This window comes from Methanoculleus sp., assembly GCF_036677455.1.
Taxonomy (GTDB): domain Archaea; phylum Halobacteriota; class Methanomicrobia; order Methanomicrobiales; family Methanoculleaceae; genus Methanoculleus.
In genome coordinates this window covers 1-52683 of sequence record NZ_JAVBWL010000023.1, presented here as the reverse complement: position 1 = coordinate 52683, position 52683 = coordinate 1, and the positions used below count along the sequence as shown (strand labels likewise).

At 62.0% G+C, this 52683-nt stretch carries 52 protein-coding genes and 1 pseudogene; 21 read left to right on the top strand and 32 right to left on the bottom strand.

Going from position 1 to position 52683, the window contains the following annotated elements:
- Positions 1-197, bottom strand: a 197-nt coding sequence (locus tag V6K60_RS05935; RefSeq protein WP_332449596.1) for a pyridoxamine 5'-phosphate oxidase family protein, incomplete at its 3' end; no start/stop codon positions are given.
- Between the two features lie 128 nt (positions 198-325).
- Here V6K60_RS05935 and V6K60_RS05930 point away from each other — a divergent pair.
- On the top strand, positions 326-1087 hold the full coding sequence (locus V6K60_RS05930; RefSeq protein ID WP_332449595.1) for a winged helix-turn-helix domain-containing protein: 762 nt from the start codon (positions 326-328) through the stop codon (positions 1085-1087).
- 57 nt (positions 1088-1144) lie between these two features.
- Here V6K60_RS05930 and V6K60_RS05925 read toward each other — a convergent pair whose 3' ends face one another.
- The 3 genes from V6K60_RS05925 to recQ form a co-directional block, all read right to left on the bottom strand.
- Positions 1145-2110 carry an endonuclease/exonuclease/phosphatase family protein gene (locus V6K60_RS05925; protein WP_332449594.1) on the bottom strand — a complete coding sequence of 322 codons (966 nt, stop codon included), beginning with the start codon at positions 2108-2110 and terminating at the stop codon, positions 1145-1147.
- Between the two features lie 216 nt (positions 2111-2326).
- Positions 2327-5338, bottom strand: a complete 3012-nt coding sequence (locus V6K60_RS05920) for an SdrD B-like domain-containing protein (protein WP_332449593.1) — start codon at positions 5336-5338, stop codon at positions 2327-2329.
- Positions 5339-5737: 399 nt separating this feature from the next.
- Complete coding sequence (gene recQ / locus V6K60_RS05915) at positions 5738-7621, bottom strand: DNA helicase RecQ (protein ID WP_332449592.1); 1884 nt, start codon at positions 7619-7621, stop codon at positions 5738-5740.
- Positions 7622-7769: 148 nt separating this feature from the next.
- On the opposite strand from recQ, the gene V6K60_RS05910 reads away from it, so the two are divergent.
- Complete coding sequence (locus V6K60_RS05910) at positions 7770-7949, top strand: hypothetical protein (protein WP_332449591.1); 180 nt, start codon at positions 7770-7772, stop codon at positions 7947-7949.
- 8 nt (positions 7950-7957) lie between these two features.
- Here the strand turns inward: V6K60_RS05910 and V6K60_RS05905 are convergent, their stop codons facing one another.
- The 3 genes from V6K60_RS05905 to V6K60_RS05895 all read right to left on the bottom strand — a co-directional run bounded on the left by V6K60_RS05905 (position 7958) and on the right by V6K60_RS05895 (position 10743).
- A complete protein-coding gene (locus tag V6K60_RS05905; protein ID WP_332449590.1) occupies positions 7958-8644 on the bottom strand; it encodes an endonuclease III domain-containing protein in 687 nt (228 codons plus the stop codon).
- Positions 8641-10236, bottom strand: coding sequence for an NAD+ synthase (locus V6K60_RS05900; protein ID WP_332449589.1), 1596 nt, complete (start codon positions 10234-10236; stop codon positions 8641-8643). The genes V6K60_RS05905 and V6K60_RS05900 overlap by 4 nt, the downstream gene beginning before the upstream one ends.
- Positions 10237-10551: 315 nt before the next feature.
- Entirely contained in the window at positions 10552-10743 is a 192-nt protein-coding gene (locus tag V6K60_RS05895; RefSeq protein WP_332449588.1) for a hypothetical protein, read from the bottom strand.
- A gap of 298 nt (positions 10744-11041) precedes the next feature.
- On the opposite strand from V6K60_RS05895, the gene V6K60_RS05890 reads away from it, so the two are divergent.
- Complete coding sequence (locus tag V6K60_RS05890) at positions 11042-11539, top strand: metallophosphoesterase (protein WP_332449587.1); 498 nt, start codon at positions 11042-11044, stop codon at positions 11537-11539.
- A 33-nt stretch (positions 11540-11572) separates the two neighbouring features.
- Here V6K60_RS05890 and V6K60_RS05885 read toward each other — a convergent pair whose 3' ends face one another.
- A complete protein-coding gene (locus tag V6K60_RS05885) occupies positions 11573-12961 on the bottom strand; it encodes a hypothetical protein (RefSeq protein WP_332449586.1) in 1389 nt (462 codons plus the stop codon).
- A gap of 408 nt (positions 12962-13369) precedes the next feature.
- Here V6K60_RS05885 and V6K60_RS05880 point away from each other — a divergent pair, with 408 nt between their 5' ends.
- Entirely contained in the window at positions 13370-13846 is a 477-nt protein-coding gene (locus V6K60_RS05880; RefSeq protein WP_332449585.1) for a pyridoxamine 5'-phosphate oxidase family protein, read from the top strand.
- A 54-nt stretch (positions 13847-13900) separates the two neighbouring features.
- On the top strand, positions 13901-14893 hold the full coding sequence (locus V6K60_RS05875; protein WP_332449584.1) for a hypothetical protein: 993 nt from the start codon (positions 13901-13903) through the stop codon (positions 14891-14893).
- Here the strand turns inward: V6K60_RS05875 and V6K60_RS05870 are convergent.
- A complete protein-coding gene (locus V6K60_RS05870; protein ID WP_332449583.1) occupies positions 14883-15404 on the bottom strand; it encodes a hypothetical protein in 522 nt (173 codons plus the stop codon). The genes V6K60_RS05875 and V6K60_RS05870 overlap by 11 nt on opposite strands.
- Before the next feature lie 112 nt (positions 15405-15516).
- Here V6K60_RS05870 and V6K60_RS05865 point away from each other — a divergent pair, with 112 nt between their 5' ends.
- On the top strand, positions 15517-16407 hold the full coding sequence (locus tag V6K60_RS05865; protein WP_332449582.1) for a polynucleotide 5'-hydroxyl-kinase: 891 nt from the start codon (positions 15517-15519) through the stop codon (positions 16405-16407).
- A gap of 10 nt (positions 16408-16417) precedes the next feature.
- Here the strand turns inward: V6K60_RS05865 and V6K60_RS05860 are convergent, their stop codons facing one another.
- From V6K60_RS05860 to V6K60_RS05850, 3 genes are all read right to left on the bottom strand, one after another.
- Complete coding sequence (locus V6K60_RS05860) at positions 16418-17668, bottom strand: SLC13 family permease (protein WP_332449581.1); 1251 nt, start codon at positions 17666-17668, stop codon at positions 16418-16420.
- Positions 17669-17752: 84 nt separating this feature from the next.
- Positions 17753-18760, bottom strand: a complete 1008-nt coding sequence (locus V6K60_RS05855) for a phosphate uptake regulator PhoU (protein ID WP_332449580.1) — start codon at positions 18758-18760, stop codon at positions 17753-17755.
- A gap of 140 nt (positions 18761-18900) precedes the next feature.
- Positions 18901-19875, bottom strand: coding sequence for a TIGR00341 family protein (locus V6K60_RS05850; protein WP_332449579.1), 975 nt, complete (start codon positions 19873-19875; stop codon positions 18901-18903).
- 143 nt (positions 19876-20018) lie between these two features.
- Here V6K60_RS05850 and V6K60_RS05845 point away from each other — a divergent pair, with 143 nt between their 5' ends.
- A complete protein-coding gene (locus V6K60_RS05845; RefSeq protein ID WP_332449578.1) occupies positions 20019-20192 on the top strand; it encodes a hypothetical protein in 174 nt (57 codons plus the stop codon).
- 323 nt (positions 20193-20515) lie between these two features.
- Here the strand turns inward: V6K60_RS05845 and V6K60_RS05840 are convergent, their stop codons facing one another.
- From V6K60_RS05840 to V6K60_RS05830, 3 genes are all read right to left on the bottom strand, one after another.
- Entirely contained in the window at positions 20516-21478 is a 963-nt protein-coding gene (locus tag V6K60_RS05840; RefSeq protein ID WP_332449577.1) for a sulfurtransferase, read from the bottom strand.
- A 143-nt stretch (positions 21479-21621) separates the two neighbouring features.
- Positions 21622-22296, bottom strand: coding sequence for a metal-dependent hydrolase (locus tag V6K60_RS05835; protein ID WP_332449576.1), 675 nt, complete (start codon positions 22294-22296; stop codon positions 21622-21624).
- 65 nt (positions 22297-22361) lie between these two features.
- Positions 22362-22970 (bottom strand): response regulator receiver protein, encoded by a 609-nt coding sequence (locus tag V6K60_RS05830; RefSeq protein ID WP_332449575.1) that lies wholly within the window; start codon positions 22968-22970, stop codon positions 22362-22364.
- A gap of 310 nt (positions 22971-23280) precedes the next feature.
- Between V6K60_RS05830 and glyS the strand changes: the two genes are divergently transcribed.
- Complete coding sequence (gene glyS, locus V6K60_RS05825) at positions 23281-25011, top strand: glycine--tRNA ligase (RefSeq protein WP_332449574.1); 1731 nt, start codon at positions 23281-23283, stop codon at positions 25009-25011.
- Positions 25008-27290 carry a DEAD/DEAH box helicase gene (locus V6K60_RS05820; protein ID WP_332449573.1) on the top strand — a complete coding sequence of 761 codons (2283 nt, stop codon included), beginning with the start codon at positions 25008-25010 and terminating at the stop codon, positions 27288-27290. The genes glyS and V6K60_RS05820 overlap by 4 nt, the downstream gene beginning before the upstream one ends.
- On the opposite strand, the gene V6K60_RS05815 is transcribed toward V6K60_RS05820, so the two are convergent.
- The gene (locus V6K60_RS05815; protein ID WP_332449572.1) at positions 27287-27661 is read right to left on the bottom strand and encodes an Sjogren's syndrome/scleroderma autoantigen 1 family protein; all 375 of its coding nucleotides are present in this window, start codon (positions 27659-27661) and stop codon (positions 27287-27289) included. The two genes, V6K60_RS05820 and V6K60_RS05815, sit on opposite strands and share 4 nt — an antisense overlap.
- Positions 27662-27727: 66 nt before the next feature.
- Here V6K60_RS05815 and V6K60_RS05810 point away from each other — a divergent pair, with 66 nt between their 5' ends.
- Positions 27728-27991: a UPF0147 family protein gene (locus V6K60_RS05810; protein ID WP_332449571.1), complete on the top strand. Its 264-nt coding sequence runs from the start codon at positions 27728-27730 to the stop codon at positions 27989-27991.
- 121 nt (positions 27992-28112) lie between these two features.
- Here the strand turns inward: V6K60_RS05810 and V6K60_RS05805 are convergent, their stop codons facing one another.
- Positions 28113-28526: a secondary thiamine-phosphate synthase enzyme YjbQ gene (locus V6K60_RS05805; RefSeq protein ID WP_332449570.1), complete on the bottom strand. Its 414-nt coding sequence runs from the start codon at positions 28524-28526 to the stop codon at positions 28113-28115.
- A gap of 180 nt (positions 28527-28706) precedes the next feature.
- Between V6K60_RS05805 and V6K60_RS05800 the strand changes: the two genes are divergently transcribed.
- Positions 28707-28922, top strand: a complete 216-nt coding sequence (locus V6K60_RS05800) for a hypothetical protein (protein ID WP_332449569.1) — start codon at positions 28707-28709, stop codon at positions 28920-28922.
- A gap of 614 nt (positions 28923-29536) precedes the next feature.
- Here V6K60_RS05800 and V6K60_RS05795 read toward each other — a convergent pair.
- The 10 genes from V6K60_RS05795 to V6K60_RS05750 all read right to left on the bottom strand — a co-directional run bounded on the left by V6K60_RS05795 (position 29537) and on the right by V6K60_RS05750 (position 39392).
- Positions 29537-29752: a helix-turn-helix transcriptional regulator gene (locus V6K60_RS05795; RefSeq protein WP_332449568.1), complete on the bottom strand. Its 216-nt coding sequence runs from the start codon at positions 29750-29752 to the stop codon at positions 29537-29539.
- A 5-nt stretch (positions 29753-29757) separates the two neighbouring features.
- The gene (locus tag V6K60_RS05790) at positions 29758-30327 is read right to left on the bottom strand and encodes a DUF2178 domain-containing protein (RefSeq protein ID WP_332449567.1); all 570 of its coding nucleotides are present in this window, start codon (positions 30325-30327) and stop codon (positions 29758-29760) included.
- Positions 30328-30485: 158 nt separating this feature from the next.
- On the bottom strand, positions 30486-32915 hold the full coding sequence (gene gyrA / locus V6K60_RS05785) for a DNA gyrase subunit A (RefSeq protein WP_332449566.1): 2430 nt from the start codon (positions 32913-32915) through the stop codon (positions 30486-30488).
- Positions 32905-34878 (bottom strand): DNA topoisomerase (ATP-hydrolyzing) subunit B, encoded by a 1974-nt coding sequence (gyrB, locus tag V6K60_RS05780; RefSeq protein ID WP_332449565.1) that lies wholly within the window; start codon positions 34876-34878, stop codon positions 32905-32907. The genes gyrA and gyrB overlap by 11 nt, the downstream gene beginning before the upstream one ends.
- Before the next feature lie 222 nt (positions 34879-35100).
- Entirely contained in the window at positions 35101-35415 is a 315-nt protein-coding gene (locus V6K60_RS05775) for a hypothetical protein (protein WP_332449564.1), read from the bottom strand.
- Between the two features lie 63 nt (positions 35416-35478).
- A complete protein-coding gene (cbiQ, locus tag V6K60_RS05770; RefSeq protein WP_332449563.1) occupies positions 35479-36294 on the bottom strand; it encodes a cobalt ECF transporter T component CbiQ in 816 nt (271 codons plus the stop codon).
- Positions 36291-37124, bottom strand: coding sequence for an ATP-binding cassette domain-containing protein (locus V6K60_RS05765; RefSeq protein ID WP_332449562.1), 834 nt, complete (start codon positions 37122-37124; stop codon positions 36291-36293). Before V6K60_RS05765 ends, cbiQ begins: the two co-directional genes overlap by 4 nt.
- A gap of 30 nt (positions 37125-37154) precedes the next feature.
- Positions 37155-37505, bottom strand: a complete 351-nt coding sequence (locus V6K60_RS05760) for a PDGLE domain-containing protein (protein ID WP_332449561.1) — start codon at positions 37503-37505, stop codon at positions 37155-37157.
- A complete protein-coding gene (gene cbiM, locus V6K60_RS05755; protein ID WP_332449560.1) occupies positions 37505-38143 on the bottom strand; it encodes a cobalt transporter CbiM in 639 nt (212 codons plus the stop codon). Before cbiM ends, V6K60_RS05760 begins: the two co-directional genes overlap by 1 nt.
- A gap of 64 nt (positions 38144-38207) precedes the next feature.
- Positions 38208-39392, bottom strand: coding sequence for a geranylgeranyl reductase family protein (locus V6K60_RS05750; RefSeq protein ID WP_442919551.1), 1185 nt, complete (start codon positions 39390-39392; stop codon positions 38208-38210).
- Positions 39393-39543: 151 nt separating this feature from the next.
- On the opposite strand from V6K60_RS05750, the gene pth2 reads away from it, so the two are divergent.
- Together pth2 and truD are read left to right on the top strand one after the other, a co-directional pair.
- Positions 39544-39906: a peptidyl-tRNA hydrolase Pth2 gene (gene pth2, locus V6K60_RS05745; RefSeq protein ID WP_332449559.1), complete on the top strand. Its 363-nt coding sequence runs from the start codon at positions 39544-39546 to the stop codon at positions 39904-39906.
- A complete protein-coding gene (gene truD / locus V6K60_RS05740; RefSeq protein WP_332449558.1) occupies positions 39903-41174 on the top strand; it encodes a tRNA pseudouridine(13) synthase TruD in 1272 nt (423 codons plus the stop codon). Before pth2 ends, truD begins: the two co-directional genes overlap by 4 nt.
- A gap of 17 nt (positions 41175-41191) precedes the next feature.
- Here the strand turns inward: truD and V6K60_RS05735 are convergent, their stop codons facing one another.
- On the bottom strand, positions 41192-41872 hold the full coding sequence (locus tag V6K60_RS05735; RefSeq protein WP_332449557.1) for a dihydrofolate reductase family protein: 681 nt from the start codon (positions 41870-41872) through the stop codon (positions 41192-41194).
- 218 nt (positions 41873-42090) lie between these two features.
- On the opposite strand from V6K60_RS05735, the gene V6K60_RS05730 reads away from it, so the two are divergent.
- A complete protein-coding gene (locus V6K60_RS05730; RefSeq protein WP_332449556.1) occupies positions 42091-42723 on the top strand; it encodes a CDP-alcohol phosphatidyltransferase family protein in 633 nt (210 codons plus the stop codon).
- Positions 42724-42781: 58 nt separating this feature from the next.
- Here V6K60_RS05730 and artA read toward each other — a convergent pair whose 3' ends face one another.
- Positions 42782-43609 carry an archaeosortase A gene (gene artA, locus V6K60_RS05725; RefSeq protein ID WP_332449555.1) on the bottom strand — a complete coding sequence of 276 codons (828 nt, stop codon included), beginning with the start codon at positions 43607-43609 and terminating at the stop codon, positions 42782-42784.
- A 161-nt stretch (positions 43610-43770) separates the two neighbouring features.
- Here artA and V6K60_RS05720 point away from each other — a divergent pair, with 161 nt between their 5' ends.
- From V6K60_RS05720 to V6K60_RS05705, 4 genes are all read left to right on the top strand, one after another.
- A complete protein-coding gene (locus V6K60_RS05720; RefSeq protein WP_332449554.1) occupies positions 43771-44085 on the top strand; it encodes a transcription factor S in 315 nt (104 codons plus the stop codon).
- 546 nt (positions 44086-44631) lie between these two features.
- Entirely contained in the window at positions 44632-46530 is a 1899-nt protein-coding gene (gene acs, locus V6K60_RS05715) for an acetate--CoA ligase (RefSeq protein ID WP_332449553.1), read from the top strand.
- Positions 46531-46571: 41 nt separating this feature from the next.
- Positions 46572-47141, top strand: coding sequence for a TATA-box-binding protein (locus V6K60_RS05710; RefSeq protein WP_332449552.1), 570 nt, complete (start codon positions 46572-46574; stop codon positions 47139-47141).
- Between the two features lie 468 nt (positions 47142-47609).
- Entirely contained in the window at positions 47610-47990 is a 381-nt protein-coding gene (locus V6K60_RS05705) for an ArsR family transcriptional regulator (protein ID WP_332449551.1), read from the top strand.
- Here V6K60_RS05705 and rpiA read toward each other — a convergent pair.
- Both rpiA and surE read right to left on the bottom strand, forming a co-directional pair.
- Positions 47979-48680, bottom strand: coding sequence for a ribose 5-phosphate isomerase A (gene rpiA, locus V6K60_RS05700; protein ID WP_332449597.1), 702 nt, complete (start codon positions 48678-48680; stop codon positions 47979-47981). The two genes, V6K60_RS05705 and rpiA, sit on opposite strands and share 12 nt — an antisense overlap.
- A gap of 5 nt (positions 48681-48685) precedes the next feature.
- Positions 48686-49483, bottom strand: coding sequence for a 5'/3'-nucleotidase SurE (surE, locus tag V6K60_RS05695; RefSeq protein ID WP_332449550.1), 798 nt, complete (start codon positions 49481-49483; stop codon positions 48686-48688).
- A gap of 83 nt (positions 49484-49566) precedes the next feature.
- Between surE and V6K60_RS05690 the strand changes: the two genes are divergently transcribed.
- Positions 49567-50454, top strand: a complete 888-nt coding sequence (locus V6K60_RS05690) for an ATP-grasp domain-containing protein (protein WP_332449549.1) — start codon at positions 49567-49569, stop codon at positions 50452-50454.
- On the top strand, positions 50451-51377 hold the full coding sequence (locus V6K60_RS05685; RefSeq protein ID WP_332449548.1) for a hydantoinase/oxoprolinase family protein: 927 nt from the start codon (positions 50451-50453) through the stop codon (positions 51375-51377). The genes V6K60_RS05690 and V6K60_RS05685 overlap by 4 nt, the downstream gene beginning before the upstream one ends.
- A 77-nt stretch (positions 51378-51454) precedes the next feature.
- Here the strand turns inward: V6K60_RS05685 and V6K60_RS05680 are convergent, their stop codons facing one another.
- On the bottom strand, positions 51455-52054 hold the full coding sequence (locus tag V6K60_RS05680; RefSeq protein ID WP_332449547.1) for a hypothetical protein: 600 nt from the start codon (positions 52052-52054) through the stop codon (positions 51455-51457).
- A 386-nt stretch (positions 52055-52440) separates the two neighbouring features.
- Here V6K60_RS05680 and V6K60_RS05675 point away from each other — a divergent pair.
- Positions 52441-52683, top strand: a pseudogene (locus V6K60_RS05675) (formate dehydrogenase subunit alpha); the annotation flags it as partial.

The window sequence follows — 52683 nt, the reverse complement described above, 5'->3', positions numbered from 1 at the left end:
GAGACCTTCGGGTTCTCCTGGACGTTTGCGAGCGTCTTCTTCATGAAGTTGTCCGCGATCCAGATCGTCTCGTCGTCGACGAGCTCGACGAACCCGATCGGCACCACGTTCGGCCACCCGTCCTTTGAGGCGGTAGCGACCGGGAAGGCCTTCATCGTCCGAAACGCCGTCTTCATCTCTTCAGTAAGTGCAACCATCAGATTTCACCAGTATATTCTCTGAACTACACGTTAATATAGTTGTCCGTTAGAAAACTGTAGTTACGGTGGCGGTGCTACAGAACTGTGACCCGGTAACCGATCCTTTGCAGAGGCAGGTATGTACCATGGAAACTACGACCGAACTATCCGAACTCAGCGCTCTCAGGCATGAGGTTGCAGAACTCCGGAATGAGATCCGGCAATACGCCGTTCCTATCGACCGGCAGGTCGACCGGCTCTTCTCCGAGTCCCGTCGGCAGTGCGCCGAAGCCGCCGTTCGCGGACATATCGAGAATGCAAGCGAGTTGATCGGCCGCGAGGTTTCAGGTTGTCCTCACGGAGGGCAGTGCAGGGCCGCTTTCACGGCTCTCTTCGAGAGTGCGCTTGAGCACCTGAAGACCGGAGAGTTGCCGGCGGGATCCATCAGCATCATCAGGGAACAGCTTGCAGAACTGCAACGGCGCGCCCCGGCCGATCATTGCGCTCCTTGTTTTCAGGAGGCGAGGAGGCAACTTGACCGCCAGTTCCGGATGCTTGAGGCGCTCCGTGTCTACCAGGGGGACGAAGGGGAAGATAGCGTCATCGATGCTCTCTCGCCGGAGGATGTCGCGAGCAGGATCTGCTATCCCCTGAGCAGTCCGCACCGGGTACGGATCCTCAAAGCGCTGTACCTGAAGGAACTGTCGTTCTCCGACCTTGCCGTGATCACCAATCTACGCGGGGGCAACCTCCTCTTCCACCTGGAGAAACTCCTGGCGGCCGATCTGATCCGCCAGCACAAGGACCGCGGTGACTACAGCATCAGTCTCGGCGGCTACGAGTTGCTCATGACGCTTGCGAAGTTCTGTCGCAGGGGCCGGACGGGTCTCCTCCCGGAAGACCCCTGATATTTGCCGGTAAGGATGACCTGAAGCAGGGTTGCCGCACGGGGAATGGGGAAAATTTCATGGTTCAAAGTCCACGACGACGGCCGAGTGGTCGCTCAACCCCTGCCCCCGCAGGTCGTGCAGGTACCAGCACGCCGTCGGGTTGAGGCGCGTAGACGCGAAGATGTGATCGTAACGTTTACACTTCGGGACATCCTCGGGCCCGCGGTCGGGACACCAGCTGTACTCCCGGGCCCGGTAGCCGTGCAGTCTCCGGAAGGTGTCGGGAAGGTCGTACTCCGCAAGGCCGGAGAGGACGTTCATCTCGGCGTTATACCACCATCTTCTCGGCCGCCCGAGGTACTCCTCGTTCTCGGAGACTGTAGTATAGGTCCCGTCCGGGAGGATGTCACGGTAGAAGGGGATGATCGTCCCGTCAGGGAGTTCCGCCTCGGGGACGTGGAGGTCCCCGCAGAGGACCCGCGGGCGTGCGGACCGGACAGCAAGGCGCCGGTAGATCCCGACCAGCGTCTCCGCCTTGACGATCTCGTTCCTCCGGCCGCCTATCGCCGTGGGGACGTGAGCGTTGTGGACCTCGAACTCGCCTGCAGGTGCGCTGACGACGGCCGAGACCACCCGCTGCCTCCACGGGATGTCGAAGTCGAGCGGGTTCAACGGCGTTAAGGGATACCTGCTCGCTATCAGGCATCCGAAGTCCTTCGCTTCGCCGGCCGGCGAGCACTGCTCCGAGAGCCGGGAGACGTTGTATGCGAACTGGAAGGGGTCGTTCGCGTTTCGGGCGCGGAGGTCGTTCAACCGTTCAGCCATATAGGCCACCCGGGCGATCTCCACGAGAGCAAGGCTATCTACGGTGTAGAGCAACCCGTAGTTCTCCAGTTCCTCCCGGAAGATTGGCAGAGCCCGATCCGTCACCTCCTGGAAGGCGACGATATCCGGAGAATGCTGGCAGACTGCTTCAACCTTCTTCTCCACGCTTCTCAAGCCGGAGCGAAAGAGATCCACGTTCCATGAAATGAGCCGCATATGCCCTGTACATGGATATTAACACTCCTTGTTCATTAATACATCGAGTTTCAAACGGTGCTACAGGGCCAGCCAGGGACGTTTGAGCGGCCGCCGCAGAGCAAACGCAAAAAAGGCGGGAATCTCCCGGGCAGCATCGGCCCGGGAGCCGTTCCCGCAAGAACCCCGTGTCCGGTGCTGTTTTGCCCGCGGGCAGGGGAGCATCTCCCGGCAGGCCTACACATACACAGTGCCGCTTCCACTCGTTTCGCCTTGCGACGTTATCTCTTCCTCCGGCGTTATCTCTTCCTCCGGCGTTATCTCTTCCTCCGGCGTTATCTCTTCCTCCGGCGTTATCTCTTCCTCCGGCGTTATCTCCTCTTCCGGCGTTATCTCCTCTTCCGGCGTTATCTCTTCCTCCGGCGTTATCTCTTCCTCCGGCGTTATCTCCTCTTCCGGCGTCACCTCCTCTTCCGGCGTCACCTCCTCTTCCGGCGTCACCTCCTCCGCAACCGGCGGCACGAGCCCCGCGTCCCAGTCCGTCTGCTCCTCACCCTGAGCGAGGTCGAACTGCTCCGTTGTCCCGTCGGCAGGATCGACGGTGCTGTCCTGGCCGGCGGGGCTGAAGGTATAGCCTTCCGGCGGCGAGAACCTCAGGGAATACGCTCCCACGGCGACCCCGGTGAACCGGTAGGCGCCGGTGTCATCGGTCGTTGTCGTCCCGGCATCCGTCCCGTCGGCACCGAGGAGGGCCACCACGACACCCGACATGCCCGTTTCATCGGCATCCCGGACCCCATCGGCGCTCGTGTCGTTCCAGGCGAACCCACCGACGGCACCGGTCTCCACCTCCGCTACGGTTGCGTTCAGCCCCGCATCCCATGTGAGGTTATCACCCGCGAGTGTGAAGGGCTCAGTCCTGCCGGTCTCTATCCCGACGTCGCTATCCAGCGTATCGTCGCCGGCGTCCGGCGTAACGAAGGTGAGTTCAGCGGGCGCCACGACCTCGATGATGTAGGTCGTGCCGACGATGCCCTCGAGGGCGTAGCGGCCGTCTTCCCCGGTCGTGGTCTCGACGGCGGTCCCGGCCGCATCCGTGACCGGGCTGCCGCTCTCGTCCAGGAGCCGCACGGTGACCCCGGACACGCCGGGCTCACCTTCGCTCTGGAGCCCGTCCCCGTTCGTGTCGTTCCAGACGAGGTCGCCGATGGTGGCGTTCTCCTCCGCCCCTCCGGCGGTCGTCATATTCGCGCCGGCATCCCAGTCGAGCTGCGTCTCGTTCTCGGCGAGCGTGGTGCTTGCCGTCCTCCCGGTTACCAAGTCAGCGTCGCTGTCGGCGGCGTCGTCGGACCCCTGGTCCATCGTCGTGAAGTTGTAGCCTGCCGGTAGCGCGAAGACCAGGTAGTACTCGCCCGCGGAGAGGTTTGCGAAGATGTAGGCCCCGCCAGTATCCGTCGTCGTCGAATTGATGAGGGTCTCATTCGCGTAATAGAGTTTGACGGTGGCATTGGCGATGCCTTCTTCACCCGTATCCTGGACTCCGTTCCGGTCCGAGTCGTCCCAGACAAGGTCACCGATCTCTCCTGTGGCCGGCGGTGGCGGTGGCGCCTGCTTGCTCAGTCCGGCATCCCACCGGCACTGCTTCTCTCCTGCCCTGAGCGTGATCTTACCGGTCCTGCCGGTCTTCAGGTCGGCATCGCTGTCCTTTGCATCGTTCCCGCCGGCATCTTTCCTGGTGAACGCGTAACCTTTCGGAAGGCTGAATTTGACGTAGTAGTCGCCGGGCTGGAGGCTGCCGAAGAAGTATTTGCCCCGGGTGTCGGTCTTTGTCTGCTTTACCACGGTCTTGCCGTCGGACCCCAGCAGTTGCACCCCGACGTCCTTGATACCCTTCTCACCCGTATCCTGGACGCCGTTGTTGTTGGTGTCGTTCCAGACGAAGTCGCCGATGCACCCGGTCTTTGGTCTGGGTTTGGGAGTGGGCTTCGGCGTCGGCGAGGGGCACTGCGCGGGGCAGACCTTCGGTGGTTTCGGTGGCTTTGCCGGCGGCTGCGTCACGGTCTTTGCTTTCGTCGCAAGTTTCAGGACCCAGGCGTCAGTCTCCGGCGTGCCGCCCTTCTTCGTCTCGTTGAAGGTCCCGGCAACGACATACTCGGATGCCGTCGTCTGGATGACCGACGCCGCCCGGTCGCCCGGGTTCACGCCCCCGATCTCGAGTTCGCCCTCGACGGCTCCCTTGCTATCGAGTTTCACGACCCAGGCGTCGTTGTCGAGAGAAGAGGTCCCGCTCCTGCCGGCAAAGAGGTATCCGCCGTCACGGGTAGCGATGATCTCGCAGGCCGACTCATTGGTAGCAGCATCGCCGTAGGTCCAGTTCCACACGATCTTCTCGTCCTGCTTCATCTTCACGACCAGGGCATCGTCTTCCGTTCCCCCGGATGCGGTGCTGCTCATGTAACTCCCCGCAAAGACGAAGTCCCCATCCGGCGCAAGGACGATCGACCTCGCCGCGTCGTCCATCGCACCCCCGAAGGTCACGTTCCACCGCTCGGCCCCGGAGGAGTCGAGTTTCAGGACAAGGGCATCCGACCCGAACGCATTAAACGACTCCGTGCTTCCGGCAACCCCGATATCGCCGGAAGCGGTCTCGACGACGGCGTACGCCGAGTCATTAAGTCCCGGCTCCCCGAAGGTGGTGTTCCACTGCTCGTATCCGCTCCCGTTGAACTTGATCATCAGGGCATCGGTATCCGGCTCTCCCCAGTCTGCGATCCGGCCCGCCACGATGTAGCCGCCGTCCGAAGACTCTATAACCGCCGATGCCGAGGCGTTGACATCCGGACCGCCGAAGGTCCGCTCCCAGAGGACATTCCCTGAAGGATCGGTCTTCACGAGCCAGACGTCGGTATCCTTCCTGGTCTCTTCGGTCACGTAGGTGAATGTCCCTGCGAAGAGAATGTTCCCGTCCGAGGTGTTGATCCCCGCGCGGGCGCTATCTTTCTCCGGATCGCCGTAGGTGCTGTTCCATCGTTCGTCGCCTGTTCCGGAGAGGCTGGCCAACCAGGCGTCGGTCTCTCCGGCACCGAATGCTTCCGTATCCCCGGCGAAGACGTACCCTCCCCCGGGAATCTGGACAATCGAGTATGCTGAATCATTTACACCAGGTTCGCCGTAGGTCTTGTTCCACACCACGGAGATGTCTACGGCGGCGGCACCGGCGACAGTTACCAGTGCGTAGACGAGTATCAATAAGATCAAGAAACCATTTCGCTTTCCCATCATGCTAACCCCCGAATGGTTTGTCCCGTCAGACAGGTGCGGGAACGCTGTTGCCCGGAGGCATTCGAATTCTGGTGTGCGAGTGGACGGGCAATTTCGGGTGACGATCCAGGACCGTTGAGGGTAATGTGGGGATGCCCGGAAGAGTGCGGTTTCAGTTGATCATCTATGAAGCAGCTGTCGATGTGGTAATCAATGCGCCTTTTATCTGCGGTGAGGGGATAATATTAATAAATATATATTAATCTTACCATATTATTGCAAACAAGTCTGATCCGGTAATCATCCTGTAGATTACAGCCTCTCAGGTGTCCACCGGACAAGAACGCCTGCGGCCCTTCACCTGGCAGCGGCCTCTTTGCTGTCGCGTCACCCGCTCCGGCGCTCCGGTCCGATCCCCTTGGCAATGCAGTGCTTATCGATAGCGTCAAGAAACCTTCTGCCGTAACGTTTCAGTTTTCCCTCGCTGACGCCGTATATCTGGAGGAGTTCGACGCCGGTCGCCGGGTAGCGCTTCGCCATCTCCTTGAGACTCCGGTCATGGAAGACGACGAACGGCGGCACACGCTCGAGGTCGGCAACGACCTTCCGGAGCTGGCGGAGCCGGAGGAAGAGGGCCTCGTCGTAGTCCTCCTCGACCTCCGCCGCGACGACGCCCTCTGGACGCGGCTGGGTGAGCGGCACCGGGAGGTCGCCCGCGAGCACCGCCCGGCTCCGGTCGTTTGATACGAGGACCGGGTAGCGGCCACCGGTCGACGTGATGAACCCCTGCATGACCATCTCCTGGATGAAGAGCAGCCACTGGTCGCGGGTGTAGCCCCTGCCGGAGCCGTGGGCGGGGAGGGTATCGTGTCCGTTTTCGCGGATTCTCGCGGCTCTGGACCCGGTCAGCACGTCCGCAATGTAGGACGCGCCGAAACGCTCCCCAACCGCCCGGATGCAGGCGATGACCGCCGATGCAGCCTCTGTCCCGTCGAAGACCTGGACCTGCGTCTCGCACCGGTCGCACCCGCCGCACCGCTCCTCGGGGTAGGTCTCGCCGAAGTAGGCGAGCAGAAACTTCCTCCGGCACCCGGTGGTCTCGCAGTAGTCGAGTACTGCTCCCACCTTCCGGTAGGCTGCGTCCTTCCGGGTCGGTTCGACGCACTCCTTCTCGATGAGATACTTGATCGTGTTGTAGTCGCCCCGGCTGTAGAAGAGGATGCAGTCGGCCGGATCCCCGTCTCTCCCCGCCCTGCCGGTCTCCTGGTAGTAGGACTCGATATCCTTCGGGAGGTCGGTGTGGATGACGAACCGCACGTCGGGCTTGTCAATACCCATGCCGAAGGCGACGGTGGCGCAGATGATCATGGCGTCGCCGTGGGAGAACGCCTCCTGATGCTCTTCGCGGACGCTGTCCGGGAGGCCGGCGTGGTAGGGGAGCGTCGAGAACCCTTTCTCCCGGAGTTTCTCCGCGAGGTCTTCCGTCGCCTTCTGGGAGAAGCAGTAGATGATGCCGGCGCTGTCCCGGTGCTCGGTGAGGTAGGCGACGAGCCTCGGGAAGTAGCGGGCCTTCGGCACCACACGGTAGGTGAGGTTTGTACGGTTGAAGCTCCCGACGAACCGGGCCGGGTTCGAGAGAGCGAGCTCGACCGCTATGTCGTCCTGGACGGCGGGGATGGCGGTCGCGGTCAGGGCGATGATGGGGACCGAGGGGAACCGCTCTTTGAGCACCCGGAGCCGGCGGTACTCGGGCCGGAAGTTGTGGCCCCACATCGATATGCAGTGCGCCTCGTCGATGGCAATGAGCCGGACGTTCGCCCGGGCAAGGAGTGAGAGGAAGGACTGCTGCACCGCCCGTTCGGGAGAGACGTAAAGGACCCGTATGCGGCCTTCGAGGATCACGCGCTCGATGATCCGCTGCTCCCCGTAGCCGAGCGAGCTGTTGATCGTTGCCGCCGCAACACCGTTTGCCCGGAGGCCGTCGACCTGGTCCTTCATCAGGGCGATGAGCGGTGAGACGACGACCGTGAGCCCTCCCCTTACGAGGGCCGGGAGCTGGTAGCAGAGGGATTTGCCGCCCCCGGTCGCCATGACGGCGAGGACGTCGCGCCCCGCGAGGACGGCGTCGATGATCTCTTCCTGGTGGGGGCGAAACGACGTATAGCCGAAGTATTTCTCTAAAGCGCTGTATTTTGCATCCATTGCGTCACGAAACCCGATCCGGTAGATGGTTGGACCGGGGCCGGGATAGCGTTTGTTGTTGGTCGGCACCCGCCGGATCTCCCGGGGTAGCCGCGATACGCCCCGGGAGCGGTAGTAATCGCGCTCGCAGCCTTCTCGCTGCAGGCCCCGGGAACGCTTGCCTCCGCTCTCCCTGCATCGGAGTGCATATCCGCAGGAAGCGCGCGTACTTACTGGTATGAAGAACGTCGATATGACGATCGAAGGGAACACGCTCACCATACGCGTGGATCTCGGAAGAGATTTCGGCGAATCGAAGAGCGGAAAGTCGATCACGATCGCCTCTACCGAGGGCAACGTCGCGGTGCCGGGGCACGAGGAGATCAAGATCGGGCTGAACATCTACCGGAAGAAGTGAGCGGCCGGTCACGCGCGGGCGCCGGCGCCGGCGCACCGGAGCGATCCCCGGACCACCCTGATGGGGCAGCGGTCGCAGAGCGGCGTCTTCCTGCAGACGTTCTTTGCCAGGCAGACGATCTGGGCGTGGTAGTCGTTGAAGAGTTCTCTGTCAGGAGCAAGGTTGTCAGCGAAGAGGTGCTGCATCCGGTCGTAAGACGCCCCTTCGGGGAGGAGACCATAGCGCGAGAATACCCGCCGGGTGTAGGCATCGACGACGAAGACCGGCTTTCCACAGGCATACAGGAGGATGGTGTCCACCGTCTCCTTTCCGAGGCCCCGGAGAGCGAGCAGGCGCTCGCGCAGGGTATGGGTCTCGACGGCCACCATCACCGCCGGGTCAGCCCGGTACTCCGCAACGTAGACCCGGGCAAACTCCCGGATCCGCTCCGCTTTCTGATTGTAGAACCGGGACGGGACGATCAGGGGAGCGATATCTTCGGTCTTGGCCAGAGCGAGCAGGCCCGGATCGAGCATCCCGAAACTTTTCAGGTTTTCTACGGCCTGCGCCGCGTTCGTCCAGGAGACGTTCTGAGTGAGGATGGCGCCGACCATCGTCTCGAACGCCGTCTCCGCCGGCCACCAGTGCTGGTGGCCGAAGGCATCCCGGAGGGCGCCGTAGATGTCGAGCAGGTCGGCGGTGAGGGGCGCCGTCACCGGCGCCACCACGCCTTCGCGGCGATCGGCATCTGCCAGTCCGTCCCGAAGGCCCGGCCGGTCACCCTGAGCCCGGGGGCGGCCTGGCGGCGCTTGAACTCCGCCTGCCCGACCATCCGGAGGACCTCCCGGACGGTCTCCTCAGGATACCCGGCGGCGACGATCTCGTCCGGTCCCTCGAAACAGTCGACGTGGCGGTGGAGGATGGCGTCGAGGAGGTCGTAGGGGGGGAGGGTCTCCTGGTCGGTCTGGCCGGGCCGGAGCTCGGCAGAGGGGGGCTTTTCGAGCACCCGGCTGGGGATGACGGGTCCCTCTGTGTTCAGCCACCGGGCAATCCTGTAGACCATCCCTTTCGGGACGTCGGCTATCACCGCAAGTCCCCCGGCCATATCCCCGTAGAGGGTAGAGTAGCCGACCGCGACCTCCGACTTGTTCCCGGTGGAGAGGAGCAGGGAGTTGAACTTGTTGGCAAGGGCCATCAGGACGGTCGCCCGGATCCGGGCCTGCAGGTTCTCCTCGGTGGTGTCGTGGGGCCTGTCGGCAAAGACCCCCGCGAGGACTCCGTCGAACGCCTCCATCATCGGGGATATCGGGAGGCAATGTGTCCTGATCCCGAGGTTCCCTGCAACCTCCCGGGCGTCTTCGATACTCTCGATCGAGGTGTAGGGGGAGGGGAGGAGCACCCCGACGACGTTCTCCGGCCCGAGCGCCCGGGCGGCGACTGCGGCCACGAGCGACGAGTCGATCCCGCCGGAAAGGCCGAGGAGGGCCGATCCAAACCCGCACTTTCTGGCGTAGTCGCGGGTGCCGAGGACCAGCGCCCGCCAGGTCTCGGACTCCGGGGACCAGTCGTCGGGAGCGACCGCCTGCGGGACGGGGCGTCCGATATCGACGGTCAGGACGTCCCCGGCAAAGGCTGCCCCGCGGGCGATGAGGGTTCCGTTCGCGGAAAAGACGGAACTCCGGCCGTCGAAGACCAGGTCGTCGTTTCCGCCGACGAGGTTCGCCCGGGCGATTGTGACCCGGTGGTCCCGTGCTATCCGGGAGAGCGCCTCCTCCCGGAGGCACTGCACGCCTGCGGCAAACGGCGATGCGGCGAGGTTCACGATCACCTCCGGCACCGGCCCGGTGCACCGGATCTCCTCGCCGATCGAGACCCCTACCGTCATCGCGCCGAGGCGAAGGATCCCCGGGTTCCCGGCCGCCGGCTCGAAGTAGCGGTCTTCGTCGAGGACGCCTGAAGAGAGCCGGGTCTTCCGGAACGTCTCCCCGACCACCCCGTCCCTGAGGAGGGCGGCGGCGTTGAAGGCCGGCCGGCCGGTCCCGGAGAGGTTTGGTGCGGCAAAACCGACGAGCACCGGCGGCGCATCGGCGAGGTCGGCCGCAAGGTCTTCTAAGACGGTGAGGCCTCGCTCTATGAACCCCTTCTCAAGGAGCAGGTCCCGGCAGGGGCAGCCGGGCAGCGAAAGTTCCGGGGCTACGACCAGGTCGGGCCGGTGAAGCGCCGCCTCCTCGACGCCCGCCACTATCCGGTCGGCATTGCCGGTGAGGTCGCCGACGACCGGGTTCACCTGGAGGAGTGAGATCTTCATACTGGTTCCCGGGGTAGTTCGATCTATATTGGCAAAACAGAAGGCATATGCTTTTGCATATCCCCCTCCGGAGTCGACGCGCATATGCTTTTGCATACGCCCGCCTCCCGGGAAGGGAGGGGGCCGCCGGCGCCGGAACTTTGCTCAAGCCAGGTAGGCCCTGCTGGCAGCGGGACGAAAACGCTTCGTTGCGTCGTCGAGCCCAGAAACAAGCCGTTGTGCGAGGTCAGAGGGCCGGTGCGGGGATGCACGCGATCCGAAACCTCGCGTTCGCCGCTGGCGAGATAGAAGGCCCCGTGCACCCTCCGCCACGACTCAGTCGTCGTAGATTACCGGGGCTTCTGCATCATCGTCGATGTCGTCGGAGAACGGGACATCGACGACGATCGCGCCATCCTCAAGGATATCGCCGATCTCGATGTATACCCCTGCAGGGAACTCTCGCTCTTCTGTTCTGCCGTCAGAACGTTTGACATACGCCCACATGCTGTGCCTCCATGAATCCATTCTTCCAGGCTCCCGTTGCACCGGACCCGGGCAAAGCCCGCGATCCCGTGCATCCCCGGGAGCATGCTCCTATTCCAGTATCAGATAATAGTCAAATAAAGATTTTCCGGTGTAAAACCCGTAAGATACTCTGGATATTCCTGATTTTGGGGCACTTTGTGCAGAAGCGCGAGGTGGTCCGGGGGAGGAGGCTACCCGAACGCGATGCCTGCCCCGGGGAAGACGGGGGCCCCACACCCCGCCGCTGCCCGGACGATCTACAGTCACCTATATCATGGCAGCGGTCAGGAGTGCATACATGCGTATCGGGATCCTCTCCGACACACACGACAACCTCCAGATGGTGGATGCGGCCGTAGGGCAGTTGAACCGGGAACGGGTAGACCTGGTGCTCCACGCCGGTGACTATGTCTCGCCGTTCGTGGTTCCCCGGCTCGCAAACCTGCAGTCACCCCTGATCGGGGTTCTCGGGAACAACGACGGCGATCATCACCTCCTCTCGGCACGATTCGCAGAATACGGGCACCTCAGCCTCCGGGGTAGATTTGCTGCCGTCACCGCGGGCGGCATGACGATCGGCCTGCTCCACGGCGATGACCGCGAACTCCTGCAGGCGCTGATCGGGCGCAAGGCCTTTGATGTCGTGGTCCATGGTCATACCCATCAGGCGGGGGTCCGGACGCCCTGTGGGGCTGTGGTCGTCAACCCCGGGGAGGCCTGCGGTTACCTGACCGGCCGGCCGACCGTCGCCATTCTGGATACGGTGACCAGGGACGTGGAACTGCTCACCCTGTGACCCGGGAGGAAGCGAAAAAATAGTGTGGTGCGGTTATACCGCACCAGTGGGCTCTTTGCCGAACTCTCTCCCGAGATCCCAGGCCGGAGTGCCGGCATTTCCGAGATCCGCCCTGAGGGTCGCCCCGGAGAGATCGACGGAGGCCGGGACATCGAAGTAGAGATAGCCTTTTTGCGATTCATACCGCTCGAGCGTCTTTTTCTCGAACGAATCCCCGAATAAGGTGACCGGTGGGACTTCCAGGGGTGTAAACGCCGTCCCCTGGTAATCAAGGACGAACGCGTCCCGCCCGGGACTCTCGACGGCATAGTAACCGGAGTCTCCCTTGTGCCCGAGGTTCGTCGACTTGACGACCACGAGGAGGAAGGTGCGGCCTTCGCCTGCCTCTACCTGCGCCGTTGATGCATTGGCCGGAGCCTCCTGGTATGCCGCTACGGTCCGGGTAGACTCCGCGCGCAGCGAGACCATATTCTCGCCCGACGAATCGTCGTAGGTGTAGCGCTCCCCGATGGGCAATACCTCCGGCGCCGGTGTGTCTGAAGCCGGGTCGGTCCCGGCCGGAACGGCAGGCGCCTCCAGGGGCCGGGTGGCGGCGACCTGCTCGTTCGCAGGCACGCCGGTACTGGCCGGCTGCATCGTGATGCTCTGCTGGCTGACTCGTTCAAGGCTCTCCGACGCTATGGAGAGATCCCTGAAGGCAGTCGAGACCCCATCTTCGCCGGTATCGATCGGGTCGAGAAGCGTCTCACTTGCCGCGGAGTAGGCACCGAGCGATCTCACGAACTCATCCTTGACGGGCTGCTGTTCCGGGGAGACCCGGAGCGGCTGCACCTCGGCGAGCATCCTGACGGAGAGTGCATGCAGGTCGTCTGCCGCTCCAGCGGCAGCATCTGCGTCTTGCAGGTAGAGGGCATGGGCATGCTCCATCGAGAGTCGCATCAGACGTATGCCGGCGGTCTCGATCAGCCCTGCCAGCCGTTCATCGTCGTAACTGTCGGTCCCGTAGGAGGGTGGGTCAACCGCAGGAACCGGAGTGACGGGCCGGGTGGTGTTATTCGTCTCGGCAGGCATCACCCGCTCTTCACCGGAGCCAACGAGGGCTCCGAAGATCCCGGTCGGGAGAGTACCCGAGGTGTTCTCCTTTCCCGGGGGTGCCGGGATTGTAACCGGGAGTTCTCCCTCGTCCGGGAGTGTCGGGACCACATCCGGGGCATCTTTACCGTCGAGGATCATTGAGATGTCGAATGGTGCCGATTCGTTCTCCGTCGCCAGAAGCTCGTAGAAGGAGAACTGTATCAGTTTCCCTGACTCCAGCGCCGTGAGCCCCTGGCCTGAGCCGGCAACGGCTGGCGCAGAGAGAAGGAATCCCGCGCAGATAGCGATTCCAAAGAAAATTAGAGCGTGCTCATGGTGCTTGCTCATGTGCATTTTTCTTTCCGTTGTAATATATAATAATTATTATATTGTCTGATGTAGAAAACGGCTCCTTTAAAAAAACCGTTTCTCATACCGGTGGAGATTTACCAGTTCCCGTGCGGCGTATCTGGTTGCAAAACCACCGTTCCGGGAGTCGGAAGAGGGGCAGTCGGTAGAAGAGGCCCTGTCCGGACATCCCGCCCGGGACCGGATCCAGGGAGGGGGCAGGACCCGCCGGAGAGCGATGCCGCCAGCTGGCCCGGCGACTGGACCGAGTATCCCGGCAATTTTATCGAGTATTTCGGAAATTGGGCTTATAATACATGGTCCTCTCGTTTTCCCGGGAAAATGGCTCTCTCTCCTGTGGAAACTTATATGTACTCTCACGAATTACCGGGAATACGAGGATGCCTGATGGAGATCGTGAAGATTCCCAATATGAGTAAAGACGAGTACGACCAGCTCATCGCAGAGGGGTTTCTCAGCCGCATCGCGTTCCAGGGCGGTAAGTACCCATATATCGCCCCGTTCCTGTATGTCTTCGACGGAAAGTTTCTCTACTTCCTGGCGACCAAATACGGCAGGAAGAACGACCTCTTCCGGCAGCACCCGTACGTTTCCGTCGAGATCGAGAAGTATTCCAGCGACCTCTCCTGTTACACCTTCGTGACCATGCAGGGTTATCTGGTGCAACTTGAGGACGCGATCGAGAAGAAGCTCGTGAGGGAGAAGTTCGTGGAGATGATCCGGGCGCACAACCTCTCCCGGAACGTTCTCGCGGCACTCGGCCACAAGCCCGAAGAGCCGCTTGAGGCGATCGCCTCCGAGGAGCGCTCGAACATCTGGAAACTGACCGGCGTAACCGATATTGTTGCGCTCAAGAACTTATAAACCCAATTTTGCCGGGCGCGCAACAATTATATGACCGGCGGGTATGGCATACCTGTGGTATCCGGATCCCGCCTTGCGGCGGTCGCTCTTCTCGCCCTGTTCCTTGTTGTAATCCCGGCTCTTGCCCATGTCCCCTTCTTTCCCGGTGATGGCTCCTCGCCGGAGTCGGCAATAGTCGTCGACGACCCGGCACGGTCCCGGGTGATCTACGATACGCTGCCCGACGGGCCCGCCGCCAGGTACTACCGGTTCCGGGTGGAGGAAGGGGAGCGGATATACGCAACGCTCCAGGTCCCGCATGTGGGGGGGTTCGTCCCCGGCATGGTGCTTGTGGGGCCGGGAATCGAGGGTTCCGGGCAGGTCCCGCTGTACGTCGAGGTTCCGGAGGGCGCCGGTGCGGCGGCAATGCCGGGACAGTTCCCTGCTCAGCCTGAATACGAACCATTTACGCCGTCGAAACTCTACCCGCTTGCCCGGATCGATATCACGGCACCGGCGGCCGGCGACTATACCCTTGCGGTCTATACATCTGGCGAGGGCGGGAACTACGCGCTTGCGCTCGGCTTCGTCGAGTCGTACACCCTCGCAGAGTGGGTCCATATCCCGATCGACCTTGTTGCTATCTACCGACACGAGGGGCAGTCTCTCCTCCTGATATTCGCCCCGATGATCATCGTCCTTGCAGCTGGGGCCGCCCTTCTGTTCCGGCGGCGGAGATCGCTCTCCCTCTTTGCGCTGGCCGGAGCGGCCGCAGGCCTCCTCTTCATAGGGGGCGGCGCCATGACTCTCTTGCAGACAGCCATTGCGGCCGCGGGGACGGATCCCGGCGCCGCCATCCTCGTGACCCTCGCGCTCGCGTTCGTTCCCATGCTCCTCGGTGCCCTGGCACTCCGGGTTGCCCTGCGGGAGCAGATCGGGGCGGGGGAGCGTGCCGCCATGGTGGTGCTCGGCGTCCTCGGCCTGTTCGTCTGGGCGGGACTCGTTGCCGGGCCTCTGCTTGCCTTCGTTGCCGCTCTCATGCCGGCACGAGGCCGCATCACTCGATGAGCGCTTCAAGCATCGTGCGGGCCGTACCCACCAGAGTATCGAGCCCCTCCGGCGTGGCGGTGCCCCTCTCCATCCAGCGGATGATCCCGCGCCCATCCAGGAGATAGATGTGGGCGAGCGACGCGTCCTTGATCGCGTAAGCCCGCCGGCACCGCTCGATGTCCCCGGGTATGGTCAATACCATGTCATGCTGTGCCGGAGGGACGCCGCCGCGCAGTCCGCGGCTGATGCGATCGGCCAGGGACCTGCCGATGAGGTTGTCTTCGACGACTGCTACAAGATAGGTCTTCACCCGGGAGTTTGTGGTGAACGCCCCGGTAAAGGGGCCGCTCCATGACTCCTCCATCGACGAGGCTGATTCAAGGAAGGCGAGGACGATGAGCGAGACTTCGCCCTCCGCGTCGTCGGGGAGGGTGACGACTCGGCCGGTGAGCGACGTGGCGAGAAGGGTGGGAAACGTCCTCCCGATGGCCGCTGGCACCGGTTCGGTGGTTGCTGCCGTTCCATGCATGGCCTGCGGGTGGGGCGCCTCCCAGATAAATCCTCTCACCGGCACCGGCGTTGCAGGAGCATTCCGTCAGGCACTATACCTATGAGCCGCAATACCCTCCATCAGGAGGCATATGATCCGGATCGGGGAAGGATGGGAGGAACTCGCGGCTGCGCTCGCGGCAGGTGAGAGGCCTGAACGCGTGTATGTCGTCGGATCGACGGACAGCGGCAAGACGACACTCTGCCGCTACCTCGCCGATGCGGCATCGACCCATACACGGACCGCGTACGTCGACTGCGACACCGGACAGTCCCGGCTTGGCCCGCCGACGACCGAGGGGATGGTCATCTGCCCCGACCCGGGAGACCCGCCCGCCCGACCGTATCTCCGGTTCGTCGGCTCGACATCCCCCGGCGGCCACTTCGTCCAGACGCTGACGGCCGCAAAGCGTCTCGTCGAGAAGGCCGCCGAGCTCTCGGCCGGCGCCGTCGTCATCGATTCGCCCGGCCTCATTGCCGGGGGGGTGGGCGCCGAGTTCCAGTTCCAGATGATCGACCTGCTCCGCCCCACGCAGATCGTCGCCCTCCAGCGCGGGCGGGAACTGGAGCGGCTGCTCGCGAACTTTGCCCGGTACCCCGGAGTCACGATCCGCCGGTTTCCGGTATCGCCGGCGGCCGTCACCCGGACTGCACTCGGGCGGCGGCGCTATCGCGAAGAATGTTTCAGGACTTACTTTGCCGATGCCCGACCGCAGGCGATCTCCCTCCGTGGGCTCGGCCTCCAGGGCCGGGTGCCCGACCTGAGGAATCCCTGTGGAGTCCGGGGAAGGCTCGTCTCCTTCAACGGCCCGGAGAACTTCAGCCTCGCCCTCGGCATCGCCCGGGAACTGCATCCCCAGGAGCGCGTTATCGAAGTTCTGGTCCCGTCCTTTGACGATGCCGCCGTCGCGTCGGTCAGGTTCGGCTCGCTCTCTCTCGACCTCGATGCAGACCCCGGCTCGGTGGAGTCCTTCCGGTCCTGAGCCCTTCGCTTCACGCCGGGAGGAGCGAGAGGAAGAGTACGTACACCGCCGTCTGGGCGATGGTGAGCGGGACGCCGATCCGGGCAAACTCCCCAAACGTCAGCGTCTCTCCTTCTTTTTCCGCGCACTGGATGATGATGACGTTGCTTGCCGCCCCGAGGATCAGCATGTTCCCGGCGATGGTGCTCCCGGCTGCAAGCGCCATCAGCCCGGCTGTGGAGACCCCGAGGTGCTCGAGGACCGGGAGGGCGAGGGCGACGAAGGGGACGTTCGAGACGAACTGCGAAACGATGACGCCCATCACGAGGATGACCGGGACGGCGGCGAGGTCGAGCGAACTCTTCTCGATGAGCGGCTGGAAGAACCCCGACTGCCAGACGCTCGCCATCAGGACGAAGAGGCCGGCGAAGAAGGCCAGTGTCGGCCAATCGATCCGGCGGATGATCTCGAACCGTCTCCTGCTCCCGACGAGGACGGGTATGGCCGCGGTGGCCGCGATCCAGGTCAGCCGGACCTCGAAGGCCGGGAAGAGCATCGCCGCGACGACCTTTGCAGCGATCAGGAGGACGAGCAGGATGAGGGAGAGGCGGGAGAGCGTTGCGAGGGTGGGATCGCGGATCTCCTCCTCACGGTGGACCAGCGGAGCTGTGTGGAACTCGCCCGGGAAGGCTCTCGCGAGGAAGACGTAAGCGAGCAGGAGCGAGATCGCCGTCGGGACGGCGAGGTAGAGGGGGAACGTGACGAACGGGTCCGGGACGCCGCCCGAGAGCGCGATGAGAAGGTTCTGCGGGTTCCCGATAGGGCTTACCACGCTCCCCGTCGTGATGGCGAACGCGAGCGTAAGAAGCAGGAGCTTTGGGGGGATGCCGTGCCGCCGGGCGAAGTAAAGCATCAGCGGGGTGCCGATGACCGCGAGTGTATCGTTCATCAGGAGCGCCGAAAAGAGGCCCCCACCAACGAGAATGAGGACGATCAGGTGCCGGACTGACTCTGCCCGGGAGAAGAGCCGGTGGGAGAGGTGGTAGAGGTAGCCGCTCTCTGCGAGCGCCTCACCGATCACGAACATGAAGAAGAGGAAGAAGATCACATCGAGGTTGATGGACGCGAGCGCATCCGCCGGTGTGATCGCCCCCGTCATCAGGACTGCCGCGGCCCCGAGGAGCATCACCTGCCATATGCGGAGGTTGACACTCCCGATCTTGCGGACTGCGATCAGGAGAAAGACGGTGATGAGAACGACGATCGGGATGAGGGTGTGCATGGTATCGCGGGCACGGGCGCGTGCGCATATCGATGGTTCGCCGTCTGCCCGAAAAAAGGGATCACCCGGGGCCGCGCCCGCCCCTCAGGTCTCCTGTCCGACGGTATAGTTGATGACGTTTTCGCAGATATCCCCGGAGTATTCCCCGATACGCCGGATGCTATCGGTAATCTGCCCTGTGGAGATCGCCGTCGCCGCTTCGAACTGGAGCACACGGGGGTTGATCTCCCGGATCTTCTCCTCGAGGTCGTTCACCCTCTGGAGCGTCGTATTTGCCTTCGTGATGTCGCTCGAATGAAACGCCTCCATGCTCCACGCGAAGATATCCAGGGCGAGCGCACTCGCCTCATCCATGAGGTCGAGCGTCGCCGCCTCGACCTCGCGGTCGGTCAGGGCGAGCGCGTTATGGGCAACCCGGGTGGCGTGATCGGCTATCCGCTCGATGATCCTGCTGACCAGGAAGTAATACGCCGCCTGGTTTACCGGGATGCCCATCCGCCGCGAGAGCGCGGCGTCAGCCCCGATGAGGTTGTCCTGCCGCGCGACGAGCCAGTGCAACCGGTCTACCTCTGTGTCCCGTATGATGACGTCCCGGGCAAGTTCTGCGTCGTGCGTCCGTAAGGTGGTCATCGCGTCCTGCTGCATGCCCCGTGCCAGCACATGCATCCTTTTCACGGTGTTCTCAAACGGCATCTCTGCGGGGTTAAGGAGATCCTTGACGGTTATCGAGGAGTCCGTCTCGCCGACCACCTCCTGGCCGATCGCCATCTGCGTGAACTCCCGGACCAGTTGCAGGACGAACGGCGGCATCCTTCCCTTTGATTCGAGTCGGATGGCCGTGAATCCGGCGACGTATGCCCCGATAAGGAGGCGGAGCAGGTAGGACCGGTCCGTCGTGGCACCGACCTCAAAGACCCTGGTCCGGTAGATCGCCTCTCCGCTGATCTTCGGCGTGATCAGGAGCGAACCGTCAGGTTGTACGATCAGCCCGACCGGGTCGTTTTTCTGTATGTTCGCGGACCTGATCCACTGTTTCGGCAGGGATACAATGTACGACGAGCCCCCGGTGATCTGGACTTTTCTGATCTCCATGGATGATACTGCGTTGGTGCCGGGAGGGTATATGCATTCTGGAGAGTATATATGTCACCGGTATGATCGGTGAGTAACTATAGTGGCATATCCTTCCCGGGACCCCTGCCCGCGCGGCTGTCGGCGGGCGAGTGCCGCCGCTACATCCACATGAGCGTTGTGAGCCAGAGGAGCAGGGTGAAGAGGATTATGATCGTTACGATCGACCTGATCCGGTACCGTCGTGCGACGGCCCTGTCTTTGGGAGCCCGGGGTTCTATCTTCATCAGGACCACGGCGACGAGTGCGCCTGCTATCAGTCCGACGATCTGCCCGGCCACCAGCACCACAGCGGAGGGAAGGACGGTGGGATCGAGGACCAGAACGATCCCGGCCACCACTGTCGGCGGGATGATGGCGGCGGCGATGGCGACCCCGGCGATGACCTCCGTCGTGCCCTTGCTGAATGCCACCGCCGCCGCGAAGCCAAGGAAGACCGCCATCAGACTGTAGATGGGGTTCAACACGAGGCGCGTGGCAATCTCGTCGGTCATCGTGAGCGGTACGACGAGGTTGATCAAGAAACTGGCGACTGCGGAGAGGATGAAGACACCCAAGAGCAGCGCCGCGAGCACGCCAAGGCAGCGCAAGGCGTTTTCGATCTTGCCGAGGGCGGCATAGACGGAGAACCCGTAGATCGGGCCCATGATCGGGGAGAGGAGCATTGCCCCGATGATGATCGTCGGGTTGTCGAGCAGCAGGCCGGAGAGGGCCACCAGTCCGGCGATGGACGTCAGCGCGAGTTTTTCGAGATCGAGTTCGCCGTAACCCTTGACGGTATCGAGCAATTTCTCGACCGGCGTCTTCTCTTCCTTCTTCTCGACCGTCTTCTCGGCACGTTTCAGGAGCGAAGAGATGACGAACTCGGGTTTCGAGACCTCGATCATGTTCTCGTTGTACCGGAGATCGAGTGCGCCCTGGATCTTTTCGATCAGTTCATCGAGGTTCTCGTCCGGCGTGTATATGGTGATCTCGTAGATGTTCTGAACGAGCGATACCGTATAATGGAGGCCTTCGAGAACCTCTTCTACCTTCTCGTGCCCGTCTTCGCGCACGTGAACGACGATCTTCTTCATGTCGCCGCCCGGCCGTCGGCGGCTCTACCGATGCGCGTATCACCAGGGCGCGCGAGTTTCCGTGTCTCCGGGCCTGTCCCATGCCGCGTGCCTGGCCACAGGCTCTCTCCGGGAGCCGATCCTGCAAAGGCAGGTGCTGCACCATGGCAATCGGCAGGTGCACGGAGGCGGTGCTCCGCCAGGCAGCGATACGGGTATTTGTGGGTGAGATATATCAACAAGGCGTCCCCCGTCATCTGATCGGTGGGATCTTCGGCGTCCACGGGAGCGATCCGGGCGACATTACGGTCCACAAAGTGAATAATGGCGGTGAATGAACATAAATGTTGTCGGGGCATAGGAGAGCTGAGACTACCCGGGTGTCGGCGGTCTCGGCGACGATCTACCCCGGCAGAATGCGGTGGTGCATCATGGAAACCTGCCTCCCGGTGGAGGGCGATCCTTGAAGAAATGCGGCTACGCACCCAACGGTGATCGAGCAGAGAGAAAAGGAAACACGAAAAGACGACGTCAAGGGGGGAAGTGTCTTGCGCGGATCCAGATCTCTCTAGGGCTATTTAGTCCACGAGGATATATAATAATTTCTATTTTTAAAACAGAAAAAGTAACAGTTATGGGTGGTTGCCCGGGCGTTTACGGACTACCGTGCGGCAGCCGCCTCAACCCTGGTCGTTCGTGGCTCCGGTCCCTCTACAACCGGGTTGTCCGGGTACGTAACCCACTCGGTGAACGATCCCTCGTAGATCCGGACGTTCGGGTAGAGGTAGAGCCACTTCAGGAGGATAAACTCGTTCGTGGCCTCCCGGCCGGTTCCACACGAGCAGATGACGGCCCTGCTCCGGTCGACGCCGTGATCTTCCAGGATCCTATCGAGTTCGTCGTTCGATTTGAGCAGCGCCGGGTTTGCATCGTCCATCAGGCTCCTCCAGGGCAGGTTTACGGCGCCGGGAATATGCCCGGGCTTCCGCCAGGGTCCCTGCCCCTGATACGTCTTTGCCGGGCGCGCATCGAGCAGGACCACATCGTCGTTGTCCTTGGTCTGCACGAACTCCTCGTACCTGATGGCGTAGTCGTCGCGAGCCTGGACCGTGAAACCGGACGATTCGACCGTCGGGTACTCCTGCGAGAGTTCCCGTCCCTCGCTCTTCCACCGGTCAAGCCCTCCGTCGAGGAGGTAGACGGCGTTATGACCGTACTTTGCCAGGGTATAGGCCATCATCGTCTGCCCGAGCCCGTCACCCAGCCCGGAGACTGCTCCTTTTCCGGTGTAGACGACGACCGGAGAGTCGGCCTCGATGCCCGCGCGCCTGAATGATCCCTGAAGGCATCCGATGGGGCTGTAAGGCGTCGGGAAGCCGCCGTTTGAGACCCGCAGGACTCCTTCGGTCAGGTAGACGGCACCCGGGATGTGCTCCCGGATGTAGTCATGCACGTTCGGCTGGACGTCGATGATCGTCAGGTCGGTATCGTGCAGGTGGTCGGCAAGCCAACTCGCGTTCACCAGCCTGACCTTTCCGTCGCCACGGGGGTACGGGACGTTTTCCCGGTCGTTTCTGGCCTGCAGGCGCTCCATGCCGCCGGGAGTAACCATCTTCTCTTCCATATTCATCACCTCATCCCTCTCACTGAGACCAGTGAGTCCGGCCCCGGTGCGGGCATGAGACCAGATATATTTTATGCAGGATAGGGCTGGGTGTATGGAAGGGGTGCGATCAGCCAAAAGACGCGGGGGGCCTCTTTGCCCCTTCACTCCCCGGCGCCCTCCGGGCCGAGTTCGACGCTCTCACCGGGTGAGAGGAGCCTGACCCGGATCGCCGTCGTGCGCTCGATGGTCTGCTTGAAGTTCTCCAGATCCTGGCAGATGGCCGGGAACGTGTCGTAGTGCATCGGGATCACCAGCCGCGCCCCGGTGTACCGGGCTGCAATCATCGCCTCAGCGGGCCCCATCGTGAAACGCCCGCCGACAGGGAGGAGCGCCACGTCCGGTCGGTAGAGGTCCCTGATGAGCTGCATATCCGAGAAGAGCGCCGTGTCGCCGGCATGGTAGACGCTGGTGCCGTCCATCGCGATGACGAATCCCGCGGCGGCACCGCCGTAAAAACCCATGCCCTCGTCTTCCAGCCACGAGGAGTGGAGAGCGGGCGTCATCGTGAACCGCACACCGTCGACGGTGATGCTGCCGCCGATGTTCATTGGTTCGGCAGGAACGCCCTTTGTTCGGAGGTACTTCGCCACCTCGTTGATGGCGACGGTCTTCTTCGAGAGTTCTGCAGCAATGCCCAGGTGGTCTGCATGGGCATGTGTTACCGCAACGATATCGGGCTCCACGGGGAGCGAATCCTTTGAGATGAAGGGATCGATGAGGATCGTCTGCGATCCCTCAAGGCAGAAACATGCGTGGCCAAGCCAGGTCAACCTCATGGAGAAGAGATCGGCCTTGCCCATTAAAAAATGTTCAGGGGAAGTACAGAGGGTGGACCGGAAGGTTAGAACTCCCCCATATCGATCGCTTCGGTGATGTCGATAGCCTCGGAGAGGCCGTCGTTGACGACACCGCGCGTCATCATCTCGGAGAGGTCGCGATCTTCCATCACGTCCCTGATCCGCTCCAGGTACGGGTCCAGGGTGGTATCCCTCTGCTGTTCGATCACGTGACGGTACTCACGGAGCGTGGAAGGGCTCACATCGAGTTCCTCGCTGATCTCCTTCATGGTCTTGCCCGAGTCAAGAAGTTCCGTCATTGCTGCCTGGTCAAACGGCATCTTGAAGTCAAGATCCCTGAAGAGTTTGAGGCGGACCCGGGCGCGTGCCACGGTCTTGCTCAGCTTTTCATCGCCGAGCGCCCTCGCAATCTCCGTATCGTTCTTACCGTCGTAATATGCAACCACGAGCTTCGCGAGCTGCCTTGGTGCGAGTTTGGTCTTGAAATACCCCTGATCGAGGACCTCTCGCATGATCAGGGCAATCTCGCGCTCAACAGCGTCGCGATCCCGGAGCGTACCGTGAACCTTCCTCATCGGTTCAACGATCGTTTTCTTGTTCGTGATGGTCGTGAACAGCTCAAGGAGCTGTTGCTTGCGGGTATCATCTGCCATGTTCGTGTCTCTCTATCCTGTATTCCACCGTCTGGTTCACGAGGCCACACATGCTGACCTCTGATATATATAACTTGTTCCCCACCCGGGGCGTAACGTTCCCTACATTACAACCGCTAACATTTAAAACTTGCCATATAAATCGCCGAAAGAGAACGATCGTTTTGAAGGATGAAACCATATCTTCCGGGATACTATGGGCTGTGGAAAAAAAGTCTCCTTGCCCACGCTGTTTTTCGAAGAATCGTGATCTCCCGTGAGAGGAGAACCATTCTTTAATAGCACCGCCGCTCAAGTATACTGCAAGACTATGGCCGAGACGAGCGATATTTACGAAAAAGTCATGGAAGTGGCCAGAAGACGTGGTTTTGTCTGGCCCTCATCCGAGATATACGGGTCGGTTGCGGGGTTCATCGATTACGGCCCGCTCGGAGCGATGATGAAGAGGAACGTCGAGAATCTCTGGCGATCCTACTACGTCTTCCAGGAAGGTTACTACGAGATCGAATGCCCCACCGTCGGAAATGAAGCAATCTTCGTCGCATCCGGTCATGTGAAAGAGTTCGCCGACAAGATGGTCCAGTGCCCGCACTGCGGCGAGTACCTCCGCGCCGATCATATCGCAGCGGAGAACGGCATCGAGAACGCAGGCACCCTCCCGGCGGAGGCCCTCCAGGCAGTGCTCTACGAACTGCCCTGCCCCGCGTGCAAGAAGCCGCTCGGCGAAGCGAGCGTCTTTGCGTTCAACCTGATGTTCGAGACCACCATCGGCCCGGGGTCGCAACGGAAGGGCTACCTGCGCCCCGAGACCGCGCAGGGCATCTTCACCGACTTTTCCCGGCTGCTGCGCTTCTACCGTGACAAGCTCCCCTTCGGCGCGGTCCAGATCGGGAAGTCCTACCGGAACGAGATCTCGCCCCGCCAGGGCATGATCCGGTTGCGGGAGTTCTCCCAGGCAGAGGCCGAGATCTTCGTCCACCCGAACGAGAAGAACCATCCCGTCTTCCACCGCTACGCGGACTACCAGATCCCCCTCCTCACCATCGCGTGTCAGGTCGAGAACCAGGAGCCGGCCGCAATCACGATGCGCGCTGCAGTGGACGAGGGGCTGATTGCAAACGAGTACGTCGCCTACTACGTCGCGCTCACGCACCGGATCCTGACCGCCATCGGCGTGGACCCGGCGCGACTCCGGTTCCGCCAGCACCTGACCGACGAGCGGGCACACTACGCGGCAGACTGCTGGGATGCCGAAGTCTACTCCGGCCGCTTCGGGTGGGTGGAGATCGTCGGCATCGCCGACCGCACCAACTACGACCTGCGCTCGCACGCGGAGCACTCCGGCACCTCGATGACGGTCTTCATGCCCTACGACGAGCCGAAGAAGGTTATGAAGCGGCGCATCACCGCCGACATGGGCGTGCTCGGCCCCCGGTTCCGGGGTAAGGCAAAGGCGATTGCGGACGCTCTCGCCGCATCCGAACCGGGAAGTGACGGCGCGCGGATCACCGTCGACGGGGAGGAGTTCTTCATCCCTGCTGACCTCTATGTGGTCCGGGAGGAAGAGGTGGAGGTCCGTGGCGAAGAGGTGATGCCTCACGTCATCGAGCCGTCCTACGGCATCGACCGGATGATCTACGTCGCGCTCGAGCACAGCTACGCCGAGGAGGAGGTCGAGGGCGAGATACGGAAGGTCCTCCGGCTCCCGCCGGCGATCGCCCCGGTCCAGGTCGCCGTCTTCCCGCTGATGAACCGGGACGGCCTCGATACGATCGCGCAGACGATCACGGAGAGGCTCACCCGATGCCGCATCCTCGCCCAGTACGACGACTCCGGTGCCATCGGCAGGCGTTACCGGAGACAGGACGAGATCGGGACGCCCTTTGCGGTCACCGTCGACTATGACACGCTCGAGGACAACACCGCGACCGTCAGGGACCGCGACAGCATGGAGCAGGTCCGTATACCGGTCGAGCGGCTGCCGGAGACCCTCTCGGCGCTCGTTTCCGGCGCCACTACGTTTCATGAACTCAAAGCATGACCTGTATCTCCCACCCGCTGATCCGGCCGGAGAGCCTCGAGGAGAGACGCTACCAGCTCGCGATTGCGCTCCGGGCGCTTGACGCGAACACGATGGTCGTCCTCCCGACCGGCCTCGGGAAGACGGCCGTCGCGCTCATCGTCGCGGCATCCCGCCTCTACTCCCACCCGGGGAGAGTGCTGATGCTTGCGCCGACAAAACCCCTGGTGGAGCAGCATCTCCGTTTTTTTAAGAAGTTCCTGCTCTCTCGGGGCGGCTCCGAGCCAGAGGAGTCCGATATCGTCATGTTCACCGGGGAGACTTCCCCGGAGGAGCGAGCCCGGGCCTGGGAGGCGTGCCGGGTCTGTTTTGCCACCCCGCAGGTGATCAAGAACGACTGCCTGGCGGGGAGGTACAGCCTCGCCGATGTCGTGCTGCTGGTCGTGGATGAGTGTCACCGGGCGGTAGGAAACTACGCGTATGTCTTTCTTGCAAAACACTACTGCGCATCTGCAAACGAGCCCCTGCTGCTCGCGATGACCGCCTCCCCCGGGGGCGACCAGATGAAGGTGCAGGAAGTCTGCAACAACCTTCAGATCGAGACGGTCGAGACACGGGTGGAGACCGACGAGGACGTCCGCCCCTACATCCACGAGCGCGATATCCAGTACGTCGATGTCTACCTGCCCGAAGAACTCCAGGCGGCACTCATCCTCCTCCGGGAACTCGTGGAGTCGCGCCTCACCCGGCTCGCGAGCCTCAATTTCCGGGTCCCGAAACCGGACAAGCTCTCGATAAAGGCGCTCAACGCCCTGAACGCCCAGATCCAGCAACGCATACGGAACCGGGACCCCGCTGCGTTCACCGCGGCATCCCTGCATGCCGAGTGCATGAAACTCCGCCACGCCATATCGCTTGCCGAGACGCAAGGGAGCGAGGCGCTCAGACTCTACCTGGCCCGGCTCGGCGCGGAAGGCGCCTCGAGCGCGGGGAGCAAGGCGAGCAAGCGCCTCGTCGGCGACCCTGCCTACCAGCACCTCGTCGAGGTCGCCAGCGGCTGGAAGGAGGAACTCCACCCCAAGGTTGCGATCGTCCGCGAGCTGGTGCAGGCGCAGCTTGCAGCACATCCGGACAGCCGGATCATCGTCTTTGCCACCTACCGCGACACCGTCCAGACACTCGTCGACGCGCTCACCGCTGCCGGCATCGCCTGCGAACGGTTCGTCGGCCAGGCGTCCCGGGATGCGGCCCGGGGACTCTCGCAGAAGGAGCAGATCGCGAGCCTCGCCCGGTTCCGCGAGGGCGAGTTCAAGTGCCTGGTCGCGACCTCGGTGGGCGAGGAGGGGCTCGATGTCCCCTCGACGGATATGGTGATCTTTTACGAGGCGGTCCCCTCGGAGATCCGGAGCATCCAGCGGAAGGGGAGGACCGGAAGGAGCGGGAGCGGCACGATCGTCGTGCTGGTGACAAAAGGCACGTCCGACGAGACGTTCCGGTACGTGAGCCAGACCCGGGAGCGGGCGATGGTGACGGGGATCAAAAGCATGAGCACGGCGCCCGCCCCCGCTCCCGCTCCGGCCGCTGAATCTGTCCACGCCCCTCCCCTCCCCTCCACCCCGGCCGCGACCAGGCAGATGGAGATCCTCGCGTTTACTCCGGCGGGGCCGGCGATCACCGTCGACGACCGGGAGACATCGTCACGGGTCGCCGGGCGCCTGCACGAACTCGGGGCGTCGATAACGCTCGAACGTCTTGAGTTCGGCGATTACGCCGTCGGCGACCGTATCCTTGTTGAGCGCAAGACTGTGCAGGACTTCATGAACACCCTCATCGAGCGGGACCTCTTCGGGCAGCTCCGGGCCATGGCCGATGCGGCGGCGCGGCCGATCCTGGTCATCGAGGGAGAAGACGACCTCTATTCGGTGCGCAACATCCACCCGAACGCTATCCGGGGCACGCTTGCTGCCATCACGGTGGATCTGGGGGTCGCGCTGATACGCACACGGGATGCCGACGACACCGCCGAGATGCTCTACGTCCTTGCTCAACGCGAAGGGAGCGAGCGGGGAGAGCGAAAGGTGCACCCGAAGAAGTCGTATCGGTCGGTCCGCGAAGAGCAGGAGTATGCGCTCGCTGCGTTTCCAAACGTCGGTTTAAAGAGTGCCCGGCTCCTCCTCGAACACTTCGGGTCGCTCAAGGCGATCATCGATGCCGACCCGGAAGAACTGGCGTCCGTGCGCGGGATCGGGGAGAAGACCGCACACGGCATTGCGGATCTTGCCCGCAGGCCATACCGTTAACGCAGGCGTTTGAGTGCTTTTGTCCCTCGCTCGACCGCCATCATCAGGGTCAGGCACTCATCGGCCCTCGGTTCGCCCCGGATGCGCTCGCAGAGGTGGATGATCGTCTCTTCGAGTTCCACGGCAACCCGGCCTCGCGGCTCCGGGACGGCCGTTGCCGGTGCGGGAGACTGCGCGGGCTCCTCTCTCCCGGCGGGCTGCTCCGGTATGGGAAGAGGCTCAATTTGTGCAGCAAGCGGGCAGATCACGCATTGTGTCTCTCCCTTGTACTCAAACAAGGGGTACCCGCAGACGTTACAGGATTTTGCGAGCATCTTTCCTCCCTTCAGGAGATACTCAGCCATGACTTCGTCAGCCGTATCAACCGCCATTCCGTTGAACTCCCTTAATCAACTTATATATGCCTGGATGCCATTAATAATAGAGGGGTACATCCAATGGCAAGTCCCGAAGAAACAATACGGATCTGCATCCAGATGTTGCAGAATATCAACGAAGATTCAACCATCCCACGCAATATCCGGCGCGTTGCAGATGAGACGAAAGCGATTCTGCAGGACGAATCCAAGACGATCGGCCTCCGCGCCGCAACCGCAATCTCCATGATCGATGAGATCAGCAACGACCCGAACATGCCGGTCCACGCCCGGACCCGGATCTGGGAACTGGCATCGCAGCTGGAGACGATCCCTCTCGACTGAGTCGCTCATTCTTCTCCTGACAACTCCGGCGCAAACCTGAGCAGCGTGATACTGACAGCAGGTGCAATGCCTGCCGCATCATCCTGCTCAGCCTGTGGCGCCTGGAGCTCATTTTTCTTCCTCACCCGAGAACGGTGACGTGGACCGTCCTGTGGCGGCTCGATCGCACGTCGAGTTCGAGCAGGACGACCTGCTGCCAGGTGCCGCAGGCGAGCGCACCGCCGATCACCGGGACGGAGAGCGACGGCCCGACGATCGCCGCCCGGACATGGGACCGCCCGTTGCCGTCGCCCCACGCTGCATCGTGCGCGTAAGGGATATCGGCCGGGGCGATGACCGAGAGCGCCCGGCGGAGGTCTGAGAGTACTCCCGGCTCGTACTCGATGGTGGTGACGGCGGCGGTCGAGCCTCCGACGAAGACATTGGCAAGCCCGTCCTGCACGCCACTCCCGGCGACCGCCTGCTCTATTTGAGGCGTGATATTGACGATCTCTCCTTCCCCGTGCGTCTCTATCTGAATCGTTGTGCGGAACATGCTATGGACACCTCATCCCGGTGACCTGTATCTCCTGCGCCGTCATAAACTTCCTGTTCCCTTCGGCAACGTTGGCGAAAGTTTGCCGAAGCGGCATGGCGTGAGAGTTGCCGGGATAGGAGCAGCCTCTCCGTAAACGCTTTATAGATGAGGGAATACCCCCTCCCTGGAGGCGTAATTATGCCCTATCGATGGAACGACAGACAGGATGTGGACGAGGCGATCGTCGTCGTGATGAACACGCTTGATGCGGGCCAGGAGATCCGGGGATGGCTGATGCGCACCCTGCAGGAGGCGATCAACAACTCCGACCCGCAACTCTCGCAGTACTTCTTCAGCGAACTTGAGCGGCACCGGCCTGAGGCGCTCGGGTACTTCAAGAAACCGGTGTTTTGACCAGTTTTCGGAGAAATGAGGCGCTCGATGAGGCATCCTATGGCACCCTCCCCTGTGTACCGCAGCCCGGTACTTCTGCAGGGAGTGTCAGGGACTCCTCATCGTGTCACGCTTCCAGATATAATACGGCAGGAAGAAAGACCAAAGAAGAGGACCCAGATAGCCCATAAGGAGGGTCCCCACGACCCCAGATCGCAGGACCGCTCGGCTTCTCTAGCCATGAGGGGGTATCGGTCATCAGATACTCTCCCGCATGAACCGGACCCCCATGCCTGCCCGAAGACAACCGCAGGTATCGCGAGCAAGGCGATGAGGTAGGAGAAGGTCGTCCACGGTCGGGGCGCCGTTGTAGACCCGGGTCAGGTGATCGTAGCAGATCGAGTTTGTCCCAGAATCCCTTTGCCGGGAGAGGGATACCCCTTCGCACCTTACGGTGCTCAAGCTCCCTTCGGTCGCACCTCCCCGATCCCTCCCCCGCCCAGGCGCATACCCGATGGGAAGCCGTTTCACCCTCCTTGCCCAGGGTATAGTTCAGATGGTAGAAACCTCGGGGGTGAGTGTTCTGATCAGGGTGTACAGAAGGTTCATAGATCTTTTTGGGATGACCTCGTTCATCACCGGACCTCTGCATCCTCACCGTCCTCGAAGCAGAAGACCTCCTCGATGGTGACGCCGAAGGTTTTTGCGATCCTGTAGGCGACCTCGATGGAGGGGTTGTATTTCCCCCGCTCGATGGAGTTAATCGTCCGCCGGGTGACCCGGATTGTATCGGCAAGCTCCTCCTGGGTCATGTCGTGCATCGCGCGAAAGACCTTGATCCTGTTCCTCATCGTCTTTATGCCCCGTATTTTCTATTGTAATACCACAGGAACGCGCCATACAGTGCTGTCAGCAGCACCGTGACCGCGCCGAGCGCCGCGCCGAACGCGCGGGTGGTGTCCCGGATGCGGTGGCCTTCCGCAAACATCTCATCGAGGGCGACGACGTCGTCAATGGTCAGGTTCGCCGGGTCGGGGATGAGGTAGGAACTGTCGTGGATAAACTCCGGGTTCGGCGGGGCAGAGAGTACGCCGTAGAAGACCCGGATCGACCCGTTGTCGTAGGTATGCAGGGCAGATCCGGTTCCGCCGTTGAACGAGAAGGTCATCAGCACGGCAAACCCGATCGCGGCAACCATGATGGTCACCTCGAGCGCGCTGAGGGCAGCTTTTCCATGAAGAATCGTGGAGAGTTCGTCTTCCGTGACCTCCGTCACGCTGCGGCGGCAGAGCGCCAGGATGGCGATGCTGGCGACGACGGCGACGACCGGGACGATCATGTTTGCGGTTGTCAGGCCGAACCCGAGAGCAAGGATCAGGCCGGCCGCCACCAGGGCGATGCAGATGAGATAAGTTCGCTGTTTCATAGTGCCTCAATGTAACACATGCTTCTCTTATTGGGTAAATATCTTCCTATATGGTGCAGCTCGTTTCTCTATGTAGCAGGGGTTTCAAAACAATCCTGAAGGCGAAGGTTACGCAGGAATCCGGGAAAAGAGTGTGCAAAAAAAGAAGGAATGGCTGATTAGGCCTCTTCCCTGTCTTCAGCGTCCAGGATGGTGAACCCGATGACGCGGTCGCCGTCGTCGAGTTTCATGATCCGGACACCGCGGGTGCCTCGTTTCTGGACCGAGATCTCGGAGACTTTCGTCCGGATGACGATGCCGGACGCGCTCATCACGATGATCTCGTCGTCGTCGGAGACCGCTCTCGACCCGACGACACCCCCGCCCCGGGCGTCGACGACGATGTTCCGGACTCCCATCGTGCCGCGACCGTGGCCGCGGAACTCGTCGAACTCCGTCCGCTTCCCGAAGCCCTGCTCCGTGATGGTGAGGAGGTGGTCCTCCTCGACCACGGATATGGCCTGCAGAGTATCGCCGTTGCGGAGTTTGATCCCCCGCACGCCCATGGCGTTGCGGTGAACCGGGCGAACGGTCTCCTCGTGGAACCGGAGACTCTGCCCGAACTTCGTCGTCAGGATCAGTTCCTGGTTCCCGTCGGTCGCCTTCACGTCCACGAGCTCGTCGTCGTCGCGGAGGTTGATGGCGTTGATCCCGGTCTGGCGGGGCCGCGAGAACTCGTCGAGCGCCATCTTCGCAACCGTTCCCCCCCTCGTCGCGAAGAAGAGGTAGCGATCCGGCCGGAACTCCCTGACCGGGATGATCGTGGTCACCCGCTCTTCGCCGTCGAGATTCAGGAGATTGACCAGGGCCTTGCCCTTGCCCGTCCGCTGCCCCTCGGGAAGGTCGTAGACCTTCAGCCAGTAGACCTTTCCTCTATCGGTGAAACAGAGGAGGTTATCGAGCGTGTTCGCGACGAAGACGTTCTCGACGCCGTCGTCGTCCTTGGTGGCCATGCCGATGACGCCGCGCCCTCCGCGCCGCTGGTTCCGGTAGGTGTCGAGGTCGATCCTTTTTACGTAGTTTGAGGAGGTGAGTGAGACCAGCATCGGCTTGTCCTCGATGAGGTCCTCCTTCTCCAGGATCTCGGTCGCGTGCCCGATCCGGGTCCGCCGTTCGTCACCGAAGCGGGCGCTGATATCGACGAGTTCCTTCCTGATCTCGGCGAGGATGCTTGCTTCGCTTGCGAGGATCGCGGTCAGCCGTTCGACCTCCTGTGCGAGAGCATCGCGCTCGTCCTGGATCTTCTTGTGCTCGAGTGCCGCAAGCCTCCGGAGCTGCATCTTCAGGATGGCGTCCGCCTGCGCCTCGTCCAGGCCGAACTTCGCCACCAGGGCCATCTGTGCCTCCTCGGTCGTCCCGGATGCCCGGATGGTTGCGATGACGGCGTCGATGTTGTCGAGCGCAACAAGGAGGCCGCTGAGGATGTGCCTGCGTTCCTCCGCCTTTGCGAGATCGAACTCGGTCCGCCGCCGGACTACGTCCACCCGGTGCTTGAGGAACTCGTGGACGAGTTCCTTCAGGTTCAAGACGCGGGGCTGGCGATCGACGATGGCGAGGTTGATGATGCCGAAGGAGGATTCGAGCGCCGTGTGCTTGTAGAGGAAGTTCAGGACCACCTGGGGCGCGGTCCCCCTCTTTAAGTCGATGACGATCCGCATGCCGTCCCGGTCCGACTCGTCGCGGATGTCGGAGATGCCCTCGATCCTTTTGTCGCGGACAAGGCCGGCGATCGTCTCGATCAGGCGCGCTTTGTTCACCTGGAACGGGATCTCGCTGACGATGATCCGCGGTGTCCGGCCTTCCTCCTCGATCTCCACGACCCCCCGGACGACGCACTTCCCGCGCCCGGTCAGGTAGGCGTCCCGGACACCCTGGGTGCCCATCATGATGCCGCCGGTGGGAAAGTCCGGGCCGGGCATGACCCGCATCAGTTCCTCGGTGGAGATTCCGGGCTCGTCGATGATGCGGCAGGTCGCCTCGCAGACCTCTCTGAGGTTGTGGGGCGGCATGTTCGTCGCCATCCCGACCGCAATCCCGCTCGACCCGTTGACGAGGAGGTTCGGGATCCGGGCGGGGAGGACGTCGGGCTCCTGGAGCGACTCATCGAAGTTCGGGACGAAGTCGACGGTCTCCTTATCGATATCGGCCAGGAGTTCCTCCGAGAGTTTCGTGAGCCTGGCCTCCGTGTATCGCATGGCGGCAGCGGAGTCCCCGTCGATCGACCCGAAGTTCCCCTGGCCGTCCACGAGCGTATACCGGTAAGAGAAGGGCTGCGCCATCTTCACCAGCGTGTCGTAGATGGCCGAATCGCCGTGAGGGTGGTACTTACCCATCACGTCTCCGACGATACGGGCGCTCTTCTTGTAGGGCTTGTCGCTCGTGTTGCCGAGCTCCCGCATGGCGTAGAGGGTGCGGCGGTGAACCGGCTTCAAGCCGTCTCTCGCGTCAGGAATGGCACGGCCGATGATCACGCTCATCGCGTAGTCGATGTAGCATGATTTCATCTCCTCTTCTATGTTGATCGGAACAACCTGATGATCAGACGTCAAGGTTGTTCACCTCCTTTGCATGCCGGCGGATGAAGTCTCTCCGGGCATCCACATTCTCTCCCATAAGTTTCTCGAATATCTCGTTTGCGTAGACGGCATCCTCGATCCTCACCTGTTTGAGGATCCGGTTGGCCGGGTCCATTGTGGTGGACCAGAGCTGCCCGGCGTTCATCTCACCGAGACCCTTGTAGCGCTGGATCGTGACGCCCTTCTCACCGAACTCACCGACGATCTCCCGCATATCTTCCTCGCCGTAGGCGTACTTCTCCTGCTTCCCCCGGGCAACCCGGTAGAGCGGCGGCTGGGCGATGTAGATGTAGCCGTTCTCGATGAGTGCCGGCATATACCGGTAGAAGAACGTGAGGAGGAGCGTCCGGATATGTGCACCGTCGACGTCCGCATCGGTCATCAGGATGACATGGTGGTACCGGGCCCTCTCGACGTCGAAACTGTCGCCGACCCCGGTGCCGATAGCGGATATCAGCGCCTGGATCTCGGCGTTCTTCAGGATCTTGTGCTCTGAGGCCTTCTCCACGTTCAGGATCTTGCCCCGCAGGGGGAGGATCGCCTGGAACTTCCGATCTCGGCCCTGTTTTGCGGAACCACCTGCAGAATCTCCTTCCACGATGTAGAGTTCGCTTTTTGCCGGGTCCCGCTCCTGGCAGTCGGCGAGTTTCCCGGGCAGACCCGTGGATTCCAGCGTGCTCTTCCGCCGGGCGAGCTCGCGAGCGTTCTTTGCGGCTTCACGGGCACGGGCAGCTGTAAGTGCCTTGTCCACGACGACCTGGAGGGTCTTCGGGTGCTCTTCGAAGTACTCAGTGAGCGACGAGTAGACGAGCGAATCCACGATGCCGCGGACGTTGCTGTTGCCGAGGCGCATCTTGGTCTGCCCCTCGAACTGCGGGTTCGCGACCCGGGTGCTGATGACGGAGGCGAGCCCTTCCCTGACGTCCTCGCCCTTGACCTGGGCGTCGTTGTTCTTGAGAAGGTTGTTTCTGTGGGCGGCGCTGTTGACCGCCCGGGTGAGGGCGCTCCGGAACCCCTCGAGGTGGGTTCCCCCTTCCCGGGTGTTCACGCTGTTGACGTAGGTGTAGATCGTCTCCGTGTACGAGTCGTTGTACTGCAGGGCAACCTCGACCTCGACCATGCTCTCGGGGTCGCGCTTCTGGAAGTAGATGACGTCATCGTGGAGGCTCGCTTTCCCCTCGCCGATGTGGGCGACGAACTGCCGGATGCCGTCCTCGAAACAGTAGGTGACCGCATCGCCGGTGCGTTCGTCCCGGAGGGTGATCGTAAGACCGCTGTTCAAGTAGGCGAGCTCGCGGAGCCGGTGGTCCAGCACATCGTAGTCGAACTCGACGGTCTCGAAGATCGACCGGTCGGGCTGGAACGTTATCCGGGTCCCCTGGAGCCGCTCGTAGTCGAGCCGCTGCCCGGTGGGCCGGGAACCATATCGCTCCTCGTAGCGCACCGCCATCTCGTGCTCGGTCTCCGGGCGGCTCGTGATCGGCTTTGCAACCTGGCCCTGCCGGAACTGCATCGTATAGACGCTGCCGTCCCGGAAGACCGTCGCATCGAGCCAGCTCGAGAGAGCGTTGACGACCGAGACGCCGACGCCGTGCAGGCCGCCGGAGACCTGGTAGGTGTTCTTATCGAACTTTCCGCCGGCGTGGAGCACGGTGAGAACAATTTCGAGAGCGCTCTTGCCGTACTGGGGCATGATATCGACCGGGATGCCCCGCCCGTTATCATCCACTGTGACCGAGCCGTCCCGGTTGATGATCACCTGTATCTGGTCGCAGAACCCGGCGAGCGCCTCGTCTACGGCGTTGTCAACAACCTCGTAGACAAGGTGGTGCAGCCCCCGGGGACCAGTACTGCCGATATACATGGCGGGACGCTCCCGCACAGGCCTCAGGCCTTCCAGTACCGTGATGTGGGAGGCATCGTAGGTATCAGTCATTTGCGACCTCCGGCTGTTCGAGCGGCGTCCTGAATCACAGCAAAACTCACAGTATATATTGGTTGTATAACCACTTATACTGTTTGGATCCGAAAATAACCTTATTTTAGGTCAATCTCGGCGGTCGATAGCCCGATATACGCACATCCTGCATGACCGATCGGGAGCAGTCCGTTCTGCCCCCCTCTGGTCTGACCGGCCCCGGGAAGGCGAGCGCTCCCGTCAGTCGTACTTCCCTGCATCGGGGTTCTGGATGCCGAGTTCCGTATCGATCGCGATCGCAATCCGGTTGAGGAGCCGCCGCGCGTCCGCCGTATCTTCCTTATCCATGATCCCCGGCTGGTGCCAGATCACCGTCTTCCTGAGACGTTCGACGAGTTCACCGATCTCCGTCCCCCGGAACTGCTCCGGCACCGTGAGGTCGTTGAGATGATCCGCGGCGCCATAAAAGGCTCTCTCAGGGGGCAGGCCGAAGTGCCGGGAAAGCAGCATCAGGTTGACGATGAACCCTCTGCCGAATTCGCTCTTTGCGGGCATACATTCCCTATGCACCGCCGGGAGATAAGAACGATCTGTTTCCACACCCTTGCCCGCCGCCGGTCACGGTTGCAGGTAGATCAAGACCGTGGAGAATACGATAAGGGCGAGTGTCACGGCAAAGAATGCGATCTCTCCAGGTTGGAGGTTTTTTTTCTTGATGTAGAGGCCGGTGTTCACCCCGTGGCCCCGGCAGAGCATGCTCGTGTAGGTGCGCTCGCCCTGCTCGTAGGACCGGATGAAGATCGTCCCGACCGTGTAGCCGATCTGGTGCAGCCGGTAGCGGTAGGGGAGGGTACGGTCGAGGGGATCGAAGCACCGGGTCTCCATCGCGGTCCGTATCTTTCCGAACATATCGGCAAAGACGAAGATGTAGCGGACCATCATCCCGAGCGTGAGGGTGAACTCCCGGGGCAGGCCGAGCCTCCCCGCCGCCTCGATCATATCCTGCATCTTCGTCGTCGACGAGAGCAGGATGACGAACGATATGCTGACGATGAACTTCACGAGGAGGATCGAGGCGAACTCCACCGACTCCGCGTAGACCTCGATCCCGAACGGCAGGGTTGCAATCGTATGAAAAACGTCGTAATACGGACTTTTTACGAATATCTGAAACGCGATGAGGAAGATGCCGAACGGCAGGATGAGCGCGAGCCTCTTGAGGTAGACCACCGGTGAGAGGCGTGATGCGGCCCAGAGGACGATGAGGAGAGCAAAGAGGACGAGACCGAGCGTGTAGACTTTCGTCGAGTAGGGCAGGGCAACGATGGCCACGATGGCAGCGAGGGCTACGAGGAGTTTAACCCTCGCGTCCAACCGGTGGACGATGCTCTCGCCGTATGCATGCTTCTCGATTGCGTAGAGGTCGTCGATCATTCTCGTCTCGCGTAGGCGTCAAGGAACGACTTCTTTGCGTCCTCGTAGGTATAGGCCGTATCGATGGCGACACCGCTCTCCTGCAGCGACCGGATCAGTTTCGGTATGGGCGGCACGTCGAGCCTTGTCCGGGAGAGGAGTTCCGGCCGGGTGAAGACCTCCTCGACCGTCCCGGAGGCCACGACTCTTCCCTGATCCATCACGTAGATGAAGTCTGCCATCTCTGCCACGAGGTCGAGATGGTGGGTCGAGAAGATCACCGTCATGCCGTACTCCTCGGGCAGCCGGTTGACGAACGCCACAAGGTCGGCGACACCCCGGGGATCGAGGCCGGCCGTCGGTTCGTCGAGAACCAGCACCTGCGGCTCCATCGCGAGGATGCCTGCGATCGCGACCCGTTTCTTCTCGCCGCCCGAGAGGTGGTGCGGCACGCGCTTGCGCAGGTCCTCGATCCCCAGGAGGTGCAGGGCCTCCTCGACACGGTGGGCGACTGTCTCCTCGTCGAGGCCGAGGTTGGTCGGGCCGAACGCAACGTCCTGCTCCACGGTGGGGGAGAATATCTGGTCGTCAGGGTTCTGGAAGACGATCCCGACGAATTTTCGCACCTCACGGACGTTCGCCTTCGTGATCGGCTCGCCCCTGACCAGCATCTCGCCGGATGTAGGTCTGAGGATGCCGTTGAAATGCTTGAAGAGGGTGCTCTTCCCGGCACCGTTCGGCCCGATGACGGCGATGCGTGACTTCCTCTCTGCGATGAAGTTCACGTTATCGAGAGCGTGGACGTTGCCCCGATAGATGTGCGTGAGATCGCGGGTCTCGAGCAGGTGCATGGTAGCAAAAATTAGGAGTTTTATGGGTATTTAGTTATCGGGCCGTGCGGAGATCTTCGCAACGACGACTCCCAGGACGAGTATCGTGAGCGTACCGAGCACGACCGCGAGCACCTCCCCGGCCTTGTTCATCCCGGGGATGGAGTAATCCGGCATGAGGGCCTCGTACGAGAAGCCGTTCCCGGTCGTGGCGACCACCTGCTCTTCTGCGGCGCCGGCGGCGTCCTCGTCGAGTTCGCTCCCCATGAACGGTTTTGCGCCGTACATGCTGAAGAACGCGCTCTCAAGCCCGTCCGGGTTTCCGGAGGCGAGGAACGGCGCGGCAATGGCGATCACGAGAGCGATCGCCACACCGATGATGATGAACTGTTTCGTCTCCATTACGCGCTCACCCCCGTGGGGTGTTCGAGAATATCCGGTCGTGCCGAGGCTATCAGGTAGAGAGCGACCGCGGTGATCCCTCCTTCGATGATCCCGATGACCGCATGATAGAGTCCAAGGGCGGTGAGTGCCGGAATCAGCGGGAACGTACCGGCGATGGCGAGTTCGACCGCACAGAGGAGCGCGGAGACGAAGAGCGACGCCCACCCGGCTATGAACGCGGCGGCGTACGCGTTCCCGATCACGCTTTTGATGCCGGTATACCCATAGTAGCCGACGAATCCGCCGACGACGCCCATGTTGATGATGTTCGCGCCCATGACCGTGATGCCGCCGTCACCGAAGATGACGCCCTGCACGAGGAGCACCAGCGTCAGGACGAAGACGCCTGCATACGGCGACCCGAGGACGATCGCCGCGAGCGCAGCACCGACCATGTGGCCGCTCGTTCCCCAGGGGATGGGGATGTTCAACGCCTGGATGGCAAAGATGCCGGCGGCGAGGACGGCGACCAGGGGTATCTTCTCTTCTCCCATCGAGCGTCGCGCCCACCGGAGGGCGAGAGCGATGAAGATGAGGGCTATGATCCAGTAGACCAGAGCCTGTCCCATCGGTATAAATGCATCAGGGATGTGCACAACAACACCTTGCGGAGTAGTATTACATCTTGGTATAAATGTATTACTAATCGCGAGGGTTGTATCAACCGGTAAGAACTTGACGTACTCCCGATGCGAAAAGTATGCCCATTGCCCTTGCCAATGCGGGTTTCAGGGCAAGTCTGCGGAGCAGGGTCCCCGGCCGGTCCATATCGCCGTACTCCACGATCGTCTCGATGAGATCGGGGTCGTTCAAGGCCCGGCAGAGGCGGTCGATCTCCTCCGGCGTCATTCTCTGCCGCATATGAAGCGCTTTCATGCCGGTATCGAGTTCTTTCCCGAAGTCTTCCTTCCAGCGTCGCTCGTAGTCACGGAGACTCCCGTCGTCGAACTCCCCGCGCGCTACACACGCCACCGCGACCGCTGCCGCGTGTTTTGCCGACCGGATGCCGGTGTAGACCCCACCCCCCGACGTGGGTTTGGCGAACCCCGCCGCGTCGCCGACGACGAGAGCACGGTGACCGTAGGTCTGCGGCATAACCCCGAGCGGGATGACCCCGCTCACGAGGTGGAGCGAGTTCTTCCCATAACGGGCGATGAACCGGTCGAAGTGGTCCTTTGCGTGCTCCCGGGCGCAGAGCCCGACACGTGCCCGGGTCTCCGAGACCGGGATCACCCACCCGAAGAAGTCCGGCGAGGCGTTGGGGTGCAGTTCCACGTAGCGTGGGTCCATCGTATGGGGCACCTCCGCCTGGATCCCGGCGAGGTAGACCTCCGCCCGCCGGAGCCCCAGCATCCGGGCGACGGAACTCCGCGGCCCGTCGGCGGCGATGATGAGGCGGTACGGGACCTCCTCGCGCCCGCGGACCCCCCGGGTCAGGAGCGAGGAGGACCGGATGCCCGATACGCTGGTCTTGAGGAGGAACTCCGCCCCGGCGTCCGCCGCGACCGCTGCCATCTCCCGGTCGAGGAGGCACCGGTCCACGACATAGGCCTTTGTGGTCCGGGCATCGAAGAGGAGCTCTCCCCCGAGGTCCGAGACCATCCTCGCGCCGGTGACCCTGTTGGTGACCGATCTCTCCGAGACGTCGCATTCGGCAAACGCGGACGCGGAGAGGAGCCCCGCGCACTGCACCGGGTAGCCGATCGTCCCGTGCTCCTCGATACAGAGCGTCTTGAGTCCCTGCTCTGCGCAGGCCCGCGCGGCGGCGCTCCCGGCGGGGCCTGCGCCCACAACAACAACATCCCAGACCAGATTACCATGCCTCGCAGACGTGAGTTCAAAGATCCACTGGTTGCTCCCGGTACCGGCAGCAGGTGGACCGTTTCCAGACTATAGTGGGGTTCGGGCAGCATAAATACGATGTCGCGTTGTGTGCGGGTCGCGGCCCCCGCTCTACAGATGCGTATTTGACGGATCATACCCCAACTAATACGAAATGCCTGATATACGGGAGTTCAAGTGGAAACAGTGCCTGGTCGTGCGTGCCGACATCAAGATGAGCTGCGGCAAGAAGTGTGCACAGATCGCCCACGCTGCCATCGGGGCCTACGAGAAGGCCGACAAGATCGCAAGGAAGGCCTGGCTTGACGAGGGGCAGAAGAAGGTGGTGCTGAAGGTCTCGACCGAGCGGCAGCTCTTTGAACTCAAGACGATCGCAGAACGAGCGGGCATCCCGGCATCGATCATCCAGGATGCCGGGATGACCGAGATCCCGCCGGGGACCGTGACGGCCCTCGGTCTCGGGCCCGCCCGTGCTGAAGACCTCGACCGGATCACCGGCGACCTCTCCCTGCTATGATGCGCTCACCCTATCCCCTGGAACAGGACCTCGGGATCTGCTACTACGCGTCCGATGCCCCCGGTATCGGCGGCCGGCTCCGCTCAAGCCCCGAGGACTTCATCGTCGAAGAGGTGCCGCTCCCGATCAGCGATCCCGATGGCCCCTACCTCATCTGCCGGCTCACCAAGACGAACTGGGAACTCCAGCGGGCGGTCAAGGAGATTGCAAAACGGCTCGGCATCAGCCACCGGCGGATCGCCTGGGCGGGGACCAAGGACAAGAATGCGGTGACCACCCAGTTCATATCGATCTACGATCTTACGCCTGATGCGGTCGAGCAGGTGCATCTTGCAGACATCACGCTCGAGGTCGTCGGGCAGTCGCAGCACGCGCTCACCCTCGGGGGGCTTGCGGGGAACCGGTTCGATATCACGATCCGGGACTGCGCCGGAGAAGATCTCGCCGCGAGGGTAGAGGCGGCGACCGCGGTCGCATCGCTCGGCATACCGAACTACTACGGGCTGCAGCGGTTCGGTGTCGTCCGGCCGGTCACCCATCTCGTCGGCGAGCGGGTCCTGAAGGGCGACTACGAAGGCGCCGTGGTCGCGTACGTTGGCCGGCCATACCCCCGCGAGTCCGAAGCGGCGCAACAGGCCCGGACCCACTTCACCGAGACCCGGGATCCCCGGGCGGCGCTCGCCGAACTCCCCGTCCAGATGACCTACGAGCGGGCGATGGCAAACCACCTCGTCGCGAACCCCGGCGACTACGCCGGTGCGCTCCAGGTCCTCCCCCCCAAACTCCTCTCGCTCCTCGTGAGCGCGTTCCAGTCGTATCTCTTCAACTGCACGCTCTCCTCCCGTATCGAGGCCGGACACTCGCTGACCGAACCCGAGATCGGCGACCGGCTCGTCTTCTCGAACGGCCGCGAGGATATCGTCTCCGCGCGAAACCGGCAGGCGGCCCTGATGCAGATCCGCCGCGGCCGGTGCCGGATCGCCCTCTTCGTACCCGGCGCAGAACCGGTGACACCGCACGGGCCGATGGACGAGACCATGCAGGACCTGATGCAGAAACATGGGGTCAGCGCCGGAGACTTCGAGCGCGCCTCCCGGTTCGTGAAGACTGCATTTGCCGGGGCTCTCCGGCCGATAAGCCTCTTTGCCGACGTGCAGGCGGATGTATCGGAGACGAGCGTCCGGCTCCGGTTCACGCTCCCCCCCGGTCATTACGCGACGACGGTCTGCCGGGAGTACATGAAGGCGGACCCCTATATGATGATCTAAGAAAGAGTGCGGGGCCTCTAGGCCCCGTAGTTTACATCCCACTCAGTGACCAGGTTGCTCCCGCACATGTAGTGGCGCTTCAAGGAGAGCCGGAACATCTCTTCTTCGGTCTCGATATGCATGCCGCCGACGAGCGACGGGGTATCAGCACCGCCGACGATGAACGGCAGGTGGATCAGGCGTATCTCGTCGACGAGGCGGTGGTTTAGCATGGACCAGTTCAGCGTCGGTCCCCCCTCGATCATCATCCGGCGGACGCCATAATCTCGCGCCAGGATCCGCATCAGTCCCGGCAGGTCGACCTCGTCCGCTCCCGCGACGACGACGTCGACGCCGGTTGCCCGGAGCCGGGCGACCCTCTCCGGCGGCGCAGCCTCACTGACGGCGACGACGGTTCTGGCATCCGACCCGAGAACGTTTGCGTCCGGCGGGATATCTGCCCGGCTGTTCGGGATGACCCGGAGCGGGCTCTTTCCCTCGACCAGCCGGACCGTCAGGAACGAGTTGTCGATCCGGATCGTGTTTGCTCCGACCATGATGGCGTCGTAGACCGCCCGTGTCTGGTGAAGGAGGATCTCGGTCTCAGGGGCCATATACTTCATGAGGATCTTGCTTGAGGCCCCGCGCTTCAGGGTGAGCTTCCCGTCGACGGTGATCTCTGACATCATGAGGACATGTGGCCTGTCGTTATCTGGCATTGGGTCTCCTTGTGATCTATCTGGCGGGAGCGTTTATGAATCTGGTGATTCCTGAAGGTGTGCAATCGTCCGGTTCCGGATGGTATGCGGTGCCGGGTGGGCGGGTAGCCTGATGGCGGTCGATGATCGGCCCCGGTCGGGGAAGAGCAAACCGGTTTTGTGCGGGTCTACTCCTTCCACGCAAAGGTTAAACCCCTCACGGGTAGATAAAATATGCGATGAATATAACCTCTCTACGGCCGAAATTCATCAAATATACGGAGCCAATCGCGTCGTTTTTTGCGCGCCTGGGCGTTACGCCAAACCAGGTCTCGTTGCTCGCCATGCTCTTCGGGTTTGCCTGCGCACTCGCCTTCACTCAGCGCTACTTCCTTGCAGGTGCCCTGCTGCTGGTCGTCTCGGCGGTCCTTGACCTGGTGGACGGCAGTGTCGCCCGGAAGAACCATACGGAGAGCAAGTTTGGGGCCGTCTTCGACTGGGTCGCCGACAAATACGTCGATGCGGCGGTTATCCTGGCCGTGGGGTTCTCCGGTATTCCTATCGTCAGCCACCTCTTAGGCGTCCCGGCGATCGTCGATTTCGGTATCGTGGGGCTGGCGCTCTTCGGATCCCTGATCAACACCTTCATCAAACCGGTCACGTATGCGGAGATCGGCTACAGCGAGCGGATCGCCGGGAAGATCGAGGACCCTCTCGAGGGGGTTGGCTTCTTCGGCAGACCCGAGACGATCCTCGTGCTGGTGCTCGGCGGCGTGACCGGATTCATCTGGGTTGCGATCCTCCTCATCGCGGTCTGCACGAACCTCTCTGCAGTCCAGCGGATCTTCTACCTTCACCGGCAGTACTCCTGATCCGGCTTCCCCGGAGACGAATACCTCACAAAAAAGGCGGGCGCGCGGTCATCCGGGATTACGACCCGGCACCGCTCCTCTCCTGCTTTCCGACGATCTGCTCCACCTCGCTCCTGTAGAGGCGGTAGAGGCCGTCGGCAAGGGTGCCGAGTTCGGGGAGAATCCGGAAGAGGGCGTAGGCGAGGGCCACGAGGAAGACCAGTGCCCCGAGTTCGGCCATGACGTTGTGGGCCCAGAAGAAACTCTCGTACCCAATCTCACCGTTGCCGGCGATCTCCGGGAGGTACGGGAACCACTGCTCGGTGTAAGACGTGATCACGAAGACGTTTCTTGCGATATTCAGGATATAGATCGTCGGGAAGACCATGAGAAACCCAGCAAGCTTCTGCTTCGTTGTCGACCGCACGCCCCAGGCAACCCCGAGCATGATCGCGATGCTCTGGATGCCGGTGCAGGCGAGGATGATCTCGGTTCGGAAGCCGTTTCGCTCCATCAGGTTCCAGGTCTCGAAGTTCACGGGATACCCGACCGCCGCCAGCGCCATGGACGTCTGTTCTGCGACCGTCGCGATCAGCCAGTCCCCGAGTGCGGGTATGTAGCCGAAGGGGGCGTAGATCAGGAACGCTATCGCCGCGATCGTCGAGAGCTGCATCACCCGCGGATCCTCGCGGAGCAGGTATTTTGCGGTGATATAGAGGAACGGGACTGAAAGCAGCGCTATCGCCGGGTACATGAAGTTATTGATGGAGAAGTAGTAGGGAAGCTCGAGGAAGAGGTATCCGACGATGCTTGCCCACCCGGCGACGGCGAAGTACTTCCGGAACCGGCCAGGTATCAGGAAGACAAGAAAGCAGATGCAGGAGATCAGCACCAGGTAATCCTTCATCCTTTAACGTTCGGCGTACCCGACATTAAATCATTTGTGCGCGGATCCGGTCGAACTCCCCTGACCCCGGAGTCCCGGCCGCCCGGCGAGACCGGGTGATGTCTACCCTTTACCCTGCTCGCTCCCACAAGTTAATTTTGATCGATATCCCATTCATTATAATGATGTTCTGTCCCCAGTGCAAAGGTCTGATGATATCGTCCGGTGGTCAGCTGAAGTGCAAAAAGTGCGGGTACATCCGGGAGATTGAGGTCAACGACCGGTTGAAGAAGACGGACAAGCGCATCGAGAAAGAGATCACCATCGTCGACGAAGAGGATAAGATAGCAACGCTCCCGACGGCGACCATCAAGTGCCCGGAGTGCGAATGCACCACGGCATACTGGTGGCTGCGCCAGCTGCGGGCGGCAGATGAGAGCGAGGTCAGGTTCTTCCGCTGCACCGCCTGCGGCAAGACATGGCGCGAGTACGATTAAGCAGAAGCCGTAATCTTAAAGAAGCCGTAATCTTAATTCAGTGCCCTCCGGGGCCAATTCTTCCTCCTGGCCGGTGTGGCGCATGCCGCTTCGGCATCTATCCTCACGGAGTATACGAGCGGTTCGTGGTTGGTGAGGTTCCTGATCCGGGTTCGTATCCGGGGACCGAGATCCCATGCGGGCTCATCGCCGGGATATCCGGTATGCTGTGGCGGCCGCTCCCGAAGCGCACCCCGGATTACCCCAATTTACGGTATAGCCGCCGGAAGATCGGTTCGTCTTGCCGTTCCAGCATCACGCAGCCTGTCGCCACCCCCACCCCCGGCCGCGTCCATCCCCTCCTGTCACCGGCACCCTATCCCGCTCTCCGGGTCCGGATACGCTATATTCGCCTGGATATCCTCCCACGCATACAAACCACACCTCTCCCCCTGAAGTTCCGGTATCTGCCCCTGGAAGGCACTTTTTCCCACCCGATCCACCCTCCCGACCATAATGTTGATATACAATATTCATTATTAATAATGTAGAATAGGAGTTAGTCAGATGGCTGAAAGCTTTAACGTCAAACTCGAGGAGGCGAAGTACTACACTCCCGAGGCCAGCTGCAAAGAGCACTCCTGGATCGGCGACTACAACAGAACCTACCAGGAGTTCCTTGCGAACCCCGACCTGTTCTGGGACAGCGTCGCCAGGGAATTAGAATGGTTCCAGCCCTGGGACCGGGTGAAAGAATGGGAGTATCCGTACGCACAGTGGTTCATCAACGGGAAGCTCAATATCACCCACAACTGCCTGGATCGCCACGCCCACAGCCAGCGGCGCAACAAGGTCGCGATCATGTGGCGGGGTGAGAACGAGGACGAGGAGCGAACCTACACCTACCGCCAGCTCCTGCAGGCCGTCTCCCAGTTCGCGAACGGTCTTGCGCGCCTTGGCGTCGGGAAGGGCGACCGGGTCTGCATCTACATGCCGGTGGTGCCCGAGCAGATCATCGCGATGCTCGCCTGCGCCCGTCTCGGCGCTATCCACTCGGTCGTCTTCGGCGGGTTCGGCGTCAGCGCACTCAACCAGCGCATCAAGGGCATCGAAGCGAAAGTGGTCGTCACCGCCGACGTCGGCTACCGGCGCGGAAAAAGGATCCCGCTCAAGAACATCGTGGAGGAAGCGGTCGTCAACGCCCCGTCTGTCGAGCGGATCGTCGTTCTCCGGCGCGACAATGAGAAGCCGGTTGAACTCCACCCCGAGATCGAGGTGGACTACTATGAGCTGATGGACGGCGTGGAGCGCGAGTGCCCGGCCGAACCGATGGACTCAGAAGACCCGCTCTTCATCCTGTATACGAGCGGCACCACCGGGTCCCCGAAGGGCATCGTGCACACCTGCGGCGGCTACAGTGTCGGGACCTACTACTCGATGAAGTATGTCTTCGACGTCAAGGACAGCGACGTCTACTGGTGTACCGCTGACCCCGGCTGGATCACCGGTCACAGTTACTGTGTCTACGGCCCGCTCCTCAACGGTGCCACCTGCTTCATCACGGAAGCCACCCCAGACTACCCGAACCCGGGCACCTACTGGAATCTCATCGAGGAGTACGGCGTCACGATCTTCTACACCGCCCCGACCGCCATCCGTATGTTCATGCGGGTGGGTGAAGAGTGGCCGAACCGCTACAACCTCTCGTCGCTCCGGGTGCTCGGCTCCGTCGGCGAACCGCTCAACCCGGAGGCGTTCGAGTGGTACTACCGTGTCATCGGCAAAGACCGGTGCCCGATCATGGACACCTGGTGGCAGACCGAGACCGGGATGCACATGGTGACCACGATGATGGGCGAACCCATGCGCCCGGGGTTTGCGGGAAAGCCGATCCCGGGCGTCGTCGCGGACGTCGTCGATATGACGGGCAATTCTGTCCCGCCGGGCACGGGCGGCCTCCTGGTCATCAAGGAGCCGTGGCCGTCGATGATGCGGACGATCTGGAACGACGATGACCGGTACTGCAAGTACTGGAACACCATCCCGGGCTGTTACACCGCGGCAGACCTCGCGGTGAAGGACAAGGACGGGTACATCATGGTCATCGGGCGGTCCGATGACCTGATCGTCGTCGCCGGGCACAACATCGGGACCGCGGAGGTCGAGAGCGCGCTCGTCTCCCACGAGGCGGTGGCGGAAGCGGCAGTCATCGGGAAACCTGATGCCCTGAAGGGGAACTCCATCAAGGCCTTCGTCATCCTCATAAACGGCCGCGAGCCCGGTGAGAAGCTGAAGAACGACCTCGTCTACCATGTCCGGATGACGCTCGGGCCCATCGCCATACCGTCCGAGATCGAGTTCGTCCAGTCGCTCCCCAAAACCCGGAGCGGCAAGATCATGCGGCGGGTCTTAAAAGCACAGGAACTGGGTATGGACCCCGGGGACATCTCAACCCTGGAAGAATAACTTACCAACCCTTTATATACTCTTTTAAATATGTTATAAATATGAATGAGCGTAAACCAGAGGAGTCCCTCAAGATAGAAAATATCGTTGCTTCGGCAAAAGTGACGGATTCTCTTGATCTCCCCTCTCTTGCCTCCCAGTTGAAGGACGCGGAATACAATAAAAAACGGTTTCCCGGCGTCGTTATCAGGATGCAGGACCCGAAGATTGCCGCGCTCGTCTTTGGTTCCGGAAAGGTCGTACTGACCGGTGCAAAGAACATCGACAGCCTCTCGCGAGGTCTGCAGATCCTCGGCGACCAGCTGCGGGCGCTCGGTATCGATATTCCGCCGCCTGAAGAACTGACCTACAAGGTCCAGAACATCGTCACCTCCGCTGACCTCGGGACACCGATCAACCTGAATAAGATCGCCGTGGGGTTCAACCTGGACAAGATCGAGTATGAGCCCGAGCAGTTTCCCGGGCTCGTTTACCGGCTCGACGACCCGAAGGTGGTCGTCCTCCTCTTCGGGTCCGGCAAACTGATCATCACCGGCGGCAGGGTGCCTGACGACGCCAGGCGGGCGGTGCAGCGGATCCTCTCCGAACTCACCAGCCTTGGACTCATCTGAATCCGATACTTTCCTTTTTTTTTGGGCCGTAAGGGCCGCGAGGGCCGTCGGTCGTATCCGTAAGGGCCATCAGGGCCGTCGGTCGTATCCGTAAGGGCCGCGAGGGCCGTCGGTCGTTATCCATGAGAGCCGCCGGTTCCCCCGGGTCCTCCTGGATCTCTCCGGTGCGGGAGGTGCCGGATGCGCTCCGAACGGGGTTCGATGGGGCGAAGACAGAATGACGCTCCGCCGTCGTCCCGTGCCGGTTGCTCCCGGGCAGGATCGCCCGTCCCCCGGGCCCGGTCCTTCTTCACGGAGAGCCCCCTCACCGCCGGTGAAAGCGCGATCCCGCTGATAATGGGTTGTTCGTATCCGTGCAATGCCAAAACGCATCTCTTAAAACAATCACAATCGCAAAATCTCTCATTGAAATAATAATATTTTTATAGTCAGATTTAAAACACTAGATAGTATCTGAATGGTGAACGGATGAGGTCAGACAAGGTACGGTATTTTACGCCACGCGATGAAGAACTCGCCGAGCTCTTAACAGGCATCGGCATCAAGCGAAATGTCTCTAAAGTGCTCGTATATCTTGCGAACATCGATGAAGCAACGTCCCGTGACATCGAGCGGGGCACCGATCTCCGCCAGCCCGAGGTCAGTATCGCCATGCGCTACCTCAAGGAGTGCGACTGGGTGGATACCCGCGAGAGCAAGTCGGAGAGCAAAGGGCGGCCGGTGAAGATCTATACGCTTTCCCGTCCGATAACGGAGATCATGGATACGATCGAGAAAGAGAAGAAGAGAGAAGCCCGACACCAGTTAGACCTTATCCAGAAGATGCGGGAATGTATATCATTGCAATGATACGACGCGGCACCTCTTCTCCTCACCGACAATAACTGTTATTTTTTCTCCATATGCGGTGAACAGACCGCACTCAAGCGCACCCGGGATGGCGGCTATTGCTGCCTCCAGGCCTTTGGGGTCTGTGAGAGCCCCGAAGTCGCAATCAACGATGAAGTTCCCGTTATCGGTGACGACGGGGCCATCCTTCTTCACGCCGTCCCGGAGGACCGGGGCGGCACCGAGTGCGGTAAGGCGCCGGAAGACTCCCGCGGAGGCGAACGGGAGCACCTCGACCGGGACGGGCGCGTTCAGGGTCTCGACCATCTTCGTCGGATCGACGACGATGAGCACCCTCTCTGCCGCGTCGCAGACGCACTTCTCCCGGAGGTGCGCGGCTCCGCGCCCCTTGATCAGGTGGAGGGCCGGGTCGACCTGGTCGGCCCCGTCGATGGCGATATCGAGTTTGGGGTGCTCGTCGAGGCTCGTGAGCGGGATGCCGTACTGCCGTGCCCTGATGGCCGCCTGGTAGGACGTCGGGACGCCGGCGATAGAAAGGCCGTCCTGTAATATCCGCTCACCCAGTCGCTCCATCGCAAAGAAGACGGTCGAGCCGGTGCCGAGACCGACGACCATCCCGTCTTCGACCATCCCGGCCGCGTGGTAGCCTGCGTTCCGCTTTGATCCTGCCTGTCCTGAAGTTGTGGATATGCTCTTCACCTTCTGATACCTGTGCCGCGAAAGATGCTCCGTAGGTCGTCTGCGGCGCCGAACGCCGTGCAGTCGAGCGTGATCGGGGTTATCGAGACATTGCCCTTCTGCACCGCATGGACGTCGGTCCCTTCCGCCGCATCATCGCAGAGGGGCCCGTCGATCCAGTAGTAGGGGCGCCCGCGAGGGTCGAGGCGCTCCTCCACGCCGGTGTGGAAGAGTTTCCCGGCCAGGTGGGTGATCTCATACCCCCCGATCATCGGTGTCGGGATGTTCACGTTGATGACGTGAGCACTCTGTGGGAACCCACCCTCGAGGATCCTCTCGCAGATGTCGCGGACCACCCGCTTCGCATCGGAGAACCGGTCGGTGATCATCGAGGGGTCGTCGAACTTGTCGCCCTGGTCCTCCACCTGAAGCGAGAAGGCGAGGGCTGGCACACCCTGGTTGGATGCTTCGAGCGCAGCCCCGACGGTACCCGAGGTCATGATGGACTCGTAGGAGAGGTTCTCCCCGATGTTGACCCCGCTGACCACAAGGTCCGGTTTCAGGTGCAGCGCAAACAGCCCGATGATCACGGAGTCGGTCGGTTTTCCGCCGACCGAGTACGCCGGCACCCCGTTCATCGTCACCCGGTTGACGCGGATCGGCTCGAAGATGGAGATCGATCGCCCTACGGCGCTCTGCTGGGTGGCAGGCGCGACAACGGTGACGTCGGCGATCGGCGCGAGCGCGTCGTACGCCGCCCAGAGCCCCACGGACGTGATCCCATCGTCGTTGGTGAGCAGAATCTTTGGCTTCATCCTTGTCTATAGGGATAGTCCCCGTGAATCAAATACTTGCCCGATCGTCAGGGTCAAATGTCTGGCAACCAACCTGTACTGTGATGAAGGCATTTCTCGCCGAATACTCCGTATGCAACGACCCCGGGCTTGCACCCGAGGGCGCTGCCATGCTCGCCACGCTGAGCGAGAGTTTTGAGAGGTGCGGCTACGAGGTTGTGACCCCGGAGGGGCCCGACTTCGAGGGCGAGATCCGGAGACTCGCGCCGGGGTGCGACGTGGGGCTGGTCGTTGCGCCGGACCACCTCCTCTTCCGGTACACCCAGGTCCTCGAGCAGTTCATCCACAACGTCGGGTGCGGGAGCATGAATGCGGCCGTCTGTGCCAATAAACAACGAACGGCATCGATCCTCGCCCGGAACGGGGTGGCGGTCCCCCCTGATGCCGGGGCAGGGAAGCGGGTCGTCAAGCCGATCATGGGCTGCGGCGCTCAGGGGGTCAGGCTGACGGGCGAAGAACCGGGCGCCGGCGAGTTTGCCCAGGCGTACGTCGAGGGGGAGGCACTGAGCGTGAGCCTGGTGGTGAGCCGGGTGACCGGCAACGTCTGCGAGTTCTACTCGGGCAACCCCCCGCTCCTCCTCGCCGTCAACCGGCAGGAGATCGCCGTCGCAGAAGACGGCAGTTTCCGGTATCTCGGGGGCGAGACGCCCGTCCACCCCGACCGCGAGGAAGAGATCGTCGCCACTGCGGTCAGGGCGGTGAACATCCTCGGGTGCCAGGGGTATGCCGGGGTCGACGTCATCGTTGGCGACCGCATCACTGTGGTGGACGTCAACCCGCGACCCACGACCAGCCTGGTCGGCATCGCGGCGATCATGGAAGAGGAGATCGCCGATCTCCTCGTCAAAGCGTCGCACGGCGAAGCGCCGGGTGAGGTGCACCTCTCCGGGAGGGTGCGGTTCGATACGAGCGGGAGGATCAGCCGGGTATGATCGGCATCGATATCGGCGGTGCGAACCTCAAGGTCGTCGACGATGCCGGTGTGCATATCCACTACTGCCCGCTCTGGCAGAGCGCTCCTCTTGCCGATCTTCTCGAACCGTATGCGGGGCCAGCCGCAGTGGTGATGAGCGGAGAGCTCGCAGACTGCTTTCCGAACAAGATCGCGGGGATCCGCTGGATCGTCGATGCCGTCCAGGGGGTCATCCCCGATGCCGCCTTCTACGGCACCGACGCGGCGTTCCATACCCGGCCGGTCCCGGCCCTTGCCGCTGCAAACTGGCTGGCATCGGCCGATTACCTACGGGAAGAGTATGCCAATGCGGTCCTCCTCGATGTGGGGAGCACCACCGCCGACGTCATCCCTCTCAACTGTTTCGAAGACCTCAAAGGGCTGACCGACACCCGGCGGCTGCAGAAGCAGTACCTCGTCTACACGGGTATGCTCAGGACGAACGTCGCAACGCTCCTCTCCTCGGTGACGCTGGACGGTATCGTAACCCCGGTGAGCACCGAGTACTTCGCTGCAAGCGCCGATGCGCACCTCGTGCTCGGCCATATCGCGCCGGTTGACTACACCTCCCCGGCACCGGATGGCGGCGAGAAGACCGTCGACGCTGCGCTCCGGAGGCTCGCCCGGGTTGTCTGCGCAGACATCGATGAGATCGGGAATTCGGGCGCTCTCCAGGTCGCCCGGCAGTTCTGGGAGGTCCAGCGGACGTTGATCGTCCGGGCAGCAGGGCGCGCACTCTTCCGGAGCGGTGCAGAGCGGGTGATCACGGCGGGGATAGGAGCGGAGATCTTCGCCCGGGAACTGGCCGGCGTCACGCTGGAGCAGGAGATCGGGGAGGTCGCGGATGCCCTGCCGGCGTATGCGGTGAGGGAGGTTGCGCTACGGCGAGCCGCTTGCGACTGACCCTGATCCTGCTTGCGGTCTCGGTCGCCATCACGGCGGTGTCGCTCGCGCTTGGCTTTCCGTTCTTTTTTCTTTTCCTATTCATCCCGCTGATCCCGCTCTTCGGGCGACCCCCTGCCGTGAAGCGCTGCCCGGCCTGTGGTTGGGAGACCGCAGGCAGCGAGCGCTTCTGCCCCTACGATGGGACGGCGCTCGTGCCCGAGGACGAAGGTGGCGAGGTTCAGCAGGGAGAGCGGTAGCAGGAGGCCGAAGAGTTCGGCTGCCGGGATCGTGCCGAAGTCGCGGGAGGCGTAGTTCCGGATCGTCCCCCGATCGACGACGATCCCCATCGCCCGGAGGTAGTGTGCCACCTGGTTGAAGGGCATCTGTTGTGAGAGAAGGAGGCAGAGGTCGACGATCGGCGCTGCGAGGCGGGTGTCGGGGTAGAACGGCGCTTCTGCGTAGCAGAGGGTGTTGCATTGCTGGCAGTAGAAACGTTTCACGTAGACCCGGATGGTGCGCTCCCTCTCTCCCTCGAGTATGACGGCAAACCGTTTCGCCCGCAGATCGTGCCCGGTCACCGGACCGCCGCACGACGGGCAGGCAGAAAGGTCGGTAAACTTCACGCCGTCCATTGCCGTCAGGGCACTCCCCACCAGGTCGGCGAGCATCGGCGAGACCGGTACTGTCTTCTTCATAACGCCTCCTCTTTCTGTCTCTAGAGGTGTAGGTTTCCACCAATAATAGCATCTCCCCTTCTGGCGGTATGTCGGCACAGGGATCGTGCGGGCTCACAAGGGGGGCCCTGGAAGAGATCCACCTGCGGTTCTCGCGTCGACCCTGGAACAGCAGTCGGCCCCTCGAGCCCTGTCCCGGGCAGTTAGTTTAGTGGTTGTGCTTGATCTTTACCGCATACTGGTCCGTCGTCTGCTCAAATTTCTTCACGTAAATGCCCAAACGAACGATATGGGTTGTTGCCTGTCTGCCGGTAAGGGTGTCGAATTCAGGGATTGATCTGGTTAACTAACACAATTTAAGTAGCTTAACATCGGATATTCGGTTCGCCATAGAGAGGTGTTAAATTATGACGTTGAAGTATGTGGCCACAACATGTCCCTACTGCGGAACAGGTTGCAGTTTCAACCTTGTCGTCCAGGACGGCAAGGTAGTTGGAACAGCACCCTACCGCCGCTCACCCGTAAACGAGGGGAAGGTCTGCCCGAAGGGCACCTATGCCCATGAATTTGTGAACAGCCCGGACCGCCTCACGAAGCCGCTCATCAAGAAGGACGGCACGTTTGTCGAGGCGACCTGGGACGAGGCCTAC

Bases quoted from the DNA above. Each gene is read 5' to 3' on its own strand.
- V6K60_RS05930 (WP_332449595.1), top strand. From the start codon at position 326: ATGGAAACTACGACCGAACTATCCGAACTCAGCGCTCTCAGGCATGAG.
- V6K60_RS05925 (WP_332449594.1), bottom strand. From the start codon at position 2,110: ATGCGGCTCATTTCATGGAACGTGGATCTCTTTCGCTCCGGCTTGAGA.
- V6K60_RS05910 (WP_332449591.1), top strand. From the start codon at position 7,770: ATGAAGAACGTCGATATGACGATCGAAGGGAACACGCTCACCATACGC.
- V6K60_RS05900 (WP_332449589.1), bottom strand. From the start codon at position 10,236: ATGAAGATCTCACTCCTCCAGGTGAACCCGGTCGTCGGCGACCTCACC.
- V6K60_RS05895 (WP_332449588.1), bottom strand. From the start codon at position 10,743: ATGGATTCATGGAGGCACAGCATGTGGGCGTATGTCAAACGTTCTGAC.
- V6K60_RS05890 (WP_332449587.1), top strand. From the start codon at position 11,042: ATGCGTATCGGGATCCTCTCCGACACACACGACAACCTCCAGATGGTG.
- V6K60_RS05885 (WP_332449586.1), bottom strand. From the start codon at position 12,961: ATGAGCAAGCACCATGAGCACGCTCTAATTTTCTTTGGAATCGCTATC.
- V6K60_RS05880 (WP_332449585.1), top strand. From the start codon at position 13,370: ATGGAGATCGTGAAGATTCCCAATATGAGTAAAGACGAGTACGACCAG.
- V6K60_RS05870 (WP_332449583.1), bottom strand. From the start codon at position 15,404: ATGCATGGAACGGCAGCAACCACCGAACCGGTGCCAGCGGCCATCGGG.
- V6K60_RS05865 (WP_332449582.1), top strand. From the start codon at position 15,517: ATGATCCGGATCGGGGAAGGATGGGAGGAACTCGCGGCTGCGCTCGCG.
- V6K60_RS05860 (WP_332449581.1), bottom strand. From the start codon at position 17,668: ATGCACACCCTCATCCCGATCGTCGTTCTCATCACCGTCTTTCTCCTG.
- V6K60_RS05855 (WP_332449580.1), bottom strand. From the start codon at position 18,760: ATGGAGATCAGAAAAGTCCAGATCACCGGGGGCTCGTCGTACATTGTA.
- V6K60_RS05850 (WP_332449579.1), bottom strand. From the start codon at position 19,875: ATGAAGAAGATCGTCGTTCACGTGCGCGAAGACGGGCACGAGAAGGTA.
- V6K60_RS05845 (WP_332449578.1), top strand. From the start codon at position 20,019: ATGGCAATCGGCAGGTGCACGGAGGCGGTGCTCCGCCAGGCAGCGATA.
- V6K60_RS05840 (WP_332449577.1), bottom strand. From the start codon at position 21,478: ATGGAAGAGAAGATGGTTACTCCCGGCGGCATGGAGCGCCTGCAGGCC.
- V6K60_RS05835 (WP_332449576.1), bottom strand. From the start codon at position 22,296: ATGAGGTTGACCTGGCTTGGCCACGCATGTTTCTGCCTTGAGGGATCG.
- V6K60_RS05830 (WP_332449575.1), bottom strand. From the start codon at position 22,970: ATGGCAGATGATACCCGCAAGCAACAGCTCCTTGAGCTGTTCACGACC.
- glyS (WP_332449574.1), top strand. From the start codon at position 23,281: ATGGCCGAGACGAGCGATATTTACGAAAAAGTCATGGAAGTGGCCAGA.
- V6K60_RS05820 (WP_332449573.1), top strand. From the start codon at position 25,008: ATGACCTGTATCTCCCACCCGCTGATCCGGCCGGAGAGCCTCGAGGAG.
- V6K60_RS05815 (WP_332449572.1), bottom strand. From the start codon at position 27,661: ATGGCGGTTGATACGGCTGACGAAGTCATGGCTGAGTATCTCCTGAAG.
- V6K60_RS05810 (WP_332449571.1), top strand. From the start codon at position 27,728: ATGGCAAGTCCCGAAGAAACAATACGGATCTGCATCCAGATGTTGCAG.
- V6K60_RS05805 (WP_332449570.1), bottom strand. From the start codon at position 28,526: ATGTTCCGCACAACGATTCAGATAGAGACGCACGGGGAAGGAGAGATC.
- V6K60_RS05800 (WP_332449569.1), top strand. From the start codon at position 28,707: ATGCCCTATCGATGGAACGACAGACAGGATGTGGACGAGGCGATCGTC.
- V6K60_RS05795 (WP_332449568.1), bottom strand. From the start codon at position 29,752: ATGAGGAACAGGATCAAGGTCTTTCGCGCGATGCACGACATGACCCAG.
- V6K60_RS05790 (WP_332449567.1), bottom strand. From the start codon at position 30,327: ATGAAACAGCGAACTTATCTCATCTGCATCGCCCTGGTGGCGGCCGGC.
- gyrB (WP_332449565.1), bottom strand. From the start codon at position 34,878: ATGACTGATACCTACGATGCCTCCCACATCACGGTACTGGAAGGCCTG.
- V6K60_RS05775 (WP_332449564.1), bottom strand. From the start codon at position 35,415: ATGCCCGCAAAGAGCGAATTCGGCAGAGGGTTCATCGTCAACCTGATG.
- cbiQ (WP_332449563.1), bottom strand. From the start codon at position 36,294: ATGATCGACGACCTCTACGCAATCGAGAAGCATGCATACGGCGAGAGC.
- V6K60_RS05765 (WP_332449562.1), bottom strand. From the start codon at position 37,124: ATGCACCTGCTCGAGACCCGCGATCTCACGCACATCTATCGGGGCAAC.
- V6K60_RS05760 (WP_332449561.1), bottom strand. From the start codon at position 37,505: ATGGAGACGAAACAGTTCATCATCATCGGTGTGGCGATCGCTCTCGTG.
- pth2 (WP_332449559.1), top strand. From the start codon at position 39,544: ATGCCTGATATACGGGAGTTCAAGTGGAAACAGTGCCTGGTCGTGCGT.
- truD (WP_332449558.1), top strand. From the start codon at position 39,903: ATGATGCGCTCACCCTATCCCCTGGAACAGGACCTCGGGATCTGCTAC.
- V6K60_RS05735 (WP_332449557.1), bottom strand. From the start codon at position 41,872: ATGCCAGATAACGACAGGCCACATGTCCTCATGATGTCAGAGATCACC.
- V6K60_RS05730 (WP_332449556.1), top strand. From the start codon at position 42,091: ATGAATATAACCTCTCTACGGCCGAAATTCATCAAATATACGGAGCCA.
- artA (WP_332449555.1), bottom strand. From the start codon at position 43,609: ATGAAGGATTACCTGGTGCTGATCTCCTGCATCTGCTTTCTTGTCTTC.
- V6K60_RS05720 (WP_332449554.1), top strand. From the start codon at position 43,771: ATGATGTTCTGTCCCCAGTGCAAAGGTCTGATGATATCGTCCGGTGGT.
- acs (WP_332449553.1), top strand. From the start codon at position 44,632: ATGGCTGAAAGCTTTAACGTCAAACTCGAGGAGGCGAAGTACTACACT.
- V6K60_RS05710 (WP_332449552.1), top strand. From the start codon at position 46,572: ATGAATGAGCGTAAACCAGAGGAGTCCCTCAAGATAGAAAATATCGTT.
- V6K60_RS05705 (WP_332449551.1), top strand. From the start codon at position 47,610: ATGAGGTCAGACAAGGTACGGTATTTTACGCCACGCGATGAAGAACTC.
- surE (WP_332449550.1), bottom strand. From the start codon at position 49,483: ATGAAGCCAAAGATTCTGCTCACCAACGACGATGGGATCACGTCCGTG.
- V6K60_RS05690 (WP_332449549.1), top strand. From the start codon at position 49,567: ATGAAGGCATTTCTCGCCGAATACTCCGTATGCAACGACCCCGGGCTT.
- V6K60_RS05685 (WP_332449548.1), top strand. From the start codon at position 50,451: ATGATCGGCATCGATATCGGCGGTGCGAACCTCAAGGTCGTCGACGAT.
- V6K60_RS05680 (WP_332449547.1), bottom strand. From the start codon at position 52,054: ATGAAGAAGACAGTACCGGTCTCGCCGATGCTCGCCGACCTGGTGGGG.